We start from the raw sequence: 41,437 nt of genomic DNA on the forward strand, positions 1-41,437 counted from the left end.
CGCCGACCGTCGGCAACACAGAGTCACAACCGAGGCAGCTCACTGACCGGCTTCACGGAAATCTTGGAAGAGCCACGATTCACCCGTCGCCGACAGCCTTGGAGTGATTCTGGAGATCCTATCTGTGACTGGTCGCGATAGATGGCACCGGCGGAGCCTGCCGGACAGGCACGATGCGCCGTGGCGGTCGCGATAGATGGCACCATTTGGTCATCGTTGTTGGCACTCGCTCGCGTTGGTCGGCCCATCCGTCACAGGTGATGGCGATATCTGAATCTCCTCACCAGCTGCTCGGGGCGGGTCCAGAGTTGCGTTGCTCGGCTTGATTCCCCAGGAAAACCCGCACTGACCTGCCACCAGCTGCCAGGGGTGGGCCCGCCCGGTGGCCAGCTACGTCGCGGGCCCGCGAGCAGATAGGGCGGGCCTCAGCAGTCGTAAGGTGGGTGTACGGGGTGTCGGGGCAGATGCGGCAGATGAAGAAGTACATGCCGCCCAAGTCGCCCAAGTCCATGCCATGCCCGAACGCGTCGAGGGCGGTGGGGTCGGCCTCGGCCTGCCAGGACGGGCTCGCAACCTCGTCGTGGCGGGGGCTCCAGTCGTCCACGGGGAGCCAGCGGCCCATTTGTGGTTCAGTCGCGGTGACGCTGAGCAGGTGTTCCATGCGGGTGCCGCAGCCTGCGCAGTCGGGCCAGTCGGGCGGCTGGGTCCACCCCGGGTAGCCGCCGACCTTGCTCTGTTGCGTCGTAGCCACCTCGAAGTAGTCGTAGCCCCGTTCCTCCCGCAGAGCATCGAACCGCTGGTTGAGCAGCTCACCGAGTCCCTCGGGCAGGTCCCAGTTCGGGTACTCCTTGGCCGGAGTGGGGGAAAGGGTGCACGCGCGCGGCAGGTAGTCCTCCTCCGCGGTATGGGGGCGAGGTGGTTCCCCGGCAATGGCGCCAGCCGCCGTCAGCGCCGTGCTGCGCCAGTGGAGCCGGGGGTCGGCCGCGGCCTGGTCGTCCTCGTGAACGAGTGGGCACCATAGGATCTGCAACAGGTCGGTGCCGACGGGGAAGACAAGGTCGGGCACATCCCGCGCGTACAGCTGAACTACCGGGACCATCGCGACCGGCTCCGGCCCGACGGGCGCGTCGAGAGGCTTGTAGTGGCCCGGTTCGGCGCACATCGGCCAGGTCTCGTCGGCCGGCCAGAGCAACGGCCCGCCGATGGAACTGTCACCCCGGGCCCCGCTCCCCGGCCCGGGGGTAGAGGAGGGTGACCTCGCGCGCCGTACCGATCAACTCCGGAAAGACTGCCTCGACGTCGAAGGGAAGCGGAGCCAGCGGCCGGGGCCCGGGCGGCCGTTCCCCGGGCGGCGTCCTGCTGCGCGTGCTCTGACGGCATGGAGTCTCCTGCTGCTGGTGGTCGTAACGCCGCCGACCCTAGCCCCCGCCTCCGACACCTGACGCGTCCCGCCCCTGCCCGGCCCGGCGATGCGCGTGGCGCTCGCTGAAGCTCTCCACTCCGTAGAACGTCGTAGCGAATGAGGCGACGAGCGTCCCTGGCCGATTCCAAAGATCCCGTGTGCCACGAATGCGAAAGGAACCGTATGTAGGAACAGTTCTGGAAGCAATGCTGTGCAAGACATGAAGGTCTGGCCCTTCGGAGCCGCCCTGCGGGGGGAGGCTTCAAACCACCACATGCTGAGAGAGCGGTGACGCGATCGTGGTGAGCGATGTGGAGAAGGCGCCCGAGAGGCGTCAGGTGGGGATCAGGAAGACGAACGCAAGTGAACCACTGCTGAAGTGTCGTTATTGAAATCGAAGTGGCATCAGAACCGGGCCCACGGGATTGGGTCTGGGATAAGCCTGACGGGAGCCCGTCTATTGGTCAGGCGGTGCCCGGCACGGAGGTGGCGTGAGCCTGGTCCGTAGGTCTTGCACGGAACGTGGGAAGGCACGCTTCGACACTGCTCCCGAGAGGGTGGCGAGAGGGAGCGCCCTGAGCGGATGAACCGTGAGGGGCTGAGTACCGGCGCGGAGCGTGCTGGCGGACCGGCCCGTAGTAGTGCTGAAGCCCCTGTAACGGGGGTGGAGCGAAGGGGCCGGGTCATCCGTGGCTGTGTGTGTCTGGTCAACCGGACGTTCTCCGGGAGGAGCCGATGGACAAGCTGAAGTCACCGAACAAGCCGTTCGAAATCTCCAAGTGGGAAGTGCTGGAGGCGTATCGGGAGGTCAAAAGGAATCAAGGGGCACCAGGGGTGGACGGGCAGTCCATCGAGGACTTCGAGGCCGACTTGAAGGGAAACCTTTACAAGCTCTGGAATCGAATGTCCTCGGGAACATACTTCCCTCCTCCGGTGCGTGCGGTGGAGATTCCGAAACAACATGGCGGCGGCACGAGAATGCTTGGCATTCCCACTGTTGCTGATCGTGTGGCGCAAACCGTGGTGGCCAGACACCTGGGGATCCGAGTGGAGCCTGTCTTTCACGAGGATTCCTATGGATATCGGCCGAGACGGTCCGCGCTTGATGCGGTAGAGCGATGCCGGAAGCGGTGTTGGGGGAAGGACTGGGTGATCGATCTCGACATCCAGAAGTTCTTCGACAGCGTCCGCTGGGACCTCATCGTCAAGGCCGTGGAGGCTCACACCGACGCCGTCTGGGTGAAGTTGTATGTTGATCGGTGGCTCCGAGCGCCGCTTCAACTACCCGACGGCACCTTGCAGGTGCGGGACCGTGGCACCCCGCAGGGGTCGGCGGTCTCGCCCGTGCTGGCGAACCTGTTCATGCACTACGCGTTCGACAGGTGGCTCACCCGGACGTATCCGGGAGTCGAGTTCGAGCGGTATGCGGACGACGCGGTCGTTCACTGCGTCAGCGAGCGTCAGGCCCATGAGGTCCTGGCCGCACTCGCGAACAGGATGGACGACGTCGGGCTGCGGCTGCATCCCGACAAGACCCGGATCGTGTACTGCAAGGACGGTAAGCGGCGCGGCTCCTACGAGCACACGTCGTTCACCTTCCTCGGGTTCACCTTCCGAGCCCGCGGGGCGCGGAACAGGAACGGTACGAACTTCACCGGCTTCCTGCCCGCGATCAGCAAGGACGCCCAGAAGAAGATCGGCACGGAGATCCGCTCCTGGCGGATCCACCGGCAGATCCACCTCACCTTCTTCGACCTCGCACGACGCATCAACCCGATCGTGCGGGGCTGGGTGCAGTACTACGGGGCGTTCTACCGCTCCGAGCTGCATCCCCTCCTCCACCGCATCAACACCTACCTGATGCGGTGGGTCCGCAAGAAGTATCGACGGCTTCGGTCGTTCAAGAAGGCCCACGCGTGCTGGAACCGCGTCACGCGCCAGTACCCGAGGCTCTTCGCCCAGTGGGCATGGACACCAGAGTTCCGGTGATCAGGAGGACAAGAGCCGTGTAACGGGAGACTGTTACGCACGGTTCTGTGGGAGCCCGGGGGTGCGATTCCCCCGGGCGACCCGACCATCACCGGGACCAAGGTGTCTGCCGGTCAACGGCCCCGCGCATCCCGAGGCCGTGCCGACGAGGCGCCGGTGTCATCCACCTCGACCAGTCACGAACGGCCGAGCGCGGCATGTTCGCGCTCCCGTGTCAGTCCCCGCTGTCAGACTGCAACCATCCCCATCGCAGGGGTGGCTGCCGTCCCTCCTCCTCGGCCCGGAGCAGCTCTTTGCCCAGGGCGTCCCGCTCCGCACCCGAGACGACGTGCACCGTCCACGGCTGGGTGTTGCTGTTCGAGGGGGCCGTCTGTGCGTCTTCCAGCACACCGCGGATGTCCGAAGGGGACAGGGCGGTGGGCAAGAACCGCCGGGGGGAGCGCCGGGAGCGTGCGATGTCGGTGAAGCGTGATGCGGTGCCGGGCAAGGCGGTTCCTCTCCATGGCGCGCAGTCGCCGCCACGCAGCGCAGTACGGCAGGCCACGCAAGGAGGCAGCCGGCGTAAGGGCCGGGTGCGGACGCACCCTTGCGGGTACCGGCAGGCTTGCGGATGCTCGCAGGCAGCGGCGTGCCGGGACTGCAGGCCGCAGGGCGGCGGACTGTGTGCTCTTCGTGTTCGTCTTGTTTGTTCGTGGCGTGCCGGCGCTGCCGCCCTCGTGCCGTTGCGTGCACGAGAGCCCTGTCGGGTGACTCAGCGGTGGGCGGCGCGGTTCATCTCGACGATGTCCTCCAGGGTGGCCGTGGCCGGGCGGGTGGCGAGGCGTTCCGGCACGGTGTCGCGGATGCGGGCGTCCTTGGCGCGGTCGGCCGCGGCCAGGGCCGCCGGCAGCTCGTCGAGGGTCAGTTCGGTGCAGTAGGCGGGGCTGTTCGGCTGCTGGCGCCAGGAGTCGGCCAGTGTGCCTGCGTCGTAGGGGTCGAAGCCGGTGTCGTCCACGAGCTGCATGGCCACACGCCGCGCCTCCTCGGAGTCGCCGGCGACGGGGATGGCGAGGCGGCCGGGCGTTCCGGCCGGAACGCCCCGGGTCCGCTGGGTTTCGGCCAGGGCGGCGTTCCACGCCTTGACCACGGGGCGCCCCAGTTGCTCGGCGTTCCACACGCTCTCGACTGCGCCGTTGTCCACGGCCTCGATCTGCCCGCTGAGGTGCGGATAGTAGTTCGAGGTGTCGATGACGACTGTCTCGGCGGGGACCGAGGCGAACAGGCCGGCCAGCTTCCCCGCCACCCCGAAGGGGATGGCCAAGACGATGACGTCCCGGCCCTGGACGGCGTCGGCGAGCTCCGCCGCGCGGGCCCCGGACTCCAGCACCACCGCCCGGACGGCCTCGGGGCCGCGGGCGTCGGCCACCTGGACGTCGTGACCAGCCGTGCTGAGCTTGGCAGCGAGGTTCCCGCCGATGGCGCCAGCGCCTATGACAGTAATTTTCATGATTTGTCCTTTAGGAGGTTGCACTGCCCCTGAGGGCAGCGCGATGTGATGGCTGGGTGGTGGTGCCACCTGGTATTGCGGGAGCCTGACGTCTACGCCTGGGTGTCCCGCTCGCGGTAGCCGCTCGCGATAAGCGTGCGGAGCCGGTCGAGCGGCTCCTCCTCGGTACCGGTGCCCTTGATCCAGGCAACGGAACAGGCCGCGAGGAACAGGTCGTGCCCGCGCACCGACGCGCGCACGCGCCCCGCGAGCTGCGCGGCTCGCACGTACTGATCGGTGGCGGAGATGAGGATGTCGCAGGGAATCGTGAGCGGGTTGTCCGGCTCCTGCGCCCTGGCTGCGGCCATGAGCGGGTCCGGCAGCCCGCTGAAGGCGCTGAAGTACTCCTCCATCGCCCGCAGCCACTGCTCCAGCGCCTCGGCGGGGTCGTCGAGCTGCTCGATGTCCGCCTGACGGGCCACCAGCTCCTCGGAGCGTGTCTGCAGCACAGCCGCCAGCAGCGCCTCCCGGGTGGGGAAGTGCCGGTACAGGGTGCCGGGCCCGACGCCCGCCTCCTTGGCCACCGCCTCGAGGGAGGTGCCGACCCCGTGCTGCAGGAAGTGACGCTGCGCGGTCTCCAGGAGGGCAGCGCGGTTGCGCTGGACGTCCGCGCGGGGCTTGCGTCCCCGCTGTTCACCGGCGCTCATGCGCCCTCCTGTCTGCCCTGGTCCTGCGGCCGCATCAAAACGGATGCTGCCTCCGTATGCATCCGAGAGTAAAACGGAGGCGGCATCCGGTCAAATCGGCGGCCCGACCACGGAGCCCGGACAGCAAGGGGACCCGCTTGTCTGGCCGCAGCGCGCAGAGCAAAAGCCGTGCGGAAGTGGGTGCGCGGGGTGCCGCGCCGCCGGTCCCGACGACGGTCGGCGTCCTGGACCGTGACCCGCATGTATCACCAGCGCTCCTGACCGGGTTCGGGACACAGGTCTCCAACGTGTTCGGCCCCTCCTGCGCCGAGCCCTGACCCGTCTCCCGGCCCAGGATGTCAGGGGGTGAGCTGCTGGTGCCCTATGACGGAGAGCAGTTCGAGTTTGCTGTGGCTCTCCGTGCCGGGGCGAGTGGTCAGCACCACCAGGGTCTGGGCGCGGTTCTCGGTGAACAGGACCTGGGCGTCGACGTCGATGCGGCCGAGTTCGGGATGGAGGATGGTCTTGCAGTCGTCGTAGCTTTGTGCGACCTCCTGGAGTTCCCACATGCGGACGAACTCGGGGCTGTGTTCCTGGAGTTCGGCGAGGATCCGGGCGGCTCGGGGGGTGTCGCTGCCTGCTGTCAGTGTGGCCCGCAGGCGGGCTGCCTGGGCACGGCCGTGGCGTTCGTGGGTCTCCTCGGGAACCATCAGACGTTCGGCCGGGTCCATGAACCAGCGGTAGTAGCCGCTGCGGGCCAGACCGGTGTGGCGGGTCTGGTCGCCGAGCAGCGCCACGGCCAAGGGGTTCATCGCGAGGGTGTCGAACAGATCGGTCTGCACCAGGGCCGGGGAATCGTCCAGGCGGTCCAGGACCCGCATCAGCGTCGGGCTGACATGTTCGGAGCGCTGGAAGCGGGCCGGGGCGTTGTGGCCGATGAGGACGAAGAGGTGGTCGCGTTCGTCCAGGGTCAGCCGCAGTGCCCGGGCGAGAGCCGTGGTGATCTGGACGGAGGGCTGCGGAGCACGCTGCTGTTCCAGCCGGGCGTAATAGTCGGTTGACATACCGGCGAGCTGCGCGACCTCCTCGCGGCGCAGTCCTTGGGTACGCCTGCGCGGCCCCTCGACCAGCCCGACGTCGCGGGGCCGCAGCGTCTCACGCCGGTGGCGCAGGAATTCCGCCAGTTCCTTCTTGTCCATGCCCCCATCCTCGCCGTATCCAGGCCGGCTATCCAGAGACCGCCGATCCATGGCTGAGCACTCCTCTCCCACCCGTGCGAAGCCGCCCATGAGTGAGACCGACGCCGTGGGCGCTCGCGGCAGGAAGACCCGATGGTCCCTTGACCTGCATGACCCGCTGGAAATTCGCTGACCGTCGGCAGTGCGCCGCAGGCCGCCGGTATGGAAGACGGCCTGCGGCGACGGTCCTCCGTCGACGACGCCCGACGCTTTGGGAGCGGCCCCCGGCCTCGTCGCCCGGCCTGGCCGAGAAGACGATGTGCGTCGTGTCGGCCAGGCGCTCGCGTGCTCGACGGCACTCAGGACGGAGCCGGGTCGCCTCCCGTGCAACGACCGGGGCGACGCCGAAGGCGCTTCCTTACCGTTCCGCGTCTTCGGTGAGGCCTCCCCGAGGCGGTCCATTTCGCGTCCGTCCATGATGTGGCCCCACAGGACAGGCCTGCGTGCTGTTGTTCCGCGTCGGTCACTACAGGCCGGTCAGCTGCTGGCGATCATGGCGAGGACGTTGTCGTAGGAGCCATTGGCCTGCGCGTCGCGGATGAACCTGGCGCCCTCGACGACAAGTTCCTTCGCGTCGGGCTTCTCGCGCAGCAGGTCGAGGGTCTGGGTGAGGAAGTCGTCCAACGGCATGGCGTGGTCGTTGTCCTGCTGGCCCAGCAGGGTCGTGCGCACGCCCGGCGGGACCATCTCGATCACCTGGACGCCGGCGCCAGCACCGGCGAGCTGGATGCGCAGGCTCTCGGAGAAGGAGTGCAGCGCGGCCTTGGTCGCGCTGTAGGTCGGGGTGCTCGGGTACGGTACGAACGCCAATGCGGAGGTGACGTTCATGACGACCGCGTCGTCCTTGCCCGCGAGCAGGGGCAGGAAGGCGTACGTCATCCGGATCGTGCCGAGCAGGTTGACCGTGACGTGATCCTCGGCGACCGGGAGTTCGGCCGGGTCGAGGAGGTTCTCCCGCAGCATGATGCCGGCGTTGTTGACCAGGGCGTTCAGCCCCGGGTGGCTCACCGCCACGGTCTCACGGGCCCGGGCGATCGAGTCGGGGTCCGCGACATCGAGGATGAGCCCGTCGATGCCCGGGTGCTCGGCCGTGATCTCGTCGAGGAGTTCCTTGCGCCGGCCGGCGACGATCACCTTGTTGCCGGCCTCGTGCAGGCGCAGGGCCAGGCCGAGGCCGATGCCCGAGGTTCCGCCGGTGATCAGGATCGTGTTGCCGGTGATCTTCATGAGGGGTCTCGCTCCTTGGTTACGGCGGGCCGGTGAGCGCCCGCGACCTCGACCGTAGGGGCGCCCGCACAGCGGCGGGAGAGGACGGTTTATCCATGGATCGGCGGTCCCCGGCTGAGCCGTGGAAGACGCTACAGCCGGTCAGCGCCTCCAGACCGGGCTCAGCGAGCCGCCGGTAGGAGACCCTGGTGGCCGGGATCGCAGTCTGTGCGGTCCCGGCGGATCCGTCGTTACCCGCAGCATCCGCGCGGGCCCAGCCGGCTCCTGTGTCCGCGAGCCTCCGCAGCAGCACTGCTCCCGCGTGATCAGCCAGCGTCTTCCCATCGGGCCGCCACCGACAGCCCATGGCCCCACCCGGTACGCCTGACCACCAGAAAGGTTTCCTGACCCCTGTACCGGATACGAACCTCTCGCATCCTTGCAGCTCAGCGGCGCCTTTCTGCTGTCAGGACGTCAGCTCACCCCATTCCGCTGAACAGCCAGGGTTGGCCCAGGGGAGCGGGCAACCGCGGACGGTCCTGCGGTCTTCCCTCCAGTCCGATGCTGGTGGTGGCGGCCCGGACGACGGTCGGCACTGTGGTCCGATTGTGGACCTCGCTGCGCGGCATACGGGTATGAGCACCGTTTTGTCGCCGATGAGAGAGCGGTCGTAGGGCTGCTGGAAAGCAACGCGGGCTGTCGGGCCGCCTGCCCTGTACCCCGCGTCGGCGAGACGAAGAGGTGACGAGCGCGTCCGTCGACTGTGCAGCACCCCACCACGGTCGCTCCGTCCGGTCCGTACGCAAGGGGCCATGCGCGATCGCATTCGCCTGGTGGCCGTTCGGCGGTCAGCGGCTCGGCTCGTAGGTGAGTTGCTTGACATGCCGCAGGGTCAGGGCGGTTTCCACGGTCTGCACGCCGTCGAGGCCGCCGATCTTCTCGCTGAGGTATGTGTAGAGCTCGCTCGTGCTCGAGGTGGCGACGGTGGCGACGAGGTTGGCCTGGCCAGTGGTGGCGCCGGCGAAGCGGACCTCGTGGTGTTCTGCCAGCTTCCGGCCGACGGCATCGAGTGCGGAGGGGGCGACGCTGAGCCAGAGCATCGCGCTGATGCCGTGTCCGAGGGACTCGCGGTCGTGCTGCACTTTGAAGTAGAGGACGCCGGTGGAGCGCAGACGCTCCAGGCGTCGCTTGACAGCGGACTCCGACTGGCCGGTGCTGGTCTGCAGCTCGCTGAAGGTTGCCCGGCCGTCGCGCCGCAGCACGGCGAGCAGCGCCTCGTCCGCTCCTTCGAGAGCGATGGGGGCGGCTACCGGCTCGCTGTACGGGAGACGCAGTGCCGCCTCCTGGTCGGGTTCGAGCGCTTGAGTCTTGTCGAGCCAGCCGAGGGGACCGCCGTAGAAGGTGTGCAGCAGGCAGTGGGCGCTGACTGAAATGACCTGAGGCGTGCGTTGCAGGCGGTCGAAGAGCAGTTCGTCGCGGGTCTGTCGGCTGCGGGGTCTCATGGCGCACAGCACTTCGGTGCCGCCGGAGATGAGATCGACGTGCGAGGTGTCGGGGCGCCGGGCCAGCGCGTTGGCGAGTTGTTCGGCCAGGTCGGGAGTGCAGCGCAGCCGGACGATCCAGCTCTGGCGGCCCAGCAGGCTCTCGTCGGTCATGCCGACGATCCTGAGTCCGGCGGTGGTGCGCAGTTTGCGGAAGCGGCGGGCGATGGTTTGGTCGGACACTCCGAGGATCTCGGCGATACGGCTGAACGGCGCCCGCCCGTCCACCTGGAGCGCGTGCAGCAGCTTCAGATCAAGCGCGTCGGGCGAAGGGGACTGCATCGGTGGCTCCTGTTTCGAGCGGGTGATGTTCACGTCATGTCGTACGACAGCGCCGTGGCCACTGAGCGGCGCCGTGCCCGTCCCCACGGTCGGCGCCTGTACCAGCGCGGTGACGATCCGCTCCTGAGCCGTGCCGGTACGTCTGGTGTCACCTCGATGCAGGGCCGGCGCTCACCGAGGGGAGACGGCTGACTGCGGCCGGGCTGCCGTCCGAGTGTCGGAGGTGGGCAGGTCGGGGTGCGAGGCCCTTGGACGGAGGCAGCCGGGCCTGCGGCCGGTGGGGCGTCCTGCTGCGGCCGGCGCAGCAGGACGAATCCCACCGCGGCTGCCAGCAGGGTCAGGGCAGCCGAGGCGATCAGACAGAGCTGAAGACCGTCGATGAACGCCTGCGACAGGGCGCCGAGGACACGCGGGGTGTCCGCGCCCAGACGAAGCCCGCCGACCGCACTCAGTCCGCCGGCGTCCGCGGCCTCGGTGACGCGCCCGACCGTCGCCCCGTCCAGCCCCGCGTCGGTGAGATGTCCGGGCAGAGCGTCCACGGCCCGAGCGGACAGCAGCGCGCCCAGGACAGCGGGGCCGAGGGCGGCGCCGAGCTGACGGAAGGCGTTGTTGGCGGCAGCGGCCATACCGGCCTGGTGGAACGGCACCGAACTGACGGCGGTGGCGGTCATCGGAGTCATGACGAAGGACACGCCCAGGCCGAGCAGGGCCAGCCGCCAGGCCAGTGAACCGAACGAGGTGCCGGCGTCGATCGTGGTCAGCGACAGCAGCGCGACCGCCGCGACCAGCAGGCCGCCGGGAATCAGAACCCGAGGAGACACCCGGTGCACCAGGTGCCCCATGGGGACACCGAGGACCAGCGGCACCATGCACACCATCAACAGCCGCCAGGCCGATGCGAGGGTGCTGAGCTGCTGGACCATGCCGAAGTAGAGGCTGAGGGCGAAGAAGAACCCGATGAGCCCGAGGAAGCTGATCATGGCGATCAATGCGGTGGCGGTGAAGGAGGGGCTGCGGAACAGTGTCAGGTCCAGCATCGGGCTGGAGCTGCGCCGCTCCACCAAAACGAAAGCGACCGATGCGACCACGGCGGTGGACAGGGCAAGCATCACCTTGGCATCGGTGAAGGAGTCGGCGCCGGCCTCGATGATCCCGTAGACCAGAGCGGTGATGGCCAGCGCGGCGGTGAGCTGGCCGGGCCAGTCCAGTCGGCGGATGCCTGGGGCACGGGAATCGGTGATCAGCTTCGTCGCGACGACCAGCGCGAGCAGCGAGGCGGGGACGGGCAGCAGGTAGAGCCAGCGCCACGCGAAGTGGTCGAGGATCACGCCTGCGATGACGGGGCCGAATGCGAGGGCGGCCATCAGGGACGTCGCCCACACGCCGATGAACTTCCCGCGCTCGCGCGGGTCGGGGACGGCGTGACTGATCAAGGCCAGGGTCGTGGGCAGCAACGCGGCCGCGCCCAGACCGGCGAAGACCTGCCCGGCCCAAACGACCTCGATCGACTGGGCGCACAGTGCGATCAAGGCACCCAGACCGCTGAAGGCAAGGCCCGCCTGGAAGACCTTCTTGCGGCCGTGCACGTCACCGAAGACACCCGCGGTGAGGATGAGCGCGGCCATGGGCAGCACGAACGCGACACTCACCCAGGACAGCTGAGAGGTCGATGCGTCAAGCGCCCGCTGAATGGCGGGCAGACTTGCAGAGACGGTGGTCACCGGCAGATAGGCGACGAACACGCCGACACAGGCCATGACGAGTGTGGGCACCCGCCGCTCCTGCGGCGCGTTCCCCGTGGTCGTGACGTTCACGTAAGACCCTCTCGCTTAAGCGCCAGGCGCTGTGGCCGGCTGACTTCCGCCGCAACGTTCCGCCCCGCCGGGGAGCCGAAGCCAGCCACGACCGCCGGATCCCGGAAAACCGACGTCCGAGCCTTCGGTCCGGGGAAAATCCGACACTGCAAAGAACAACGGCCAACAGCTCCCTGCCCTGCGTCGCCAGACGGCGCCGACCAGCGGTGCCCGACCATTCGGACGTCGGACGCGGCGGGGTCCGGCGTCGCCGGCCACGCCTCCAGGAGGGCTGCCGACGACTGGGTACGGATGCTCCTCCGGCGGGTCCAACGGCTTGAGGAGACAGTGGTCGAGGTCGACCACGTATGGCATCGATCGCCGCACCGTTGTCGGCGTACGCGGTGAGCAGCACCCGTTGGGCGAACGGAGAGAGGTCCATCGCGGCCTCCAGGAACTCGACCCCGTTCTCGGCATCCGGTGGTCGGCAAACATCACCGCAAGCTGCCCGCCACGCAGTTTGAGCCCGCGCAGCACTCGCAATGCTTTGGCACCGCCGGATCGTCGTCGACGGTGAGGATCACCGGTTCGGGAATGGGGCTCCTCCCGGGCAGCCGTCACAGCATGGGCTCGTCGATGGAGCACCAGCGCCGGTCCTCGCCGGACGCGAAGGACCGGATCACCGGAGGGACGGATGGACGGTCCCGCTGAAGTGAACCGTGGCGTGCGTGCCGGGTGAGCAGTCGCATCACCCGACGTGCCCGAAGGTCTGACAGAGCGGCCGGTGCAGCCGTCCCGGCCGCGCTGGAACGCGGGCCCGGGGACGGTGCCGGCGAGGCCGAAGGTCGTCATGATCAGTCCTTGTCTGGGAAGGGACGGTTGCGTCCCGGAGGGCGTGCCCGATCACGGCGTCAGGAGCGGGCGTTGAGGGCACGACGCTCGTCGACTGCCTGGTGACGCGGCCGGTGGATCGGTCCCGTGCCCAGGGTCAGGGACAGGCCCGTGCCCTGGTTGACGTGAGCGATGATCTCCGCGGTGATGGAGATCGCCGTCTCCTCAGGCGTGCGCGCGCCGAGGTCGAGACCGATCGGGGAGCGCAGCCGAGCCAATCGGTCCTGCGCGACGCCCACCTCGCGCAGCAGGCGCAGACGTTCTTCGTGCGTCCGGCGGGATCCCATCGCGCCCACGTAACCGACGGGCAGGCCGAGGGCCAGCTGCAGCAGAGGGATGTCGAACTTGGAGTCGTGGGTGAGGACGCAGACCGCGGTACGGCCGTCCACCTCGGTGCGTTCCAGGTAGCGGTGCGGCCAGTCGACCACGACCTCGTCCGCGTGCGGGAAGCGTGCCGCGGTGGCGAAGACGGGGCGGGCGTCGCACACGGTGACCCGGTAGCCGAGGAAGCGGCCGGCCTGGCTGAGCGCGGTGGCGAAGTCGACCGCGCCGAAGATCAGCATGCGGGGGCGGGTCGCGGCCACGTGGACGAGGACGGAGAGCCGGTCGGGGCAGGTGTCCGTGTCTCCGCCGAGCGAGGCGAGCGCGGTGCGTCCCGCCTGCAGCTGGGCTGTGGCCCGGTCCGCCACCGCCTGGCCTGTTGGGCCTGCGGCCAGCGTCGCGTCGGCGATCCATCTATCGCCGAGAACGCTCAGGGTGGTGCCGATCAGTTCGTCGGGGCCGTCGACGACCTGGGCCACGGCGGCGGGTCGGCCCCCGGCAACCTCGGCGAGGGCCGCGCCGAGATGCGGCCGGGTCGCGGGGTCGATGCGCTGGACGAGGACGTCGAGTTCGCCGCCGCAGGTCAGGCCGACTGCGAAGGCGTCGTCATCGGAATAGCCGAACCAGGCGCGCCGGGGAGGGCCCTGGCCGTGGAGCACCTCTTGGCACAGGTCGTAGACGGCTCCCTCGACGCAGCCGCCGGAGATGCTGCCGACGGCGTTGCCGTCCTCGTCCACCGCGACCGACGTACCGACGGGCAGGGGTGCGCTTCCGGTGACGTCGACGACGGTGGCCAGGGCGAAGGGGCGTGCCTCGTGGCACCAGCGGTGCAGTGTGTCCGCGATGTTCAGCATGGGTCGTTCTCCAGGTTCGCCGTGGGGAGGGAGGGCGGTGGCCGCCGCGCGCGGACGCTGAGCGCATACGCGGCGCGACCCTGGTAGGTCCGGCGGTCGGACGGGGACCGGCGGCCGGAAGGGCCAGTGGCATTGAAGACCGCGTTGGCGAACGGGGCCTGCGCAGTGCAGAACAGCACCCGGTCAAGCCTCGGATCTGCATTTCGGGGGAGGCTGACTTTCCAGTGATCCCGGTCGACTCGTCTTGCGTCGACAACGAGCCTTTGTCGCTTGGGTGGTGCGGTGTCGGTCGCACCACCCCAGGCACTCCTGCCCGGAGTGATCCTTGACGAGTTGACGGCCTACATCACGTGCTCGATCCGGATGGGCAGCCGGTTCTGTCGCCGCCCGGTGGCGTGCAAGACCGCGTTCGCGACAGCCGCTGCCGCGCCGATCATCGTGACTTCGCCGAGGCCCTTCACCCCGATGTCGTTGAGGAGCAGGTCCGGCTCGTCGATGAAGTCGAAGTCGATCTCCTGGATGTCGGCGTTGACCGCGAAGGGGTACTCCTCCAGCGTGGTGTTGAGGAATCCGCCGAAGCGCCCGTCGACCTCGCTCGACTCCCGGAGCGCCTGGCTGATGCCCCAGATCACGCCCCCGCGGACCTGACTGGCCGCGGTGACCGGGCTGGCGACCCGTCCGCAGTCGGCCACGCAGAGCGCCCTGGGCACACTGATGCGCCGTGTCGTGGCCTCGATGCGGACCTCGACGAAGTGAGCGGCCCAGCTGAAGGCGGTGAAGTCCGGGAAGACCGGGCCGGCGGCGGAGAACAGGCCGGCCCGTGAACGGTCGAGCATCTCGGGGGGCTGGCCCTGTCCCACGGAGGTCGCCTCCACCACCGGCGACCCGCCTCCGGTGGCTCGAACCGCGGCTGCCACATCCACGGTCCCGGTGTCGCCCGTGCCGAGCTGCTTGCGCAGCTCACGCAGTGCCTTGTGCACCGCGGGCAACGCGGTCGCGGTGCCCCACGCACCGGCGGTGAGATGCTGCGGCGCGAAGCGTGTGTCACCGACCCGTACGACGACGTCCTGCACGGGAACACCGAGGTCCTCCGCGACCAGGAGAGCGATGGCCGAGCGGATGCCCTGCCCCATCTCGTGGCCGTCGACGCCGACGGTCACCCGGCCATCGGCTGCCGCGGAAATACGGGCCACGGCCGGAGCGACCATGACCGGGTGGGCGCCGACAGCGACGCCCAGGCCCACGAACGATCCGTCAGCGGCGCGCATCGACCCCGGCCGCGGATCGCGTCTGTCCCATCCGAACCGCTCCGCACCCCGCTTCAGACACTGCGCCAGGTGGCGGGAGGAGAAAGGCAGACCGGTGACCGGGTCCGTGGCGGTGTCGTTGGCCAACCGCAGCTCGACGGGGTCCTGGCCGGTGGCGTAGGCCAGCGCGTCGATGGCCGACTCGAACGCGAAGCTGGCCGGGCCCTCGTGCGGAGCCCTCATGTATCCCGGCGTCTGGACATCGGTCTGAACCAGGCGCTGGCGTCCCCCGAAGTTCGGTACGCCGTACAGTCTCGACGTCACCTCCGTGAACATGGCGGGGTACAGGTCGTGGCGGGACGTCTGGTGCTCCGCGTCGTGGAGAGCGGCCAGGAGCCGTCCCGACGGGTCGGCGCCGAGCCGGATGCGATGACGACTGACCGGCCGGAAGCTGCCGGTGTGGAACGTCTGGGGGCGCGGAATGACCAGCTTGACCGGACGCATCAGCCGGCGTGCGGCCAGTGCCAGTGGCCCGATGTGCGGTTGCAGTGCGTTGCGGGATCCGAAGCCGCCTCCGATGTAGGGCGAGATCACTTCGACGTCGGCGGGATCGAGGTTCAGTTGCGCGGCGACTCCGTGGCGGAGTGCGCCGGCGTTCTGGGTGCTCTCGTGCACCACGAGCCTGTCGCCCTGCCATTCCACGACTGAGCTGATCAGTTCTATCGGGACCTGGTGCTGGGCCGGGTGCAGGTAGGTCTCGTCGATTTGCACCGGGCTCGCCGCGTACGCGCTCTCGGCGTCGCCCACCTTGACGTCGGGAAACCAGGACAGGGCTTCTTCCTGGATGACGGAGGTGGCCCCTTCGTCGTCGATTCCGACGGCGAACGGCTCGGTCTCGTAGCGTGCCCGGACGAGTTCCGCCGCCTCGGTGGCGGCGACCAGGGTGTCGGCGATGATCAACGCGATCGGCTGTCCTCGGTAGGCGACGACATCGCTGAGCAGCGGCTGCAGGCTCTGGAAGGCGAAGCCGCCGCCCATCAGGAACCCGGGGCCGCGCAGTTCGTCCTCGTTGAACCGGGTCAGGACCAGACGGACACCGTGGACCGCCTCGGCCGCGGCGGTGTCGATGGCCACGGTGCGGCCCTTGCCGATCGTGGCCAAGGCGAACATTGCATACGCCAGGTCGTCCGGGACGCGGTCGGCGCCGTAGCGTGCGGTGCCGGTGACCTTTTCGTGGGCGTCGACGCGGCGCAGGTCTGGGGTCTTCATCGGGCGGCTCGCTTCCCGGCGGTGAGCAGTGCGTCAGTAACGGTGCGGATGCCCAGTTCGACTCGGAACGCGCCGGTGCGAGGAGGGCGGGCCTCGGCGAAGGCGACTTCCCCCGCGTGGCGGGCGGTTGCCATGGTGAGTTGTTCGCCGATCAGTGAGCGTTCCGCTGCCGTCGCTCGCCAGGGGCGCGTGGCGACCCCTCCCAAACCGATCCGGCAGTCCGTGACCATTCCCTGTGCGTCCAGCGTCACCGCGGTGGCGGCCGAGGCGAGGGCGAAGGCGTACGACTCCCGGTCACGGATCTTGTGGTAGGTGGAGCCGCGACCGGCGGGGGTCGCGGGAACGCGGATCCGCAGGATCAACTCATCGGGAGCCAGGGTGTGTTCGAGCAGGGGGTTGTCTCCCGGTTCGACGTGCAGTTCGCCGAGCGGCAGCGTCCGCTCGCCTGCTTGGCCGAGCACGTCGAGTTCGGCGTCGAACGCGATCAGGGCTACGGCCCAGTCGCCCGGGTAGGTGGCGATGCAGGTGTCGCTGGTGCCCAGCAACGCATGGGTGCGGTCGAGTCCCTCGAGAGCCGCACAGCCGCTGCCGGGATTCCTCTTGTTGCAGGGGAACTCCGCTCCGCCGCGGAAGTAGCCGCATCGCGTGCGTTGCAGCAGGTTCCCGCCGACCGTCGCCATGTTGCGCAGTTGCTGTGACGCCGCCCTCCACAAGGATTCCGACAGCGCCGGATAGTCGCGGCGTACGACCGGATGGTCGGCGACCTCGGCCATTTTTACTCCCGCACCGAACGACAGTTCGCCCTCACTCGTGCTGATCTCGGTCAGCTCGGCGAGACGGTGAATGTCGATGACGGTCGGCGGAGCCTCGATGCCGAGCTTCATCAGGTCGTACAGGGTCGTGCCACCGGCAAGGATCTTGGTGCCCGGCTCGGCGGCGGCCAGGGCATCGACGGCCCCAGGGACGCTGTCGGGCACGACATAAGCGAATGAGCGCACCGTCTACACCTCGGTCTGCTGGGTCTGGTCGGCCACCCGACGGATGGCGGCGGTGATGCCGACATACGCGCCGCATCGGCACAGGTTGCCGCTCATGTACTCACGGATGTCGCCGTCGGTCTCGGTGTGGCCTTCGGCCAGGCAGGCCAGGCCGGACATCACCTGCCCAGGTGTGCAGTAGCCGCACTGCAGGGCGTCGCAATCGACGAACGCCTGCTGCAATGGGTGCAGCGTGCCGTCGGGAGCCGCGACGCCTTCGATGGTCATCACGTCCTGTCCCGCGACCTGGACCGCCGGAGTCAGACAGGACACGACGCGACGGCCGTCGATGTGCACCGTGCAGGCGCCGCACTGCCCCTGATCACACCCCTTCTTCGTTCCGGTCAGCACGAGACGCTCGCGCAGTACGTCGAGCAAAGACTCGCGAGGATCCAAAGCGAGGCACACTTCCTCGCCGTTGACGGTGAAGGCCGTCTCGACAAGGTCAGTCGGCGGTCTGGTGGTCGTCGATGTCTTCTTCACGGCTTCGTAATCCTTTGTGACAGGGCCCTGACGAGGGGGAGCAGGAGAGACTGGCAACCGCTTTCCCGGCCGATTGCCGACCATCCACGACTCCTGGACCGGGAAGGCCAATGGCGACGACAACTCCCGAAGTCGTGCGCTGCACGTGGCCGGCTTATAAGAAGCCACTGCGGTGTGGCCGGCGGGTACGTCGTCCGTATCCAGGACGCTCGTGGCAGTTCTCGAAGCAGCGGCTGTCGATTTTGTCGAACTGAGGTGAGCGGGTGGCCAGCACACTCGTCTCGCTGACGGCGGCCAATATGTGACGGACCGGGCGCGAGCTGCTGCTCCCACTCCCCGGTACTCAGCTGAAGCTCGGGCAAGACCACCCTCACGCCGACGTCGTCGAACAGAGGATGCAGTGGGCCGAAAGACCGGCCAGGTCGAGGCGGCTCACAGGGCCGGAGGTGTTGCCCGTCGCGACAGTGATCGTGGCAGCGACCGGCTCACCGGCTTTCGGATCGCGGACGGCGAGCGTGATTGACGCGGCCACGGTCGCCCACACTCGAGCGATCTCAATTCCGATGCCCGAGGAGCCCTTCGTCATCATTGCTCGCCAGCCGGAAAGGGCGATGTCGGCGATCAACTCAGCGGCTGTGACTTCGAAGCCCAGCCTGGTGCCGGTCGGCGACGACCACTTTGTTGCCGGCCTCGTGCAGGCGCAGGACCAGGCCGAGCCCGATGTCCGAGGTTGCGCCGGTGATCAGGATCGTGTTGCCGGTCATCTTCATGGGGGTCTCGCTCCTTCGTTGCGGCGGGCCGGTGAGCGCCCGCGGACCCGACCGTAGGGGCGCCCGCGCAGGGGCAGGAGAGGAAGGTTTATCCATGGATCGGCGGTCTCTGCCTGGTGGAGTGATCCCACCAGCGGGTCCGGTGTCGCTTCGGCGTCGCGGCATCCGAGGCCAGCCCTGGACGCGCCGGCACTGGCTTCCCCCTCTTACACAGGGAACAGAACGGTCCAACCGCCCCCCCCCGGCTAAGCCCCTCAGACAACCCGCACAGGCGCACATCCGCCAACAGCGCTGGAATGCCCGGCGTCCCCGCAGGCCCGGCGGTCGGTGCGGCTCGTTGACGACCGTCCGCGACGTGACAGCGCAACGTGCCGACGATGCTCATCGGCGCCAAGTCGGTCGGGTCTCGTCCGCAAGCGCACCTGCCGTTGAAAACGGGTCCGAGGTCTGCCCTCGGATCGGAAGGCAACGACAGCGCACGTTGTTTGGGACATGAGGGTTGTGTCTGGTCAGAGAGGATCCGCGAGGTGCGCCCTTTCCTCGGGGTCTACCTCGGCGCTGAGACCTGGTCCCTGGGCGAACGCCCAGCTGTGGAAGGAGGCTCGAACGCGCCTTGCCCCGCACTGAGCCCGCCCAGCAGGAGGTCACCGAGCTCGGAGAAGGCGTCGCCGGCGGTCAGCCCGGTCCTCTCCAGAAGAATCCCCGACTGGACCGCGTCGATGGTGACCGCTACGACATGGGCGGCGAAATGGCCGTTGAGCGCGCGGAAAACACCGGTCTGCACGCCCTCCTCGATCAGTTCGTGGACCCGGCGCGCCGCGGCGGCGGAGTTCGTGCGGTAGATCTGTGCGGTCGGCTCGTAACCGACCATGTCGTCGTAGAAGGCGTGGGAATGCCGCCGCATGGCCGTGCCGACGCCGGCGAGATAGACCCGGATGCGCTGTCTGGGGTCGGGCTCGGCCTGGACGGCCTGTTCGATCTCGGCTGTCGCATCCCGGAAGAAAGCGCGGGTGACCGCCAGGACCAGCTGTTCCTTCGTGGAGGCGAGGCTGTACAGCGTCGCCTTGGAGCACCCCAGGCGTTGGGCGAGCTCATCCATGGTCACCGCGGTGAAGCCTTCGGTCAGGATGATCGTCTCGGCCTGGCGCAGCAGTTGCTCCCGCCGACGTGTGTCGACGACCCGTCTGCGTGCCGTTCGGCGCGGGCGTCGGTCGCGCGAGTCAGGTTGGGCCGTCACCGCAGCAGTCTCCCATGAGCGTCTCCACCGAAAGTGGCGGGTGGTCGTCCGGACCGGAAGGCCGACCGAACGGGTACTAACGTACCGTCTAACGTACCCGCGTGGAGTGTCCCCCTCAGTGACGTTCAGACAAGGGTGTCTGACTGGCTCGTAGGCGACGTCCGCGGCAGCAGCGGATCACCTTCGACATAGAAGAGGACCTGGCTCTTTTGAGCTCCGGCCCCGGAAGCTCTCGTACGACCAGGGTGCCAGGCAACCTCGTACGCGGTGACGAACACACCCTGCGTCAGTACCTCCCGGTCCCAGGGACCATGACCGACGATCACGGCTTGCACAATTGCTGACCGGGTCGGCGGTGTGACTGATTTTCGACGATCACCCCGCACGGAGCAGTCGTGGGCGTCTTCCGCTACAGGGGTCCACCCGGCTCGATGTCACCACCACCGCGGTGGTGGTGACCCGCAGCATCGCTCGATATCAGTGATGCGCACGGTCACTAGCCCGGTCAGCGGGGCTGGGCGGGACCACGAAGACCGATGCAACGGCTGATCACCTGCTCGTCCGCCGGGTTCGCGGTTACCGGATGGAGGATCCGATGGAGATGCCGCCGTCCACGTCCAGGACGATGCCGGTGATGTAACCGGCGGCTTCGCTGGCGAGGAAGGCCGCGGCTTCGGCGATGTCCTCGGGGCGGCCGGTGTGGCGCATCGGGACCTTGTTCGTGAGTTTCTCGCGTGCGGGGCCGTTCATGGAGGCGAGCATAGGGGTCTCGATGAGGCCGGGGGCGATGGCGTTGGCGGTGATGCCGTGGCGGGCGCCCTCGAGTGCGAGGGTGCGGGTCATGCCGACGATGCCGGCCTTGGCGGCCACGTAGTTGGTCTGGCCGAAGTTCCCGCGCCATGACATGGAGGAGAAGCTGACGATGCGTCCGTAGCCCTGGCGTTTCATGGGGCCGAACGCGGCCCGGGCGCAGTGGAAGCCGCCGGTGAGGCTGACGTCGATGACCGCGTGCCAGTCGTCGTCGGTGATGTCCTCGACGCGGTTGTCGCGGATGATGCCGGCGTTGTTGACCAGCACGTCGAGGCGGCCGAGATCGGCGGTGACACCGGCGATCCAGGCATCGACCTGGGCGGAGTCTGTCACGTCCACCACGTCGGTGCGGAGCTTCGCGTCGTGGGCGTCGGCGATCGTCGCGTCGGCGTCGGTGAGGGCCTGTTCGTTGACGTCGGCCAGCGCGACGGTGGCGCCCTCTGCGGCGAACCGCCTCGCCATGGCGAGGCCGAGGCCTTGGGCGGCGCCGGTGATGGCGACGACGCGTCCGTGGTAGCGATTCACTTGGTGTCTGCTTTCGTGGTCCGGGGTGCGAGGAAGGCCCGCAGGGCGTCCGCCACCGAGCTCGCCTGCCAGTTGTCGGCGAAGGTGGCCAGTTCCTCGCGCAGGGCGTCCTCGGGGGGGATGCCGTCGATCCGGTGCAGGAGTGTCTTGAGCCGTTGCTGGGCGGGGCTGTGGCGGTCGGCCAACTGGTGGCAGATGTGGGTGGCGGTGGCGTCGAGGTCGGCCTCGGGCACGATCGCGCGGATCCAGCCGGTGTTCGCGAAGGCGGTCGCGGGCAGCAGTTCGCCGGTGAGCAGGAGCCAGCGGGACAGTCCGCGTCCGACCGCATCGGGCAGCCGGACGCTGGATCCGCCGGCCGGTACCAGCCGCCGGTTGAGGTGGCCGTCGCCGATGAGCGTGGTGTCGGCGGCGACGACGACATCGCAGGCCAGCGCGAGTTCGAGGCCCCCGGCGACGGCGTGACCGTGCAGCACGGCGACCCAGGGTTTCGGGCTGGCCGTGATGCGGCTGAAGCAGGCGGATAGGTCGGTCAGGAAGTCGACCGGGTTCTCGCCCCGCTCGTGCAGCTGAAGGAACTGGTGGAAGTCCCCGCCCGCGCAGAAGCTCGGCCCCCTGCCTGCCACGGCGATGACCGCTGTTCCGGCGTCGGCCTCGGCGCTGGTGATCTGCTTGTCGAGGGCTTCGATGAGGGTGACGTCGAGGGCGTTGCGCCGCTCGGGGCGGTTGAGCAGCAGCCACCGGACGGGGCCGCGTTGCTCGACGATGAGGGGATCCGTGTCGGTCACTGTGTCTCTCGGCTGGAAAGTTCGGTGCGCCGGCGGTTGCGCAGCAGGTAGCGCTGGGTCTTGCCGCTGGGCGTCTTGGGCAGGGCGTCGATGAAGTGGATCGAGCGCGGGTAGGCGTGGGCGGCGTACCGGGTCTTGACCAGCAGCTGGAGCTCCGCGGCCAGATCCGGTGAGGCGTCGGTGCCGTCGCGGAGGACGACATACGCCTCGATGACCTCGCCCCGTACGTCGTCGGGTGCGCCGATGACACTGCACTCGGCGACCGCGGGATGCTGGGCGAGGACGCTCTCGATCTCGAACGGCCCGATGCGGTAGCCGGCCATGATGATGACGTCGTCGTCGCGGGAGGAGAAGAAGAAGTCGCCGTCGGCGTCGATGCGCCCGGCGTCGCCCGTGAGGTACCAGCGGCCGTCGGCGGTGAATTTGGTGCCGCTCTGCCCGGGGATCTGGTAGTCGCGGAAGGTCATCAGCGGGCTGGCGGCGACGTCGATCGCGACCCGGCCGAGCACGCCTGGTCCGGCGGGTTCGTCCTTCTCGTCGGCCAGGACGGTGAGGCTCCAGCCGGGCAGCGGCCGGCCCATCGATCCGGCCTTGAGGGGGCGGGCGAGTTCGGGGTGGTGGTGGTTGGCCAGGGGCATGCCGACCTCGGTCTGGCCGAAGTGATCGTGCACGGCCAAGCCGAGCGTGGCGCCGGCCCACTCGTTGACCTCGGGGGTCAGTGGCTCGCCCGCGCTGGATGCCCGTTCCAGGCGCAGCCCCTGCGGCACCGGCACCGACGAGGAGCGCAGTCCCCGGTACACAGTCGGGGCGGCGGTGAAGTCGGTGACCTGGTGGTCGACGAGGGTGCGCCAGGTCGTCTCGGGGGAGAACCCGCCGGACAGCAGCAGGCTGGGGATACCGGCGGCCATCGGAGCGACGATGGCCGCGTACAGCCCGTAGGCCCAGCCGGGGTCGGCGGCGCACCAGTAGCTGCTGTCCCGGGTGACGCCGAGACCGTACTCCAGGTAGATCTGCCATCCGGCGATGTAGGAGACGGGATGCATGACGCCCTTGGGCTTGCCGGTGGTGCCGGAGGTGAACATGTGCACCAGAGGTCCGTCCCCGCTGGTGGTGACGGCGGGCACCGGCTCGGGCGACGCGACCGCGACGAGGTCGGCCAGCAGGACGTCACCGCGGGGCGTGCCGGTTCCGGTGACGACGACGCGGCGCTGGGGGTCGTCCGGCAGGTCGGGGCCCGGGTCGAGTTTGTGGCGCTGGTCCGGATCGACGACCACCACGTTCGCACCGGAGCCTTCCAGACGCAGCGCGATGGCCTGGGGCGCGAACGCGGTGAACAGCGGGACGTAGACCGCGCCGAGCCGCCAGATCGCAAGGATGAGGGTGACCAGGTCGGTGCTCTTGCCCATGAGGGTCGCCACCCGGTCGCCCGGGGCGACCCCAAGCCCTTGCAGCGCCCGGGCACAGCGGTGCGAGTCGGCGGCGAGCTCGCCGTAGGTGAGCGTGGAAGCTCCACCGGTGCCGTCGACAACAGTGAATGCCACGCGGTCGGCGGGGTGCTGGTCGCACAGCAACCAGGCCACGTCGAGGGAAGAAGCCGTGAATCGCGCGGTCAGCTCGGCGACCCGGTCGGCGGCGCTCATCGCTGGTCCTTCCGGTCGATGATCGGCAGGACCAGGCGGCTGGGGTGGTTCGGCCCGTGATGGATGTGGTTGACCGCCGGAATCATCTGATCCTCTCCCTCCCGGGCGATGACGCCACCGGTGTTGGTGTTGCGGTCGTAGCGCGGGAAGTTGCTGCTGGAGACGTCCAGGCGGATGCGGTGACCGGGAAGGAACACGTTGGAGGTGGCCGTCATGTCGACGGTGATCTCGTAGACCGTGCCGGGCTCCATCAGTTCTTCCGTGGCGAGGCCGCCTCGGTAGCGGGTGCGCAGGATCCCGTCGCACAGGTTGATCGCCTTGCCGTCGGGGGAGACGTCGACGAGCTTGGCGGTGAAGTCGGTGTCCACCGCCGAAGAGGAGACGAACAGGGTCAGGCTGACCGGGCCGGTCACCTCGACAGGCTCATCGAGTACCGGGCCGGTGAAGCACAGGACGTCCTCGCGGGCGGCGACGGTCCGCTGGTCGACCGGGCCGCAGAATCCAAAGGTCGTCGGCATGGACGCTCCGCCGGCCGAGGGAACCGGGCGGCGCGGGTCGTAGAGGTAGGTCTCGTGTCCGCCGCTGGTCGGCGGCTCGGTCGTCAACACGCCGTCGCCGCCCGCTGTGTTGGCGTGACCGGTGCTCGTGAGGTGGAAGTCGGTCCACCTCGTGTCGGGCAGCGGCCACTCCTGCTCGTCGCGCCACTGGTCGATGCCCATCACGAAGATCTTCACCGGCGCCACGCCGTCCAGAGCGGCGGTGTCGCCTCTGAGCCAGCGGTCGAAGAACTTCACATGCAGGCCGGTCAGGCCCAGCATGTCGGCACTGGCCAGCGGCCCGAAGGAGCGGTCGGGATAGACGCCACTCGTGGAGAGGTGATCCCACGGACCGATGATCAGCCGCTGCCCCTCACGCGCCTGCGCACTGCCTGCCTTCTGGCGGGCGGTGGTGTAGGTGCGCACGGTCTGCCCGATGTAGAGGTCGTACCAGCCGCCGATGTTGAGCGCCGGGGCGGTGACGTTCTTGAGCTCGGGCGTGAGCTCCATGGCATCCCAGTACCCGTCGTGGGACGGGTGGGCCATCCAGTCGTCCCACCACTTCCCGTACGCCGCCAGGACCGGAACCTCCGCCGTCGGCACCACATCGTTCAGCGGCTCCGGGAACAGGAACGCCTGCCCGAGCTGCTGCAGCTGGGACAAAGTGTCCTTGCCCGCGGCCAGGGACCGCTGCGCGTCAGCCGCGTACATCATGGCGTTCCACACCGTGACCAGGCTCAGTGAGAGCGCACCGCCTGCGGAGAACCAGGGCGCCTCGTAGTTGTCGATCGAGGTGAAGGCCGGTGCGATCGCCTTGAGGGCGGGGGCGCCGGTCACGGCGGTCTCCCACTGGACCATCCCGAGGTAGGACGCCCCGTACATGCCCACCGTGCCATCCGACCACGGCTGCTCGGCGATCCAGGCGACGGTGTCCTCGCCGTCGGCCCGGTCGGCCATATGCGGAACGAACTCGCCCTCCGAGCGGTGGGTGCCCCGGCAGTCCTGCACCACCACGGCGTAACCGGCCTCCAGCAAAGCGGGGAGGTTGGGCAGGATCCCCCCAAGAGTGATGCCCATCACGTCCTTGCCATACGGCATGCGCACGAGCAGCGTCGGAGCCTTCCCCTCGGCCGGATGCCACACGTTGGCGGCGAGGGCCACGCCGTCGCGCATCGGAACCCGGACGTCTATGTCGTATAGGTGCTGCATCGGTGCTCCTCGTTGAGCTGACGGCGTCGCCCCCGGATGTTGGGTACGTTAAGAGGTACGTTCGTACCCTGTCAATTACCGGAATTACCGGAGAGGAGGTCGGGCTCCCGCGATTCACCTGCGCGGGTTCCCCCGCCTGAGCTGGTGGACAGATCTCCCGATGACGGGATCCGGCGAGGGGCCCCAAGGGCCGCGAGGCGTGTCGATGCGTGGCGCCTCGCGCGAGCTCCTCAATGCCGCCGCGGTCGAGGGGCGGCTTTAGAGCGGGTTCAGGCAGGTGACAGTCGGCACAAGCCGGGGCCCTGGAGACGACGTCCGGGGTGGCCGTCCGGCCGATGAGCACCGGGCCCAGGTACTTCGTCGAGAATCTCAGGGAAGGACCGTTCGAGACGGTCGGCGTCGGCTGACGAGGCGAGGGCGGTGACTGAACCGCCCAGCGCCTCCATCGTGGCCGTCAACTGAAAGACCGCGTTGCCTGCCGCGGGACTTCGAGCCGGATGGTCATCGAGCAGGAGACGCTGGGCGTGCTCACGGGAAGGACCCTCGGGCCCTCATCTGTGCTGGCGCACGGCGGCCTGGAGGATGCCGCCGGTGGTGACGTATATGCCGTCGAGGGGTGCACTCAACGGGCACGGCTACGTGTCGGCGCCGACCTTGGCGGTGTCCAATTCGGCCTGCGGCGGCGTGGTGGTGCGGGAGTGCAGGACCTTGCGGGCCTGTTCGGTGTCGAAGTCGTTCTCCCACTTGCCGATCACGATGGTGGCGACGGCGTTGCCGAGGACGTTGATGAAGACGCGGCCCTCGTTGAGGATGCGGTCGATGCCGACGATCAGGGAGAGGGCGGCGAGCGGGATGTGGCCGACCGCGGTGACGGTGCTGGCGAGGACGATGAACGCGCCGCCCGCGATCCCGGCGGTGCCCTTGCTGGTGAGCATCATGACGCCGACCATGATCAGCTGCTGCTGCCAGGACAGGTCGATGCCCATGGCCTGGGCCAGGAAGAGGGAGGCCATCGTGAGGTAGACCGCGGAGCCGTCCAGGTTGAAGGAGAACCCGGAGGGGATGACGATGCCGACCACGGGCCGGCCGATGCCGAGGATCTCCAGTTTGCGTACCAGCTGGGGCAGGACGGCCTCGCTGGAACAGGTGCTGAGGGCGACGAGCAGTTCGGCCTTGAGGAAGCGGATGAGGCCGAACAGGCTCAGGCGGCAGGCCCGCATGATGGCGCCGAGGACGACCAGGACGTAGATGATGCAGGTCGCGGTGAACAGGATGATGAGGTAGCCGAGCTGTTTGAGGCTCTCGGCGCCGTAGGTGGCGACCACGGTGGCCAGCGCGCCGAAGGTGCCCAGGGGCGCGAGCCGCATCACCCAGCCCACGATGCGGAAGACGACGTCCGACAGCGCCTTGATGCCGCGGGTCAGCGGTGCCCCTTCTTCGCCGGCCATGTTCAGGGCCACACCGAAGACGATCGAGACCATCAGCGCGGCCAGGATCGCATCCCCGGTGATCGCGCCCAGCAGGGAGGCGGGGATGAGGGAGGAGATGAAGCCGGTGAAGGTGGCGTGCTCGGTGGCGGTCTTGGGCACGTCGTCGGCGTTCAGTGACGAGGAGTCGACGTGCAGGCCGGAGCCGGGCTGGAAGATGTTGGCGACGACCAGCCCGATCAGCATGGACGCCAGGGACAGGACGAGGAAGTAGCCGATCGCCTTCACACCGATCCGGCCCGCCTTGCGCAGGTTGTCCATGGAGGCGATGCCGGTGGTGACCACGCAGAAGACGACCGGGATCACGATCATCTTGACCAGCGCGATGAACCAGTCGTTGAGCGGCTTCAGATTCTCACCCAGCCCGGGCGCGAGGATGCCGACGGCGATGCCGAGGACGGCGGCCAGTACGACCTGGAACCACAGCTCACGTATGAGACGGCTCAGCCGTGACCGCTGAGGGCGGCCGGCGGTGGTGGTGCTTGTCATCGTTGGTGCTCCCTTGCACGACGATCGTGTGTAGCCCTGTCCCGTGGGGGGTGCGGGGACGCGACGCGGCTCGCGCCCCCTGTTTCGTGTGTGGCGCCTGTCTCGTGTGTGGCGCCCGTGTCCGGCGGTGCCGACCGACGGCGCCCGCCCGGTGGCGGGCGCGTCTGCGGTGGGGTGGCGGTCAGCTGTGCAGGGCGCGCAGCACCTTGTAGAAGGCGGCCTTGTTCTCGAAGCCGATGCCGGGGGTGTCGGTCAGGCGGACGCGGCTCTTGTCGACGACGGCGTCGTCGGCGAAGCCGCCGGTGGGCTGGAACTCGCCCGGGTAGGACTCGTTGCCGCCGAGTTTGAGGGCGGCTGCGATGTGCAGGGAGAACTGGTGCCCGCCGTGCGGGATGCAGCGCCTCGATGACCAGCCGTGCTGGCGGAGCATGTCCTGGATGCGCAGGTACTCCACCAGACCGTAGGAGAGCGCGGGGTCGACCTGGATGGTGTCGCGGTCGGGGCGCAGGCCGCCGTAGCGGATCAGGTTGCGGGCGTCCTGGAGGGAGAAGAGGTTCTCGCCCGTGGCGATGGAGCCGGTGTAGTGCTCGGCGACGGTGGCGTTGAGGTGGTAGTCGAGCGGGTCGCCGATCTCCTCGTACCAGAACAGCCCGTAGGGCTCGATGGCCCGCCCGTACTCCAGGGCCGTGTTGAGGTCGAAGCGGCCGTTGACGTCGACGGCCAGCCGGGAGCCGTCGCCGTCCAGGACGTCGATGACGGCCTCGATACGGCGCAGGTCCTCCGCCAGGTCGGCGCCGCCGATCTTCATCTTGACGACGTCGTAGCCCAGGTCGAGGAAGCCGCGCATCTCGTCCTGAAGGTCGGTGAGGGTCTTGCCCGGGGCGTAGTAGCCGCCGGCGGCGTAGACGAAGACGGAGTCGTCGGGCTGCCCGTCGCCGTAGCGCTCGGACAGATACCGGTACAGCGGCTTGCCCTCGATCTTGGAGGCAAGGTCGAACAGGGCCATGTCCACCACACCGACCGCGACCGAGCGCTCGCCGTGCCCGCCGGGCTTCTCGTTACGCATCATCACGTCCCAGGCCTTGGCGTGGTCCAGGCCGCCCCGCTCGTCGAGCAGGCTGCCGGGCTCGGCCTCGAGGAGGCGCGGCAGGATCCGGCGGCGCAGGATCTCTCCGGCGCTGTAGCGGCCGTTGGAGTTGAAGCCGTAGCCCACCACGGGCTTGCCGTCCCGGATGACGTCGCTCTCGATCGCCACGATCGAGCAGTCCATGGAGCTGAAGTCGATCCAGGCGTTGCGGATCGAGGAGCTGATCGGAACGACGCCCTCGTAGACGTTGGTGATCTTCACTGCGGAACCTCTCTAATATCTTATAAGATGCAAGGCCTGTTAGAGTGAGCTGGCCCGCTGCGGGATGTCAAGGGTGGAGAACCTCCGGAAAGGGACGGTCAGGGGGCCATGGCAGGACAGAACCTGTTCTTCAGCAAGAGCGACCTCGCCTACGCGGAACTCCGCGATCGGATCCTCTCCGGCACTCTCCCTGCCGGGTCACGGCTCGCCCAGTACGACCTCGCCGAGTCCCTCAACATGAGCATCACGCCCCTGCGCGAGGCCATCCGCCGCCTCAGCAGCGAAGGACTCGTCACCGTCGAAACCCATCGCGACGTCCGGGTCTCCGTCATGAACTCGAACGAAGCCCGTCAGCTTTTCGAGGTCCGCCTGTCCCTGGACCCGACCGCCGCCGAACTCGCCGCCCAGCGACGCACCGACGACGACATCGCCACCATGCAGGCCGCCGTCGACGAACTCCTCCCCGTCACCCGCCAATGGGGGGAAGAGGCACTCACGGCCCACCGCGCCTTCCACCAGGCGCTGTACCGGGCCTCCCACAACGACGTCCTCATCCGTCTCCTGGATGACCTGTGGGACAAGTCCGATCGCTACCGGCGCCTCGGCCTCGAGCTCCCGCCCGGTGACGAACCCCGCACCAGGGACCTACAGGAACACCACCAACTTGTCTCCCTCATCGTGGACGGCCGCGCCGCCGAAGCTGCCCAGCTGATGCGAGGCCACATCACCCACAGCCTCACCGCCACCGCCATCAGCGCCCTCGAAGACCGCGAGGGCCTTCGCGTGACGTAACGCGCGGCGACCGGCGCCGTCGTGATGCATGAGGGGAGAGGACTGATGGAAGTGCGTGAGCTGGAGTATTTCCTGGCAGTCGTCGACTCCGGCGGCTTCAACCGTGCCTTCGCCCTGCACGTCTCGCAGCCACCCCTAAAGCGGGGCGGTGGTTCAGCGCCCGGATCATCTCACGATTGGCCGCACGAGCCGCCTCAAGCTCTTCGGTGCGTTCGTCAAGTTCGCCCTGCGAAACGCACGTGCAGGCTGCCCGACCGCAGCGTCAGTAGGAGTTCGCCAACGGTGCGCTTGCCGGAAATCTCATCCGCGCAGTTCACGCGGCATGCTGGTACTCGTGGAGGATGCCGCCGAGGCGCTCGTGTTGTCGTATGTCAAGGCCAGCGATCTGGTCTGGATCGGTGATCGGCGCGGGTAACGGGTGCAGCGGGCGGGCGTTCGCAATGCCCTGGTGTGGCCGCCCGGGTTGACCGTACCTTCCTCTACCGCCACCGTGACCTGCTCGAACGCGTCCACGCCGCTGCCACTGCCCCGGCGGGGGAAGGAGTGATGACGGAAGTCAGCCGTGCCTCGCTGCAGACCGACCTGGCCAACGCCCTGGAACGCAACAACCGCCTGGCCGCCCGTGTGCGGCAACTGGAAAAACGCCTGTCTCAGTCGTTCGGGGCGAAGGTTTCAGTGGCCTTCTGTGGGTCCACTGCGGGCGTGAAGCTCGGCTGACCCGCGCTGTCAGCCCCGGAGCAGCTCGGCGAGCACCTCGGCTTCGCTGATTTCGGGATTCTTGGTTGCGGTGAGTAGCGTCAGGGTCCGGTCCCTGGCGAGGTCGCGCAGGTGCGCCAGCCCGTCTGAGTGCTGGGGATCTTTGAGTTCGCTCCGGTAGCGGCGGCGAAATTCCGCGAATCGTTCGGGGTCATGGCTGTACCACTTGCGCAGCTCCGTGGACGGCGCCACCTGCTTGCACCACTCGTCGAGGTGGGCTTTCTCCTTGGTCATTCCCCGGGGCCAGATCCGGTCGACCAGTACCCTGGCGCCGTCCGCCTGTGCCGGATCCTCGTAGACGCGGCGGACGTGCACCGTCCTCTTGTGTGCCATGGAGGGGCCCTCCTCGTGAGCTGAGCACTCCGCTTGTTCTCGGCGTCACACGTAGATACGAGAGATGATCTCGAGCCGCGCGACTTCGTCCGGTCCTGGGTAGGCCACCAGCACTGGCAGGCCGCTGGGATCTCGTCCCTCGATGACGGTGAAGCCGTCACCGTGCCTGGTGTTCACATGGTCGGACCGGGCTCTGAGCACGCGCTCACACCGCTGGAAGTCGTCGGGGCCGTCCGCCGTCCAGATCACGTACTGCGCGCCTACGTGGCCCACCGGGTGGGCAGCTTTCGAGCCCACGGCGCGTAGGTATACCTGGAAGCCGTTGTGTCCCACGAGCAACGCGGCAGTGGTGGTACGGACCCTGACCTCCATTTTCAGGAGCTCGCCGTAGAAGTCCGCCGAGGCGTCATGGTCGTGGACGAACACCACGACCGAGGCCAGCCGCGGCCCGCGCGTGTCTGGTGCGCTACCGGTCGAATCTGCGGGAATCGGCGCAGGGTGCGGGCCGGAGGACGCCGCCGCTTCCTGTGGATGTGCCATAAGGACCCTTCCGCCTTCGACCGCAGTTCGGGGGCTTCGTGTCCGGTTCGTGCTTCCGGTTCTACGCTACCCGGCCTGTGTCCTGCGCGCCGGAAGCGCCCGGCCGGCCCCTGAGCGGCGGCGGTGGGGGGTGTCAGCCCGGCCATGCAAGGAACCCTCCGATGATGGTGCCGTAGGCGAGGTGGGCGACGAGCGTGACGGCGGGTGTGCTGCGGCCGTAGTTGAGCATGAGGAAGCCGGGTGGTTCGAGCAGCGCGACGTGGGGGGCACTGGTTTGGGGTGTGCCCATGCGCGGGTGGACGAGGGGCAGCAGGATGTTGACCAGCGCGGTGGCGGCGAACAGGCCGTGGACGAGGCCGAAGACGCTGCCCAGCCACCAGCTGCTGTAGCCGATGGCGGCAAAAACCGCGTAGTACAGCAGGGCGAAGATCTGGCCGTTGAGGAAGTGGGCGCCGTAGCCGAGGGCTTTGGCGCGGGTCCGGTCGCTGGTGAAGGCGGTGCCGAGCAGGAACGGCAGGTCGATGCGGGTGAGGTTGAAGGCGTTGGCGGCGCGAAGGCTGGTGGTCAGTACCAGGGTGCCGACGAACCCGCCGGCCAGCGCGGCCCAGATGCTCATCGGGTGGCCTCCCCGATCGCGCAGGCGGCGCTGATCAGGGTCAGGTGGGACAGGCCCTGGGGCAGGTTGCCGAGGAACGCGCCGGTGGCGGGGTCGATCTCCTCGCTGTAGAGGCCGACATCGTTGGCCAGGGCCACGAGCTGGTCCATGAGATGGGCGGCCTCGTCGGCGCGGCCGCATCGGGCGAGGGATTCGGCGAGCCAGAAGGAGCAGGCAAAGAAGGCGCCCTCGCTGCCGGGGACGCCGTCGGAGCCGAGGTAGCGGTTGACGTAGGGGCCGTCCTGCAGGGTCTGCTGGATGGCGGCGAGGGTGCCGAGCATGCGCGGGTCGTCGGGCGGGCGGTAGCCGTGGAGCAGCCCGAGCAGGAGACCGGCATCCAGGTCGTCGCTGCCGGCAGCGCGCACGTAGGTGTTCAGCCGCGGGCTGAAGCATCGGTCGTCGACGAAGTCGGCGATGGCCTGTCGTTCGCGCCGCCACCGGGCCGCGTGTCGGTCGGGGATCAGATGCCGCTCGGCCAGGTCGAGAGCGCGGTCGAGGGTGATCCAGCACATCATCTTCGACTGAGTGAAGTGTTCGGGGTCGCTGCGCACCTCCCAGATGCCCGCGTCCGGCTGCTGCCAGATCGTGCAGATGAAGTCGGCGGTCTCGGCCAGTCTGCGGGCGATGTCAGCGTCGAGCCGGTGGCCGACGGTGGTGTACAGCCAGGCGGTCTGCAGCAGTTCCCCGTACGTATCGAGCTGCAGTTGGTCGGCGGCTGCGTTGCCGACGCGCACAGGCCCCGAGCCTCGGTAGCCCGACAGCGGAAGGGTCCTCTCGGGTGCCCGGCTGCCGCCGTCGAGGCAGTACAGGACGTGCAGGCGAGGGTGGGAGAGCTGGGAGGCGTGCATCAGCCACCAGAAGTAGCCGGTCGCTTCCGGCGCGCAGCCCAGTTTCAGGAAGGCGTCCAGGGTGAAGGCCGAGTCGCGGATCCAGCTGAAGCGGTAGTCCCAGTTGCGTTCGCCGCCGATGGATTCCGGCAGCGAGCAGGTTGCGGCGGCGGCGACCGCGCCGGAGGGGGCGAAGACCAGGAGCTTGAGAGCCAGGGCGCTGCGCAGTACCGCCTCGCGCCATGGCCCGGTGTAGGTACGCTCCTGCGTCCACTGTCGCCAGGTGGCGGTCGTGTGCTCCAGCCGGGCCTCGCACTCCGCGCGCGTGGGGAGGACCAGCGGTTCCTGGTATGCGTACGCCACCGTGATCAAGGCGTGGGTGCCGGTATCGGTTCGGAACTGGCCGGTGATGGCGTCGGCTGTGCACTGCGGTTGGCCGGCGTTGAAGGCGCAGACCCCGACCGCGTCCGGGCCGCAGGTGGCGACCGGGACGCCTGCCCGGCGTGCCAAGTGCGGTGGGCAGCCACCGTAGCCGAAGCGCGGCGTAACGCTCCACCGCATGGGGACGCTGCCCGCGAGGCCCTCGATCCGCCGGACCAGTTCCCGTCCGGGTGCCAAAGAGGTCGTGTCGGGAAGGGTCAGAGCGTCGGTGAGCCGGACGGTGCCGTCTGTGGTGGTGAACGTCGTCTCCAGCACGTTGGTGCCGGGCAGGTAGCGGCGGGCGGCGGAGTAGGGCACGTCGGGCTGGAGGAGGAATTTGCCGCCGCGAACGTGATCGAGCACGGCGGTGAACATGGCCGGCGAATCCAGGTCTGGCCAGGCCAGCCAGTCCACCGAGCCATCGCGGGCGATGAGCGCAGCGGAGCGGCCGTCCCCGATCACCGCGTAATCCCGCAGTTCCGCATACCCGTCCACCCGTGCTGACGCGGCAGCGGTGGAGTCAGGCAGGCTCGTCCGTCCACTGCACGGCGTGTCCGGCGCTGGCCGTGCCGGCCCCGGCCTGGAAGGCGTAGCAGTCATCGAAAGACACCCTTCCCTTGGGCCGGCCCGCTGGCCGAGGCCGCCAAGGGCCGTGTCGCTGTCGGCCGGGTTTGCCTGGATTGGCTACTCGCGAACACCGGCGGGAACAGGTGAGGTTGCCGCTCAAGAGGACAGCCGTTGTCGCAGTTCATCGACGTAGCCGTCGTAGGCCGCAGCGACATCTTCTAGATCGATCATCGCAGGGAGATCCATGACCGGTTGATGATCGAGCAGGAATGCGACCGTCTCCCGGATGACGAGTTGCTCGGCGGTGCTGTCGACGCCCAAGTCCTCCAGGACGTCGGGGCTGGCCCGCAACCGGGGCCCAGCCTCCCCCGAGTCTCCTGGGACCGAGAGCAGGTATTCGTGGTCCCCCAGTGACTGAACCTCGAAATCTAGGGAGTGATCAGACATATCGATACCTTACTCGCATGTTGGAAACCCGGAGTGCCGGCTCATTCTGCTGATGACGCCTGTGGGGTCGGCCAAGCGCCGCCGCGCGTGCTCCCGGCTGTTGGCGATACGGGCTGGCCTGCCGAAGGCTGTATGCGTACACCGGAGAACGCGAACCGCGGGCTTCATCGGCCGCCACGTGTCGAGGCGAAGCCGCCCTGGACAGTGGTGATGCCTAGTGCAACCTCCACGTGAACTTGCCGCCGCGTACCCACCGAACCACGCTCGGGTCATCGAGGTCGTGGACTGGGATACCAGCATCGGCGGCGGCGAGGAGCACGTCCGTCATTGATGTTGCCGCAGCGACCACCTCTCCGTCGATCTCCACGATGCGGAAGGGCGGATCGCCGGGCTGAACTCCCAGCACCGTGATCCGTGGTGCCGCGATATGAGGGCTCGAAACTTCGGTCATCCGATTCTCCTCAGGTGCGTAGTGACGTTCCTTCTTCGATCCGTGGGTCGGCTGCGGCAGCGTCCTGAGCGGGGCGGGCAGGGGTGAGGTGGGCGAGGCAGACATCGGGTTCGGCGAACGGCTCGAGCCTGTCAGCGGCGACGGGAGCGCGTAGCTCTGCCAGCGCGCCTCTCATGAGGCCCAGGTGGAGGGGGCACACGATCTGGCCGTATTCCTCGGCGAGTTCCAGGAAGGGGCAGTGCCGCAAACGGATGCGTTCGGGTGCTTCACCGGGGTTGCCGTCGGCCATCGGGTCGAAACCGAGGTCGGAGAGAAGTTCGGTGAGCCGGTCGACCGCTTCGTGATCGGTGACATCGTGGAATGGGGGTGCCGGTGGCATCAGGTGCTGCCCCCAGGCGCGGCCGGCTTCGATGGCTGCAGACTCGGCATCGGGCCCAGCAGATGCGAGTTGACTGAGCAGGATCCGGGCCAGCATTTGATAGCCGCGCTTGCCGCCACGGTCCATTCCTTTCCGGGGAGAGTAGACCGTGCGGGGGCGCCCAGGCCCGGACGATTCCTCCAGCGCCCAATCCACGGCGCCTTGCGTCACCAGCGCATCCAGGTGGAAGCGGACGGTGTTGGGATGGACGCCCACCGTTTCGGCGACGTCGTTGACGCCCACCGGTGCATCGGCGCTCCGCAGTGCGTCGAGCACGGCGCGGCGGCGTGGGGATTCGCGCTGATCGCCCTTCATGATCGCCGTCCTTTCGCCCCCCGGTCGCCCCTCTCCACCCAGCGGAGGACAGGGCGGCAGCGAACGCGTGGTCACGCTCGGTGGGCCTCAGCTTGACCGGTGCCGCATTCGGAGTCACCCCGTGGAGTCGGGACGGTCGAGGAGGTCGTCCAGAGGTACGCCGGGGTCGGCGAGCCGGGCGGGGTCGATCTGGTGCCTGGAGGTGACCAGGGCGCGGATCGGGTCCGTGACGTCCCAGACGTTGACGTTCATGCCCGCCAGTACGCGTGATTCGGCGAGCCAGAAGGCGATGAACTCGCGGGTCTCGGTTCGGCCGCGGAAGACCACCTGGTCGTATCCGCCGGGTTCGACGTAGCCGGTGTATTCCATGCCCAGGTCGTACTGGTCGGTGAAGAAGTACGGAACGCGGTCGTAGGTGACGTCCTGGCCGAGTATCGCCTTGGCCGCGGTCTGGGGCTGGTTGAGGGCGTTGGCCCAGTGTTCGACGCGGATGTGTTTGCCGAGCAGTGGGTGGAAGGCGCTGGCGACGTCCCCGGCGGCGTAGATGTGCGGGTGGGACGTGCGCAGGTGGGCGTCGACGCGGATGCCGTTGTCGACGTCAAGGCCGGCGGCGGTGGCGAGCTGGGTGTTGGGCGTGATGCCGACCCCGACGATGACCGCGTCGGCGTCGATGCGGCTGCCGTCGGCCAGCAGTACGCCGTTCGCCCTGCCTCCGGTGCCGGTGATCTCGGCGACCTGGACGCAGAAGCGCAGGTCGACCCCGTGATCGGTGTGCAGGTCGGCGAAGATCTGGGACACTTCGCGGCCCAGCACGCGCAGCAGAGGCAGCTCCGCGGCCTCCAGCACCGTGACCTCGAGACCGGCCGTACGGGCGGCGGCCGCGGTCTCCAGGCCGATCCAGCCGGCGCCGATCACCGCGATGCGGGATGCGGACTCGAAGGACTTCTTGATGCGGTCGCTGTCAGCGAGCCGGCGCAGGTAGTGCACCCCGTCGAGGTCGGCTCCGGGCACGGGCAGGCGGCGCGGTGAGGAGCCGGTGGTCAGGAGCAGCTTCGCGTAGCCGAGGCGGCTGCCGTCAGCGAGCGCCACCTCATGTCCGGACGGGTCGATCGCGGTGACGGTGGCACCCAGGCGCAGGTCGACGTCGTGCTCGGCGTACCACTGGGAAGGGTGGACGTAGACCGTGTCACGCTCGTCCTTGCCCAGCAGGTAGCCCTTGGAGAGAGGCGGCCGTTCGTAGGGACGCTCATTCTCCTCTCCGAGCAGCACGATCGGGCCGTCGAAGCCCTCTTCCCGGAGGGTTTGCGCTGCCTTCGCACCGGCCAGACCGGCTCCGACGATCACGAATGCTGTGGTCGCGGCCATATTCCTCTCCTCTGCTGCGTTGGCTCTGTCGGCAGAGCAATGGCGGTCTGTTCGGCGAGCTGGTCCCTGCCGGCGTCGCATGTGGCCGGCCCGTCGTCGATGGCGCTGCGCTGCCGGCGATTGATTTGCCCCCGGTGTGTCCGCCGACCGGTGGTCGCAGGAAGTCGCTCCCCAGGGATCGTCCGGTCGGCGACCGGATGTGTCAGGCGGCGGCGCGCTTGGTGCGCAGTTCGGCATCCATCTGCTCGAACAGCTCATTGCCGGAGGCCGTGAACTTAGCGACGCCCTCGTCCTCCAGCACCCGCACCACGTCGTCATAGGACACTCCGACAGCCTCCAGGCCATCGAGCACCTGCTGGGCTGCCGCATAAGTGCCATGGATGGTGTCGCCCTGGATGCGGCCGTGGTCCGCGACCACGCGCAGGGTCTGCTCCGGCATGGTGTTGACCACCCTGGGCGCCACCAGTTCGTCGACGTAGCGGGTGTCGTCGTAGGAGGGGTCCTTCACCCCGGTGGAGGCCCACAGCGGGCGTTGGGGGCGCATCCCGGCCGCCGCCAGCGCCTTCCACCGGGGTGAGGCGCACGCCTGCTCGAAGTGCTCGTAGGCCAGGCGCGCGTTCGCGATCGCAGCCCGCCCCCGCAGCGCTCGTGCCTCCTGCGTGCCGATCTTGTCCAGTCTGCTGTCGACTTCGGTGTCCACCCGGCTGACGAAGAAGGAGGCCACCGACGCGATGGACGCCAGGTCACGCCCCGCCGCATGCGCCTCGTCCATGCCGTCCAGAAAGGCGCGAAGCACCTGGTCGTATCGGTCCAGAGAGAAGATCAGCGTCACGTTGATACTGATGCCCTCGGCGAGCGCCGTGCTGATCGCCTCCAGACCCTTCTGCGTGGCAGGGATCTTCACGAACAGGTTCGGCCGGTCCACCAGCCACCACAGGGCCCGTGCCTCGGCGATCGTTGCCGCCGTATCGTGAGCGACGCGCGGGTCCACCTCGAGCGACACCCGCCCGTCCACCCCGTCACTGGCCTCGTACACCGGGCGCAGTACGTCACAGGCCCAGCGCACGTCGAACGCGGTCAGCAGCCTGACGGCTTCCTCGACCCGCACCCCGCGCCGGGCAAGATCACCAACCTGCTCGTCGTGGCGGGCACCTGAGCGGATCGCCTTGGCGAAGATCGTCGGATTGCTGGTGATGCCCACCACCCGCTGGTCACGCACCAAGTCGGCCAGCCCGCCACCGGCGAGCCGCTCCCGGCTCAGATCATCCAGCCAGACCGCTACGCCTTCGGCGGCCAGGCGGTCCAGGTTCTCACTCATGGTCTTCTCCCTTGCGTCGCTTCACGCCATGCCGTCGACGTGCTGCCCGCATCCTCTGCGGGCCAGGCACAGATCTCCTTCGCATACACCTCGGTGGCGGGGTCGGGCACGCTCGCACCGCCGGATACGGCGCGCAGCTCCACACAGCACCGGCCCGGACGGGCAGCGAGGACCGCGCCGATCCCGACGGCCTGCAGTCCCCGTATGAGTCCTCCTGTGACGGCTTCGGCGATGAGTACGACGAGAAGCACGTCGGTCAGTCGCAGACCGCCGGCTTCGCTCTGCCCGGTGATGCGCATGAGAACCATCAACACCAGAGAGACGACCGCACCGCGGATGAGTAGTTCCAGGACCGGAGTCTCAAGTATCTCCATTGCGCCCATATCGGGCATGTGCTCTGCCTGCCCCGTCCGGTGGGCTGAGATCGGCGCGCTGCGCCGGGCCGGACGGTGATCAGCGGCTGAGGTTGCCGAAGCCATCTGCGAGCTTCCGCGATGCCCGTTGCAGTGCTGGTTCCAAGGCGGGTGAGCGGGACGCTGTCGCTCACCCGCCAGGATGTGCGAGGGGGTTCGGGTCAGCGGGGCTGCCGCTTGGCGTGGTGCCGCTCGGCGAGCCGGGCCAGGGCGACGGCGCCGAGCAGGAGTCCGAAGTCGCGCAGGGCGATGTCGTAGTGGGCTGGGCTGGTCAGCAGGTTGACGATGATGCCGGCGAGCCACCCGGCCACCAGCCAGCCCCCGAACCGCGGGGCCACGGCGACGGTGATGCCTGCGACGATCTCGATGACGCCGACGGCGTACATGGCGGCCTGGGCGCTGCCCGGAACCAAGTCGTTGATCCACGGGGCGAGGTAGGCCGGCCAGTCCACGAGCAGGTTCGTGAACTTGTCCAGGCCGAACAGGACCGGGGCCACGGTGAACCCCGTCCGCAGGATCCAGAACGCCTGGTCGGCGGGGTCGGCGGCCAGGGCGCGCCGGGGTGTGACCGGCGCGGTGGTGGTGGTCGACATGACGCGCTCCTTCTATCGACAACATTCACTATCGATAGAAGCGCGCCCCGTCTCTTTAGTCAATGGCTGTTGGTTTTACACTGGTGTTCGTGGACCACTCGAAGGAAGCACCCGGTGACGTTTCCGCAGTCGCGGCTCTGGACGAGCCGACGCGTCGGCGGCTGTACGAGCACGTGGTGCGTCAGTCCGCTCCGGTCGGCCGGGACGAGGCGGCCCAGGCCCTCGGGCTGGCGCGGCAGACGGCGGCCTTCCACCTGGACCGGTTGGCCGATCAGGGGCTGCTGGAGGTGGTGTACGAGCGGCGCAGCGGGCGCAGCGGCCCCGGCGCGGGCCGGCCCGCGAAGCTGTACTGCCGCTCGGGCAGACAGGTCAGTGTCAGCCTTCCCGAGCGGCACTACGAGCTGGCCGGGCGGCTGCTGGCCCGCGCGGTCGAGGAATCCGAAGCGACAGGCGAGCCGGTCCGTGTGGTGCTGCACCGCAAGGCGACGGAACTGGGCGAGCAGCTGGGCGCGCAGGAAGCCACCAGCGTGACGGACCTGCTGGAGCGCCACGGCTTCGAGCCGCGCCACGACGGGGACGCGATCGTGCTGGGCAATTGCCCCTTCCATGTGCTGGCGCGTGAGCACACCGAGACGGTGTGCGGGATGAACCTGCATCTGCTGCGCGGGGTGCTGAAGGCGTTGAGCGGGAGCGGACTCGAGGCGTGCCTGGCACCGGTGTCGGGCCGGTGCTGCGTCCGTCTGCAGCCGGCTTCCCCAACTGGCAGTCAAGCGGCGTGAGTGACTGGCGGTGTGACGTCGACCGGTCCGCGTCACGGCACACGGCCGGCCTGCGGCGTGCCCGACTTGTTGGCGGTCATGCCCTATGTCGGCAGGCCGAGTCATGGATGTTCGGTGGTCCTCATCCGCCGTCGGCTAGGGGGTGGGGATGGCGCCGGAGGTGACGCCGTCGGCCCTGGCTGCGTCGGCGACGGCCTCTGCCGCGGCTTCTGCGGCCTGTGCCGCGTCGGTGGTGGCCTTCGAAGCGCTGTCGTCCGAGGGTTTTCGCGGGTGGCCGGTGACTGGGGAAGCACCTCGCTGAAGGCGCGCGACACGCCCTGGAGTGCGGAGTTGACCTCGCTGGGGGATCACCCAGAAGGTGCTGCCCGAGCCCTGCGCGAGTTGGGGCAGCATCTGGAGATACTGGTAGGCGAGCAGCTTGGGATCGGGGTCGTTGCGGTGCACGGCCTGGAACACCTCGTCGATAGCCCGGGACTGGCCCTCGGCCTGGAGGATCGCGGCAGTGCGGTTGCCCTCCGCGCGAAGGACGGCAGCCTGCTTGTCGCCTTCGGCGGTGAGAATCTGCGACTGGCGCTGCCCCTCGGCCGCCGGTGCCTGGGCCCAAGGACAAAGTGCCTTTCGACACACGGGGGCGCCTGCACTGAAGGCCCCACAGGCGAACGGGAACGGCCGGATTGCCCAGTCGCGAATTGTGGCCGGGCCGGAGTAGGGGCGAGCGCGGCCCGAGCCGCGATCAGGCGGGCGGAGCTGCCAGGTGCTGGTCCGTTATCCCTCCAGGACAGGCCAGCCCGGCCACGTCCCAGTTGGCGCGCCCGGCTCCGGCCCGGTAGGCACTGTCGTAGAAGGCGAGCACGGCAGCGCGCGGGTCTGGCTCAGCGCGGGTCGTCGGGCACGTCGAACGTGATGGTCTGCTCGTTGGCTGCCTTCTCCGCCGCACTCAGCCGCTCGATCTTGTACTTCTCGTCCAGGACCTTGGCCTTCAGCCCCCAGGACAGCGCGCGAGCCCGCATCCCGTTGTCCCCGGTGACCACCGTGACCGGTGCGGGGGCGATGGCCTGCAGCAGATAGCAGGCGCGCGCGACGATCCCATCGTCGTTGTTCGGCAGCCGCACGTGCCCGGGCTCGTCCAGGAGGATGTCGACGACGGTGTCCTCGTGCACCACCGCGTGGCCGTCGGCCTCGATCTGGGCCAGGGTCTGCTCCAGCAGCGCGAAGACGGCGCGCGCCCGCTTCCGGACACCGGTGTCGCGGGTGTCGACGACTTCTTGTCGATCTCGTCGATCACGACGTGCGGGATCATCACGGATGTGCCGCGGCCGAAGAGCCGCTGCCACGGGATCTTGTCGAAGGGCATGTAGTGCAGCAGGTCGTTGGTGTCCAGCACGACCGTCCGCACCTGGTGGCGGGGGAAGCGTTCCTGTGTCCGGCGCAGTTCGTTGGCCAACTCCATGAAGTGACTGCGAAGTTCCTGCAACTCGGTGTTCATCAGGAACGTGTGCCGGTCGGCGGTGAACTGACCGTGCATGATCGCGTTGTACCGCTCGCCCCGCAGCCGGGTCGCCACCGATCGGTCGGCGAACACCTCCAGCAGCTCGGTCCCGGCCTGAAGTGTTCACTCGTCGTACATGCGCAGCATCCGAGCGAAAGCGTCCCAGTGTTCCTGGGGCATGCCGGTCACCGTGGTGCCGACAACATGCGGTACGGAGTTCTGGACGTCGTTGAGCCCTTGGCCGGTCAGGCGGTCCAGCAGCGTGATCGTCTCAACGCAGGTCGTTCCGAGCCTCAACAGCATGCAAGTGCTCCTCACGGTACGGTCTGAACCGCCCCGGGTTCGGTAGAGATCTCAGATTGTGGTTGTGACCTGGGGTTTCGTGGATTGCATGTAGTGGTTGGTCTCGTATTCGACGG

The 41,437-nt window shown here is 68.5% G+C and carries 39 protein-coding genes and 3 pseudogenes; 5 read left to right on the top strand and 37 right to left on the bottom strand.

Annotated elements, in window-relative coordinates; genetic code table 11:
- Positions 1-280: 280 nt before the first annotated feature.
- Positions 281-1,192: a hypothetical protein gene (locus ACFYO2_RS45250; protein ID WP_388362178.1), complete on the bottom strand. Its 912-nt coding sequence runs from the start codon at positions 1,190-1,192 to the stop codon at positions 281-283.
- A gap of 945 nt (positions 1,193-2,137) precedes the next feature.
- Between ACFYO2_RS45250 and ltrA the strand changes: the two genes are divergently transcribed.
- Positions 2,138-3,391 (top strand): group II intron reverse transcriptase/maturase, encoded by a 1,254-nt coding sequence (ltrA, locus tag ACFYO2_RS45255; protein ID WP_388362181.1) that lies wholly within the window; start codon positions 2,138-2,140, stop codon positions 3,389-3,391.
- A 214-nt stretch (positions 3,392-3,605) separates the two neighbouring features.
- On the opposite strand, the gene ACFYO2_RS45260 is transcribed toward ltrA, so the two are convergent.
- The 21 genes and pseudogenes from ACFYO2_RS45260 to ACFYO2_RS45360 all read right to left on the bottom strand — a co-directional run bounded on the left by ACFYO2_RS45260 (position 3,606) and on the right by ACFYO2_RS45360 (position 28,540).
- Entirely contained in the window at positions 3,606-3,878 is a 273-nt protein-coding gene (locus ACFYO2_RS45260) for a nitroreductase family protein (protein WP_388362184.1), read from the bottom strand.
- A gap of 264 nt (positions 3,879-4,142) precedes the next feature.
- Positions 4,143-4,877 carry an NADPH-dependent F420 reductase gene (locus ACFYO2_RS45265; protein WP_388362187.1) on the bottom strand — a complete coding sequence of 245 codons (735 nt, stop codon included), beginning with the start codon at positions 4,875-4,877 and terminating at the stop codon, positions 4,143-4,145.
- 92 nt (positions 4,878-4,969) lie between these two features.
- The gene (locus tag ACFYO2_RS45270) at positions 4,970-5,563 is read right to left on the bottom strand and encodes a TetR/AcrR family transcriptional regulator (protein WP_388362189.1); all 594 of its coding nucleotides are present in this window, start codon (positions 5,561-5,563) and stop codon (positions 4,970-4,972) included.
- Positions 5,564-5,901: 338 nt separating this feature from the next.
- On the bottom strand, positions 5,902-6,741 hold the full coding sequence (locus ACFYO2_RS45275) for a helix-turn-helix transcriptional regulator (RefSeq protein WP_388362191.1): 840 nt from the start codon (positions 6,739-6,741) through the stop codon (positions 5,902-5,904).
- Positions 6,742-7,257: 516 nt separating this feature from the next.
- Positions 7,258-8,007 (bottom strand): SDR family oxidoreductase, encoded by a 750-nt coding sequence (locus ACFYO2_RS45280; protein WP_388362194.1) that lies wholly within the window; start codon positions 8,005-8,007, stop codon positions 7,258-7,260.
- An 827-nt stretch (positions 8,008-8,834) separates the two neighbouring features.
- A complete protein-coding gene (locus tag ACFYO2_RS45285; protein WP_388362196.1) occupies positions 8,835-9,809 on the bottom strand; it encodes an Lrp/AsnC family transcriptional regulator in 975 nt (324 codons plus the stop codon).
- A 29-nt stretch (positions 9,810-9,838) separates the two neighbouring features.
- Entirely contained in the window at positions 9,839-11,566 is a 1,728-nt protein-coding gene (locus ACFYO2_RS45290; RefSeq protein ID WP_388362273.1) for an MFS transporter, read from the bottom strand.
- Between the two features lie 239 nt (positions 11,567-11,805).
- Positions 11,806-12,223: pseudogene (locus tag ACFYO2_RS45295) on the bottom strand (fused response regulator/thioredoxin-disulfide reductase); the annotation flags it as partial.
- A 290-nt stretch (positions 12,224-12,513) separates the two neighbouring features.
- Positions 12,514-13,668 carry an XdhC family protein gene (locus ACFYO2_RS45300; RefSeq protein WP_388362198.1) on the bottom strand — a complete coding sequence of 385 codons (1,155 nt, stop codon included), beginning with the start codon at positions 13,666-13,668 and terminating at the stop codon, positions 12,514-12,516.
- A gap of 341 nt (positions 13,669-14,009) precedes the next feature.
- Complete coding sequence (locus tag ACFYO2_RS45305; RefSeq protein ID WP_388362201.1) at positions 14,010-16,184, bottom strand: xanthine dehydrogenase family protein molybdopterin-binding subunit; 2,175 nt, start codon at positions 16,182-16,184, stop codon at positions 14,010-14,012.
- The gene (locus ACFYO2_RS45310; RefSeq protein WP_388362204.1) at positions 16,181-17,182 is read right to left on the bottom strand and encodes an FAD binding domain-containing protein; all 1,002 of its coding nucleotides are present in this window, start codon (positions 17,180-17,182) and stop codon (positions 16,181-16,183) included. Before ACFYO2_RS45310 ends, ACFYO2_RS45305 begins: the two co-directional genes overlap by 4 nt.
- A gap of 3 nt (positions 17,183-17,185) precedes the next feature.
- Positions 17,186-17,788, bottom strand: coding sequence for a (2Fe-2S)-binding protein (locus tag ACFYO2_RS45315; protein WP_388362206.1), 603 nt, complete (start codon positions 17,786-17,788; stop codon positions 17,186-17,188).
- Positions 17,789-18,074: 286 nt separating this feature from the next.
- Complete coding sequence (locus ACFYO2_RS45320; RefSeq protein WP_388362209.1) at positions 18,075-18,329, bottom strand: hypothetical protein; 255 nt, start codon at positions 18,327-18,329, stop codon at positions 18,075-18,077.
- A 1-nt stretch (position 18,330) separates the two neighbouring features.
- A complete protein-coding gene (locus tag ACFYO2_RS45325) occupies positions 18,331-18,474 on the bottom strand; it encodes an SDR family NAD(P)-dependent oxidoreductase (RefSeq protein ID WP_388362212.1) in 144 nt (47 codons plus the stop codon).
- Between the two features lie 547 nt (positions 18,475-19,021).
- The gene (locus ACFYO2_RS45330; protein WP_388362215.1) at positions 19,022-19,711 is read right to left on the bottom strand and encodes a TetR/AcrR family transcriptional regulator; all 690 of its coding nucleotides are present in this window, start codon (positions 19,709-19,711) and stop codon (positions 19,022-19,024) included.
- A 576-nt stretch (positions 19,712-20,287) separates the two neighbouring features.
- The gene (locus tag ACFYO2_RS45335; protein WP_388362218.1) at positions 20,288-21,046 is read right to left on the bottom strand and encodes an SDR family oxidoreductase; all 759 of its coding nucleotides are present in this window, start codon (positions 21,044-21,046) and stop codon (positions 20,288-20,290) included.
- On the bottom strand, positions 21,043-21,831 hold the full coding sequence (locus tag ACFYO2_RS45340) for an enoyl-CoA hydratase/isomerase family protein (protein WP_388362221.1): 789 nt from the start codon (positions 21,829-21,831) through the stop codon (positions 21,043-21,045). The genes ACFYO2_RS45335 and ACFYO2_RS45340 overlap by 4 nt, the downstream gene beginning before the upstream one ends.
- On the bottom strand, positions 21,828-23,471 hold the full coding sequence (locus ACFYO2_RS45345) for an AMP-binding protein (RefSeq protein WP_388362223.1): 1,644 nt from the start codon (positions 23,469-23,471) through the stop codon (positions 21,828-21,830). The genes ACFYO2_RS45340 and ACFYO2_RS45345 overlap by 4 nt, the downstream gene beginning before the upstream one ends.
- Positions 23,468-25,216, bottom strand: coding sequence for a CocE/NonD family hydrolase (locus ACFYO2_RS45350; protein WP_388362225.1), 1,749 nt, complete (start codon positions 25,214-25,216; stop codon positions 23,468-23,470). Before ACFYO2_RS45350 ends, ACFYO2_RS45345 begins: the two co-directional genes overlap by 4 nt.
- A 635-nt stretch (positions 25,217-25,851) precedes the next feature.
- Positions 25,852-27,192, bottom strand: coding sequence for a cation:dicarboxylate symporter family transporter (locus tag ACFYO2_RS45355; protein WP_388362227.1), 1,341 nt, complete (start codon positions 27,190-27,192; stop codon positions 25,852-25,854).
- 181 nt (positions 27,193-27,373) lie between these two features.
- Positions 27,374-28,540, bottom strand: coding sequence for a mandelate racemase/muconate lactonizing enzyme family protein (locus tag ACFYO2_RS45360; protein ID WP_388362230.1), 1,167 nt, complete (start codon positions 28,538-28,540; stop codon positions 27,374-27,376).
- A 108-nt stretch (positions 28,541-28,648) separates the two neighbouring features.
- On the opposite strand from ACFYO2_RS45360, the gene ACFYO2_RS45365 reads away from it, so the two are divergent.
- The 3 genes and pseudogenes from ACFYO2_RS45365 (at position 28,649) to ACFYO2_RS45375 (ending at position 30,049) form a co-directional block, all read left to right on the top strand.
- A complete protein-coding gene (locus tag ACFYO2_RS45365) occupies positions 28,649-29,332 on the top strand; it encodes a GntR family transcriptional regulator (RefSeq protein ID WP_388362232.1) in 684 nt (227 codons plus the stop codon).
- 45 nt (positions 29,333-29,377) lie between these two features.
- Positions 29,378-29,476, top strand: a pseudogene (locus ACFYO2_RS45370) (LysR family transcriptional regulator); the annotation flags it as partial.
- Between the two features lie 402 nt (positions 29,477-29,878).
- A complete protein-coding gene (locus ACFYO2_RS45375) occupies positions 29,879-30,049 on the top strand; it encodes a hypothetical protein (RefSeq protein WP_388362235.1) in 171 nt (56 codons plus the stop codon).
- A 9-nt stretch (positions 30,050-30,058) separates the two neighbouring features.
- Here the strand turns inward: ACFYO2_RS45375 and ACFYO2_RS45380 are convergent, their stop codons facing one another.
- The 11 genes from ACFYO2_RS45380 to ACFYO2_RS45430 form a co-directional block, all read right to left on the bottom strand.
- On the bottom strand, positions 30,059-30,421 hold the full coding sequence (locus ACFYO2_RS45380; RefSeq protein WP_388362238.1) for a DUF488 domain-containing protein: 363 nt from the start codon (positions 30,419-30,421) through the stop codon (positions 30,059-30,061).
- Positions 30,422-30,466: 45 nt separating this feature from the next.
- Entirely contained in the window at positions 30,467-30,961 is a 495-nt protein-coding gene (locus tag ACFYO2_RS45385; protein ID WP_388362240.1) for a VOC family protein, read from the bottom strand.
- Positions 30,962-31,094: 133 nt separating this feature from the next.
- Positions 31,095-31,577 (bottom strand): hypothetical protein, encoded by a 483-nt coding sequence (locus ACFYO2_RS45390; protein ID WP_388362243.1) that lies wholly within the window; start codon positions 31,575-31,577, stop codon positions 31,095-31,097.
- Positions 31,574-33,358 (bottom strand): glycoside hydrolase family 15 protein, encoded by a 1,785-nt coding sequence (locus ACFYO2_RS45395; protein WP_388362245.1) that lies wholly within the window; start codon positions 33,356-33,358, stop codon positions 31,574-31,576. Before ACFYO2_RS45395 ends, ACFYO2_RS45390 begins: the two co-directional genes overlap by 4 nt.
- A gap of 228 nt (positions 33,359-33,586) precedes the next feature.
- Positions 33,587-33,877 (bottom strand): hypothetical protein, encoded by a 291-nt coding sequence (locus ACFYO2_RS45400; RefSeq protein ID WP_388362247.1) that lies wholly within the window; start codon positions 33,875-33,877, stop codon positions 33,587-33,589.
- Positions 33,878-34,091: 214 nt separating this feature from the next.
- The gene (locus tag ACFYO2_RS45405; protein WP_388362250.1) at positions 34,092-34,328 is read right to left on the bottom strand and encodes a hypothetical protein; all 237 of its coding nucleotides are present in this window, start codon (positions 34,326-34,328) and stop codon (positions 34,092-34,094) included.
- 10 nt (positions 34,329-34,338) lie between these two features.
- Positions 34,339-35,061, bottom strand: coding sequence for a helix-turn-helix transcriptional regulator (locus ACFYO2_RS45410; protein ID WP_388362252.1), 723 nt, complete (start codon positions 35,059-35,061; stop codon positions 34,339-34,341).
- A 114-nt stretch (positions 35,062-35,175) separates the two neighbouring features.
- The gene (locus ACFYO2_RS45415; RefSeq protein ID WP_388362254.1) at positions 35,176-36,426 is read right to left on the bottom strand and encodes an NAD(P)/FAD-dependent oxidoreductase; all 1,251 of its coding nucleotides are present in this window, start codon (positions 36,424-36,426) and stop codon (positions 35,176-35,178) included.
- A gap of 202 nt (positions 36,427-36,628) precedes the next feature.
- Complete coding sequence (gene tal, locus ACFYO2_RS45420) at positions 36,629-37,744, bottom strand: transaldolase (RefSeq protein WP_388362257.1); 1,116 nt, start codon at positions 37,742-37,744, stop codon at positions 36,629-36,631.
- A complete protein-coding gene (locus ACFYO2_RS45425) occupies positions 37,741-38,136 on the bottom strand; it encodes a hypothetical protein (RefSeq protein WP_388362260.1) in 396 nt (131 codons plus the stop codon). The genes tal and ACFYO2_RS45425 overlap by 4 nt, the downstream gene beginning before the upstream one ends.
- A 182-nt stretch (positions 38,137-38,318) precedes the next feature.
- Complete coding sequence (locus tag ACFYO2_RS45430; RefSeq protein ID WP_388362262.1) at positions 38,319-38,750, bottom strand: hypothetical protein; 432 nt, start codon at positions 38,748-38,750, stop codon at positions 38,319-38,321.
- An 83-nt stretch (positions 38,751-38,833) separates the two neighbouring features.
- Between ACFYO2_RS45430 and ACFYO2_RS45435 the strand changes: the two genes are divergently transcribed.
- Positions 38,834-39,529 (top strand): helix-turn-helix transcriptional regulator, encoded by a 696-nt coding sequence (locus ACFYO2_RS45435; protein ID WP_388362276.1) that lies wholly within the window; start codon positions 38,834-38,836, stop codon positions 39,527-39,529.
- Positions 39,530-39,664: 135 nt separating this feature from the next.
- On the opposite strand, the pseudogene ACFYO2_RS45440 reads toward ACFYO2_RS45435, so the two are convergent.
- The 4 genes and pseudogenes from ACFYO2_RS45440 to ACFYO2_RS45455 form a co-directional block, all read right to left on the bottom strand.
- Positions 39,665-40,114, bottom strand: a pseudogene (locus tag ACFYO2_RS45440) (SPFH domain-containing protein); the annotation flags it as partial.
- 148 nt (positions 40,115-40,262) lie between these two features.
- Positions 40,263-40,466, bottom strand: coding sequence for a DUF5996 family protein (locus tag ACFYO2_RS45445; RefSeq protein WP_388362265.1), 204 nt, complete (start codon positions 40,464-40,466; stop codon positions 40,263-40,265).
- Entirely contained in the window at positions 40,402-40,863 is a 462-nt protein-coding gene (locus tag ACFYO2_RS45450) for a PIN domain-containing protein (RefSeq protein WP_388362268.1), read from the bottom strand. The genes ACFYO2_RS45445 and ACFYO2_RS45450 overlap by 65 nt, the downstream gene beginning before the upstream one ends.
- Positions 40,864-41,141: 278 nt before the next feature.
- On the bottom strand, positions 41,142-41,321 hold the full coding sequence (locus tag ACFYO2_RS45455) for a hypothetical protein (protein ID WP_388362271.1): 180 nt from the start codon (positions 41,319-41,321) through the stop codon (positions 41,142-41,144).
- Positions 41,322-41,437 lie beyond the last annotated feature (116 nt).

The organism is Streptomyces sp. NPDC006602, from assembly GCF_042870385.1.
GTDB lineage: Bacteria > Actinomycetota > Actinomycetes > Streptomycetales > Streptomycetaceae > Streptomyces.

Bases quoted from the DNA above. Each gene is read 5' to 3' on its own strand.
- ACFYO2_RS45365 (WP_388362232.1), top strand. From the start codon at position 28,649: ATGGCAGGACAGAACCTGTTCTTCAGCAAGAGCGACCTCGCCTACGCG.
- ACFYO2_RS45355 (WP_388362227.1), bottom strand. From the start codon at position 27,192: ATGACAAGCACCACCACCGCCGGCCGCCCTCAGCGGTCACGGCTGAGC.
- ACFYO2_RS45325 (WP_388362212.1), bottom strand. From the start codon at position 18,474: ATGAAGATGACCGGCAACACGATCCTGATCACCGGCGCAACCTCGGAC.
- ACFYO2_RS45410 (WP_388362252.1), bottom strand. From the start codon at position 35,061: ATGAAGGGCGATCAGCGCGAATCCCCACGCCGCCGCGCCGTGCTCGAC.
- ACFYO2_RS45430 (WP_388362262.1), bottom strand. From the start codon at position 38,750: ATGTCGACCACCACCACCGCGCCGGTCACACCCCGGCGCGCCCTGGCC.
- ACFYO2_RS45275 (WP_388362191.1), bottom strand. From the start codon at position 6,741: ATGGACAAGAAGGAACTGGCGGAATTCCTGCGCCACCGGCGTGAGACG.
- ACFYO2_RS45300 (WP_388362198.1), bottom strand. From the start codon at position 13,668: ATGCTGAACATCGCGGACACACTGCACCGCTGGTGCCACGAGGCACGC.
- ACFYO2_RS45385 (WP_388362240.1), bottom strand. From the start codon at position 30,961: ATGGCACATCCACAGGAAGCGGCGGCGTCCTCCGGCCCGCACCCTGCG.
- ACFYO2_RS45380 (WP_388362238.1), bottom strand. From the start codon at position 30,421: ATGGCACACAAGAGGACGGTGCACGTCCGCCGCGTCTACGAGGATCCG.
- ACFYO2_RS45280 (WP_388362194.1), bottom strand. From the start codon at position 8,007: ATGAAGATCACCGGCAACACGATCCTGATCACCGGCGGAACCTCGGGC.
- ACFYO2_RS45415 (WP_388362254.1), bottom strand. From the start codon at position 36,426: ATGGCCGCGACCACAGCATTCGTGATCGTCGGAGCCGGTCTGGCCGGT.
- tal (WP_388362257.1), bottom strand. From the start codon at position 37,744: ATGAGTGAGAACCTGGACCGCCTGGCCGCCGAAGGCGTAGCGGTCTGG.
- ACFYO2_RS45350 (WP_388362225.1), bottom strand. From the start codon at position 25,216: ATGCAGCACCTATACGACATAGACGTCCGGGTTCCGATGCGCGACGGC.
- ACFYO2_RS45425 (WP_388362260.1), bottom strand. From the start codon at position 38,136: ATGCCCGATATGGGCGCAATGGAGATACTTGAGACTCCGGTCCTGGAA.
- ACFYO2_RS45265 (WP_388362187.1), bottom strand. From the start codon at position 4,877: ATGAAAATTACTGTCATAGGCGCTGGCGCCATCGGCGGGAACCTCGCT.
- ACFYO2_RS45315 (WP_388362206.1), bottom strand. From the start codon at position 17,788: ATGGTCGGCAATCGGCCGGGAAAGCGGTTGCCAGTCTCTCCTGCTCCC.
- ltrA (WP_388362181.1), top strand. From the start codon at position 2,138: ATGGACAAGCTGAAGTCACCGAACAAGCCGTTCGAAATCTCCAAGTGG.
- ACFYO2_RS45375 (WP_388362235.1), top strand. From the start codon at position 29,879: ATGACGGAAGTCAGCCGTGCCTCGCTGCAGACCGACCTGGCCAACGCC.
- ACFYO2_RS45455 (WP_388362271.1), bottom strand. From the start codon at position 41,321: ATGCTGTTGAGGCTCGGAACGACCTGCGTTGAGACGATCACGCTGCTG.
- ACFYO2_RS45305 (WP_388362201.1), bottom strand. From the start codon at position 16,184: ATGAAGACCCCAGACCTGCGCCGCGTCGACGCCCACGAAAAGGTCACC.
- ACFYO2_RS45270 (WP_388362189.1), bottom strand. From the start codon at position 5,563: ATGAGCGCCGGTGAACAGCGGGGACGCAAGCCCCGCGCGGACGTCCAG.
- ACFYO2_RS45405 (WP_388362250.1), bottom strand. From the start codon at position 34,328: ATGACCGAAGTTTCGAGCCCTCATATCGCGGCACCACGGATCACGGTG.
- ACFYO2_RS45390 (WP_388362243.1), bottom strand. From the start codon at position 31,577: ATGAGCATCTGGGCCGCGCTGGCCGGCGGGTTCGTCGGCACCCTGGTA.
- ACFYO2_RS45400 (WP_388362247.1), bottom strand. From the start codon at position 33,877: ATGTCTGATCACTCCCTAGATTTCGAGGTTCAGTCACTGGGGGACCAC.
- ACFYO2_RS45345 (WP_388362223.1), bottom strand. From the start codon at position 23,471: ATGAGCGCCGCCGACCGGGTCGCCGAGCTGACCGCGCGATTCACGGCT.
- ACFYO2_RS45290 (WP_388362273.1), bottom strand. From the start codon at position 11,566: ATGGCCTGTGTCGGCGTGTTCGTCGCCTATCTGCCGGTGACCACCGTC.
- ACFYO2_RS45285 (WP_388362196.1), bottom strand. From the start codon at position 9,809: ATGCAGTCCCCTTCGCCCGACGCGCTTGATCTGAAGCTGCTGCACGCG.